Annotated in this window: 45 protein-coding genes, 1 tRNA gene and 2 rRNA genes (2 of these 48 only partly in view); 30 read left to right on the forward strand and 18 right to left on the reverse strand. The window is 67.7% G+C overall.

The features are described from left to right. From HEP73_RS02465 to rrf, 3 genes are all read left to right on the forward strand, one after another. Nucleotides 1-66, forward strand: a tRNA-Ile gene (locus tag HEP73_RS02465); it begins 11 nt to the left of the window's first position. A gap of 227 nt (nt 67-293) precedes the next feature. Further along, a 23S ribosomal RNA gene (locus HEP73_RS02470) occupies nt 294-3,173 on the forward strand. A gap of 176 nt (nt 3,174-3,349) precedes the next feature. Beyond that, a 5S ribosomal RNA gene (gene rrf / locus HEP73_RS02475) occupies nt 3,350-3,464 on the forward strand. A gap of 66 nt (nt 3,465-3,530) precedes the next feature. Here the strand turns inward: rrf and HEP73_RS22785 are convergent. Next, nucleotides 3,531-3,716: a PepSY domain-containing protein gene (locus tag HEP73_RS22785; RefSeq protein WP_185821989.1), complete on the reverse strand. Its 186-nt coding sequence runs from the start codon at nt 3,714-3,716 to the stop codon at nt 3,531-3,533. Between the two features lie 554 nt (nt 3,717-4,270). Between HEP73_RS22785 and HEP73_RS02485 the strand changes: the two genes are divergently transcribed. Then, nucleotides 4,271-5,338, forward strand: a complete 1,068-nt coding sequence (locus HEP73_RS02485; protein WP_185821990.1) for an NAD(P)-dependent alcohol dehydrogenase — start codon at nt 4,271-4,273, stop codon at nt 5,336-5,338. Nucleotides 5,339-5,678: 340 nt separating this feature from the next. On the opposite strand, the gene HEP73_RS02490 is transcribed toward HEP73_RS02485, so the two are convergent. Beyond that, nucleotides 5,679-7,409: a M28 family metallopeptidase gene (locus HEP73_RS02490; protein ID WP_185821991.1), complete on the reverse strand. Its 1,731-nt coding sequence runs from the start codon at nt 7,407-7,409 to the stop codon at nt 5,679-5,681. Between the two features lie 84 nt (nt 7,410-7,493). Beyond that, on the reverse strand, nt 7,494-8,156 hold the full coding sequence (locus HEP73_RS02495; RefSeq protein WP_185821992.1) for a DUF4097 family beta strand repeat-containing protein: 663 nt from the start codon (nt 8,154-8,156) through the stop codon (nt 7,494-7,496). A gap of 209 nt (nt 8,157-8,365) precedes the next feature. Here HEP73_RS02495 and HEP73_RS02500 point away from each other — a divergent pair, with 209 nt between their 5' ends. Together HEP73_RS02500 and HEP73_RS02505 are read left to right on the forward strand one after the other, a co-directional pair. Continuing rightward, complete coding sequence (locus HEP73_RS02500) at nt 8,366-9,571, forward strand: murein hydrolase activator EnvC family protein (RefSeq protein ID WP_255423644.1); 1,206 nt, start codon at nt 8,366-8,368, stop codon at nt 9,569-9,571. Between the two features lie 105 nt (nt 9,572-9,676). Continuing rightward, nucleotides 9,677-11,179: a S41 family peptidase gene (locus HEP73_RS02505; RefSeq protein WP_185821993.1), complete on the forward strand. Its 1,503-nt coding sequence runs from the start codon at nt 9,677-9,679 to the stop codon at nt 11,177-11,179. Nucleotides 11,180-11,359: 180 nt separating this feature from the next. On the opposite strand, the gene HEP73_RS02510 is transcribed toward HEP73_RS02505, so the two are convergent. Beyond that, entirely contained in the window at nt 11,360-11,680 is a 321-nt protein-coding gene (locus tag HEP73_RS02510; protein ID WP_142742976.1) for a DUF1820 family protein, read from the reverse strand. Between the two features lie 40 nt (nt 11,681-11,720). After that, the gene (locus HEP73_RS02515; RefSeq protein WP_009605019.1) at nt 11,721-12,413 is read right to left on the reverse strand and encodes a rhomboid family intramembrane serine protease; all 693 of its coding nucleotides are present in this window, start codon (nt 12,411-12,413) and stop codon (nt 11,721-11,723) included. A gap of 232 nt (nt 12,414-12,645) precedes the next feature. Between HEP73_RS02515 and HEP73_RS02520 the strand changes: the two genes are divergently transcribed. From HEP73_RS02520 to HEP73_RS02545, 6 genes are all read left to right on the forward strand, one after another. Next, nucleotides 12,646-13,983 carry an outer membrane protein transport protein gene (locus HEP73_RS02520; RefSeq protein ID WP_185815040.1) on the forward strand — a complete coding sequence of 446 codons (1,338 nt, stop codon included), beginning with the start codon at nt 12,646-12,648 and terminating at the stop codon, nt 13,981-13,983. Nucleotides 13,984-14,615: 632 nt separating this feature from the next. Then, nucleotides 14,616-17,597, forward strand: coding sequence for a TonB-dependent receptor (locus HEP73_RS02525; RefSeq protein WP_185821994.1), 2,982 nt, complete (start codon nt 14,616-14,618; stop codon nt 17,595-17,597). A gap of 71 nt (nt 17,598-17,668) precedes the next feature. Further along, nucleotides 17,669-19,540, forward strand: a complete 1,872-nt coding sequence (locus HEP73_RS02530; RefSeq protein WP_185821995.1) for a beta-galactosidase — start codon at nt 17,669-17,671, stop codon at nt 19,538-19,540. 70 nt (nt 19,541-19,610) lie between these two features. Then, nucleotides 19,611-20,987 (forward strand): APC family permease, encoded by a 1,377-nt coding sequence (locus tag HEP73_RS02535; RefSeq protein WP_185821996.1) that lies wholly within the window; start codon nt 19,611-19,613, stop codon nt 20,985-20,987. Then, nucleotides 20,984-21,910 (forward strand): carbohydrate kinase family protein, encoded by a 927-nt coding sequence (locus HEP73_RS02540; RefSeq protein ID WP_185823263.1) that lies wholly within the window; start codon nt 20,984-20,986, stop codon nt 21,908-21,910. Before HEP73_RS02535 ends, HEP73_RS02540 begins: the two co-directional genes overlap by 4 nt. Then, entirely contained in the window at nt 21,891-23,303 is a 1,413-nt protein-coding gene (locus HEP73_RS02545; RefSeq protein WP_185821997.1) for a family 4 glycosyl hydrolase, read from the forward strand. The genes HEP73_RS02540 and HEP73_RS02545 overlap by 20 nt, the downstream gene beginning before the upstream one ends. Nucleotides 23,304-23,467: 164 nt before the next feature. On the opposite strand, the gene putA is transcribed toward HEP73_RS02545, so the two are convergent. After that, nucleotides 23,468-26,653 carry a bifunctional proline dehydrogenase/L-glutamate gamma-semialdehyde dehydrogenase PutA gene (gene putA, locus HEP73_RS02550; RefSeq protein ID WP_458309670.1) on the reverse strand — a complete coding sequence of 1,062 codons (3,186 nt, stop codon included), beginning with the start codon at nt 26,651-26,653 and terminating at the stop codon, nt 23,468-23,470. Nucleotides 26,654-26,927: 274 nt separating this feature from the next. On the opposite strand from putA, the gene HEP73_RS02555 reads away from it, so the two are divergent. The 6 genes from HEP73_RS02555 to HEP73_RS02575 are packed head-to-tail and all read left to right on the forward strand — an operon-like array spanning nt 26,928 to nt 31,669. Then, nucleotides 26,928-27,404 carry a DUF2244 domain-containing protein gene (locus tag HEP73_RS02555; RefSeq protein ID WP_185815046.1) on the forward strand — a complete coding sequence of 159 codons (477 nt, stop codon included), beginning with the start codon at nt 26,928-26,930 and terminating at the stop codon, nt 27,402-27,404. A gap of 20 nt (nt 27,405-27,424) precedes the next feature. Further along, a complete protein-coding gene (gene coxB / locus HEP73_RS02560) occupies nt 27,425-28,414 on the forward strand; it encodes a cytochrome c oxidase subunit II (RefSeq protein ID WP_185821999.1) in 990 nt (329 codons plus the stop codon). Nucleotides 28,415-28,444: 30 nt separating this feature from the next. Beyond that, nucleotides 28,445-30,055 carry a cytochrome c oxidase subunit I gene (gene ctaD, locus HEP73_RS02565; RefSeq protein WP_185822000.1) on the forward strand — a complete coding sequence of 537 codons (1,611 nt, stop codon included), beginning with the start codon at nt 28,445-28,447 and terminating at the stop codon, nt 30,053-30,055. Further along, a complete protein-coding gene (locus HEP73_RS22550) occupies nt 30,055-30,186 on the forward strand; it encodes a hypothetical protein (protein WP_255423645.1) in 132 nt (43 codons plus the stop codon). Before ctaD ends, HEP73_RS22550 begins: the two co-directional genes overlap by 1 nt. Continuing rightward, nucleotides 30,183-30,773: a cytochrome c oxidase assembly protein gene (locus HEP73_RS02570; protein WP_185822001.1), complete on the forward strand. Its 591-nt coding sequence runs from the start codon at nt 30,183-30,185 to the stop codon at nt 30,771-30,773. The genes HEP73_RS22550 and HEP73_RS02570 overlap by 4 nt, the downstream gene beginning before the upstream one ends. A 20-nt stretch (nt 30,774-30,793) precedes the next feature. Then, nucleotides 30,794-31,669 carry a cytochrome c oxidase subunit 3 gene (locus tag HEP73_RS02575; RefSeq protein WP_185822002.1) on the forward strand — a complete coding sequence of 292 codons (876 nt, stop codon included), beginning with the start codon at nt 30,794-30,796 and terminating at the stop codon, nt 31,667-31,669. A 105-nt stretch (nt 31,670-31,774) separates the two neighbouring features. Here the strand turns inward: HEP73_RS02575 and HEP73_RS02580 are convergent, their stop codons facing one another. Beyond that, complete coding sequence (locus HEP73_RS02580) at nt 31,775-31,993, reverse strand: twin transmembrane helix small protein (RefSeq protein ID WP_003480622.1); 219 nt, start codon at nt 31,991-31,993, stop codon at nt 31,775-31,777. A 30-nt stretch (nt 31,994-32,023) separates the two neighbouring features. Here HEP73_RS02580 and HEP73_RS02585 point away from each other — a divergent pair, with 30 nt between their 5' ends. Genes HEP73_RS02585 through HEP73_RS02605 form a run of 5 tightly spaced genes read left to right on the forward strand, consistent with a single transcriptional unit; the run spans nt 32,024 to nt 35,950 of the window. Next, nucleotides 32,024-32,782 carry an SURF1 family protein gene (locus HEP73_RS02585; protein WP_185822003.1) on the forward strand — a complete coding sequence of 253 codons (759 nt, stop codon included), beginning with the start codon at nt 32,024-32,026 and terminating at the stop codon, nt 32,780-32,782. 27 nt (nt 32,783-32,809) lie between these two features. Continuing rightward, on the forward strand, nt 32,810-33,385 hold the full coding sequence (locus HEP73_RS02590) for a hypothetical protein (RefSeq protein ID WP_185822004.1): 576 nt from the start codon (nt 32,810-32,812) through the stop codon (nt 33,383-33,385). 11 nt (nt 33,386-33,396) lie between these two features. Further along, complete coding sequence (locus tag HEP73_RS02595) at nt 33,397-34,560, forward strand: COX15/CtaA family protein (RefSeq protein ID WP_185823264.1); 1,164 nt, start codon at nt 33,397-33,399, stop codon at nt 34,558-34,560. Then, nucleotides 34,557-35,483 carry a heme o synthase gene (gene cyoE, locus HEP73_RS02600; protein WP_185822005.1) on the forward strand — a complete coding sequence of 309 codons (927 nt, stop codon included), beginning with the start codon at nt 34,557-34,559 and terminating at the stop codon, nt 35,481-35,483. The genes HEP73_RS02595 and cyoE overlap by 4 nt, the downstream gene beginning before the upstream one ends. Next, nucleotides 35,480-35,950 carry a hypothetical protein gene (locus HEP73_RS02605; protein ID WP_185822006.1) on the forward strand — a complete coding sequence of 157 codons (471 nt, stop codon included), beginning with the start codon at nt 35,480-35,482 and terminating at the stop codon, nt 35,948-35,950. Before cyoE ends, HEP73_RS02605 begins: the two co-directional genes overlap by 4 nt. Nucleotides 35,951-36,107: 157 nt before the next feature. Here the strand turns inward: HEP73_RS02605 and HEP73_RS02610 are convergent, their stop codons facing one another. The 6 genes from HEP73_RS02610 to rpsU form a co-directional block, all read right to left on the reverse strand. Further along, nucleotides 36,108-37,694, reverse strand: a complete 1,587-nt coding sequence (locus tag HEP73_RS02610) for a thioredoxin family protein (RefSeq protein ID WP_185822007.1) — start codon at nt 37,692-37,694, stop codon at nt 36,108-36,110. A 317-nt stretch (nt 37,695-38,011) separates the two neighbouring features. Beyond that, nucleotides 38,012-38,995, reverse strand: a complete 984-nt coding sequence (locus HEP73_RS02615; RefSeq protein ID WP_185822008.1) for a bile acid:sodium symporter family protein — start codon at nt 38,993-38,995, stop codon at nt 38,012-38,014. Between the two features lie 282 nt (nt 38,996-39,277). After that, complete coding sequence (gene dnaG, locus HEP73_RS02620; protein WP_185822009.1) at nt 39,278-41,017, reverse strand: DNA primase; 1,740 nt, start codon at nt 41,015-41,017, stop codon at nt 39,278-39,280. Nucleotides 41,018-41,083: 66 nt separating this feature from the next. Beyond that, the gene (locus HEP73_RS02625; protein ID WP_185822010.1) at nt 41,084-41,998 is read right to left on the reverse strand and encodes a YihY/virulence factor BrkB family protein; all 915 of its coding nucleotides are present in this window, start codon (nt 41,996-41,998) and stop codon (nt 41,084-41,086) included. Between the two features lie 132 nt (nt 41,999-42,130). After that, nucleotides 42,131-42,577 carry a GatB/YqeY domain-containing protein gene (locus tag HEP73_RS02630; RefSeq protein WP_185822011.1) on the reverse strand — a complete coding sequence of 149 codons (447 nt, stop codon included), beginning with the start codon at nt 42,575-42,577 and terminating at the stop codon, nt 42,131-42,133. Between the two features lie 291 nt (nt 42,578-42,868). Continuing rightward, a complete protein-coding gene (rpsU, locus tag HEP73_RS02635) occupies nt 42,869-43,084 on the reverse strand; it encodes a 30S ribosomal protein S21 (RefSeq protein WP_003465342.1) in 216 nt (71 codons plus the stop codon). 122 nt (nt 43,085-43,206) lie between these two features. Here rpsU and tsaD point away from each other — a divergent pair, with 122 nt between their 5' ends. The 6 genes from tsaD (at nt 43,207) to HEP73_RS02665 (ending at nt 51,121) form a co-directional block, all read left to right on the forward strand. Continuing rightward, nucleotides 43,207-44,286 (forward strand): tRNA (adenosine(37)-N6)-threonylcarbamoyltransferase complex transferase subunit TsaD, encoded by a 1,080-nt coding sequence (gene tsaD / locus HEP73_RS02640; RefSeq protein WP_185822012.1) that lies wholly within the window; start codon nt 43,207-43,209, stop codon nt 44,284-44,286. 95 nt (nt 44,287-44,381) lie between these two features. Then, the gene (folB, locus tag HEP73_RS02645) at nt 44,382-44,741 is read left to right on the forward strand and encodes a dihydroneopterin aldolase (protein WP_053834075.1); all 360 of its coding nucleotides are present in this window, start codon (nt 44,382-44,384) and stop codon (nt 44,739-44,741) included. Between the two features lie 117 nt (nt 44,742-44,858). Beyond that, nucleotides 44,859-46,307, forward strand: coding sequence for a circularly permuted type 2 ATP-grasp protein (locus tag HEP73_RS02650; protein ID WP_185822013.1), 1,449 nt, complete (start codon nt 44,859-44,861; stop codon nt 46,305-46,307). Next, nucleotides 46,307-47,248, forward strand: a complete 942-nt coding sequence (locus HEP73_RS02655) for an alpha-E domain-containing protein (protein ID WP_185815063.1) — start codon at nt 46,307-46,309, stop codon at nt 47,246-47,248. The genes HEP73_RS02650 and HEP73_RS02655 overlap by 1 nt, the downstream gene beginning before the upstream one ends. Before the next feature lie 354 nt (nt 47,249-47,602). Next, entirely contained in the window at nt 47,603-49,780 is a 2,178-nt protein-coding gene (locus HEP73_RS02660) for a glycoside hydrolase family 3 N-terminal domain-containing protein (protein ID WP_185822014.1), read from the forward strand. A gap of 195 nt (nt 49,781-49,975) precedes the next feature. Continuing rightward, nucleotides 49,976-51,121, forward strand: a complete 1,146-nt coding sequence (locus tag HEP73_RS02665) for a PQQ-dependent sugar dehydrogenase (RefSeq protein WP_185822015.1) — start codon at nt 49,976-49,978, stop codon at nt 51,119-51,121. A gap of 463 nt (nt 51,122-51,584) precedes the next feature. Here the strand turns inward: HEP73_RS02665 and HEP73_RS02670 are convergent, their stop codons facing one another. Next, nucleotides 51,585-51,890, reverse strand: a complete 306-nt coding sequence (locus tag HEP73_RS02670; protein ID WP_185822016.1) for a hypothetical protein — start codon at nt 51,888-51,890, stop codon at nt 51,585-51,587. A gap of 188 nt (nt 51,891-52,078) precedes the next feature. On the opposite strand from HEP73_RS02670, the gene HEP73_RS02675 reads away from it, so the two are divergent. Beyond that, nucleotides 52,079-52,591, forward strand: a complete 513-nt coding sequence (locus tag HEP73_RS02675; RefSeq protein ID WP_185822017.1) for a hypothetical protein — start codon at nt 52,079-52,081, stop codon at nt 52,589-52,591. A gap of 40 nt (nt 52,592-52,631) precedes the next feature. On the opposite strand, the gene HEP73_RS02680 is transcribed toward HEP73_RS02675, so the two are convergent. From HEP73_RS02680 to HEP73_RS02695, 4 genes are all read right to left on the reverse strand, one after another. Then, complete coding sequence (locus tag HEP73_RS02680; protein ID WP_185815068.1) at nt 52,632-53,129, reverse strand: hypothetical protein; 498 nt, start codon at nt 53,127-53,129, stop codon at nt 52,632-52,634. Nucleotides 53,130-53,216: 87 nt separating this feature from the next. Then, nucleotides 53,217-54,512, reverse strand: coding sequence for an APC family permease (locus HEP73_RS02685; RefSeq protein WP_185822018.1), 1,296 nt, complete (start codon nt 54,510-54,512; stop codon nt 53,217-53,219). Beyond that, nucleotides 54,509-55,204 carry a L,D-transpeptidase family protein gene (locus tag HEP73_RS02690; RefSeq protein WP_255423754.1) on the reverse strand — a complete coding sequence of 232 codons (696 nt, stop codon included), beginning with the start codon at nt 55,202-55,204 and terminating at the stop codon, nt 54,509-54,511. The genes HEP73_RS02685 and HEP73_RS02690 overlap by 4 nt, the downstream gene beginning before the upstream one ends. Before the next feature lie 1,418 nt (nt 55,205-56,622). Continuing rightward, nucleotides 56,623-57,538, reverse strand: the 3' portion of a protein-coding gene (locus tag HEP73_RS02695; protein WP_185822019.1) for a dipeptide epimerase. The gene runs 188 nt beyond the window's last position; only the last 916 of its 1,104 coding nucleotides appear in the window; its start codon lies off the right edge, out of view — the gene reads right to left on this strand; it ends in the stop codon at nt 56,623-56,625.

The raw sequence follows: 57,538 nt of genomic DNA on the forward strand, positions 1-57,538 counted from the left end.
TCAGGTGGTTAGAGCGCACCCCTGATAAGGGTGAGGTCGGTGGTTCGAGTCCTCCCAGACCCACCACTCTGAATGTAATAAGCACACTAAGAATTTAAGATGCGCCAGCATTGAGGCTGGGGTATGTTCTTTTAAAATTTGTGACGTAGCGAGCGTTTGAGATCAAACTATCTTGACGTGTCGTTGTGGCTAAGGCGGGGACCTCGAGTCCCTAGAAATTGAGTCGTTATAGTTCGCGTCCGGGCTTTGTACCCCCGGACTCAGCATAGCTTGGAGGCAACTTCAGGTTATATGGTCAAGCGAATAAGCGCACACGGTGGATGCCTTGGCGGTCAGAGGCGATGAAGGACGTGGCAGCCTGCGAAAAGTGTCGGGGAGCTGGCAACAAGCTTTGATCCGGCAATATCCGAATGGGGAAACCCACTGCTTCGGCAGTATCCTGCAGTGAATACATAGCTGCTGGAAGCGAACCCGGTGAACTGAAATATCTAAGTAACCGGAGGAAAAGAAATCAACCGAGATTCCCTAAGTAGTGACGAGCGAACGGGGACTAGCCCTTAAGCTGGTATGGTTCTAGAAAAACAACCTGGAAAGGTTGGCCATAGAAGGTGATAGCCCTGTATTTAAAAGGGCCATTCCAGTGAAGACGAGTAGGGCGGGGCACGTGAAACCCTGTCTGAATATGGGGGGACCATCCTCCAAGGCTAAATACTCCTGACCGACCGATAGTGAACCAGTACCGTGAGGGAAAGGCGAAAAGAACCCCGGAGAGGGGAGTGAAATAGATCCTGAAACCGTGTGCGTACAAGCAGTAGGAGCTCGCAAGAGTGACTGCGTACCTTTTGTATAATGGGTCAGCGACTTACTGTTCGTGGCAAGCTTAACCGTATAGGGGAGGCGAAGGGAAACCGAGTCTGATAAGGGCGCATAGTCGCGGGCAGTAGACCCGAAACCGGGTGATCTAGTCATGCCCAGGGTGAAGGTCAGGTAACACTGACTGGAGGCCCGAACCCACTCCCGTTGCAAAGGTAGGGGATGAGGTGTGATTAGGAGTGAAAAGCTAATCGAACCCGGAGATAGCTGGTTCTCCTCGAAAGCTATTTAGGTAGCGCCTCGGACGAATACTGCTGGGGGTAGAGCACTGTTATGGCTAGGGGGTCATCGCGACTTACCAAACCATTGCAAACTCCGAATACCAGTACGTACTATCCGGGAGACACACGGCGGGTGCTAACGTCCGTCGTGAAAAGGGAAACAACCCAGACCCACAGCTAAGGTCCCAAATTCACTGCTAAGTGGAAAACGATGTGGAAAGGCACAGACAGCCAGGAGGTTGGCTTAGAAGCAGCCACCCTTTAAAGAAAGCGTAATAGCTCACTGGTCGAGTCGGTCTGCGCGGAAGATTTAACGGGGCTAAGCAGTGAACCGAAGCTTGGGGTGCATCGCGATAAGCGATGCGCGGTAGAGGAGCGTTCCGTAAGCCGTTGAAGGTGGATTGAGAAGTCTGCTGGAGGTATCGGAAGTGCGAATGCTGACATGAGTAACGATAATGCGGGTGAAAAACCCGCACGCCGAAAGCCCAAGGTTTCCTTGCGCAACGTTAATCGGCGCAGGGTGAGTCGGCCCCTAAGGCGAGGGCGAAAGCCGTAGTCGATGGGAAGCAGGTTAATATTCCTGCACCTCGCGTAAGTGCGATGGAGGGACGGAGAAGGTTAGGTGTACCGGGCGTTGGTTGTCCCGGGGAAAGGCGGTAGGTTTGGATCTTTGGCAAATCCGGGATCCTTTAAGACCGAGCACCGAGACGAGTCTTTTAGACGAAGTCACTGATACCACGCTTCCAGGAAAAGCTCCTAAGCTTCAGCTTACGCAGACCGTACCGTAAACCGACACAGGTGGGTAGGATGAGAATTCTCAGGCGCTTGAGAGAACTCGGGTGAAGGAACTAGGCAACATGGCACCGTAACTTCGGGAGAAGGTGCACCCTTTTTGGTGGCTCATGCGAGCTATAGCTGAAGAGGGTCGCAGAAACCAGGCCGCTGCGACTGTTTATCAAAAACACAGCACTCTGCAAACACGAAAGTGGACGTATAGGGTGTGACGCCTGCCCGGTGCTGGAAGGTTAATTGATGGGGTCAGCCGCAAGGCGAAGCTCTTGATCGAAGCCCCAGTAAACGGCGGCCGTAACTATAACGGTCCTAAGGTAGCGAAATTCCTTGTCGGGTAAGTTCCGACCTGCACGAATGGCGTAACGACAGCGGCGCTGTCTCCACCCGAGACTCAGTGAAATTGAAATCGCTGTGAAGATGCAGCGTTCCCGTGGCAAGACGGAAAGACCCCGTGAACCTTTACTATAGCTTTACACTGAACGTTGAGTTCGTCTGTGTAGGATAGGTGGGAGGCTATGAAACTGTGGCGCTAGCTGCAGTGGAGCCATCCTTGAAATACCACCCTGTCGTGCTTGACGTTCTAACCTAGGTCCGTAATCCGGATCGGGGACCGTGTATGGTGGGTAGTTTGACTGGGGCGGTCTCCTCCTAAAGAGTAACGGAGGAGCACGAAGGTACGCTCAGCGCGGTCGGACATCGCGCACTGTGTGCAAAGGCATAAGCGTGCTTGACTGCAAGATCGACGGATCAAGCAGGTACGAAAGTAGGTCTTAGTGATCCGGTGGTTCTGTATGGAAGGGCCATCGCTCAACGGATAAAAGGTACTCCGGGGATAACAGGCTGATACCGCCCAAGAGTTCATATCGACGGCGGTGTTTGGCACCTCGATGTCGGCTCATCACATCCTGGGGCTGTAGTCGGTCCCAAGGGTATGGCTGTTCGCCATTTAAAGTGGTACGCGAGCTGGGTTCAGAACGTCGTGAGACAGTTCGGTCCCTATCTGCCATGGGCGTTGGAAGTTTGAGAGGGGCTGCTCCTAGTACGAGAGGACCGGAGTGGACGAACCTCTGGTGTTCCGGTTGTCACGCCAGTGGCATTGCCGGGTAGCTATGTTCGGAAGCGATAACCGCTGAAAGCATCTAAGCGGGAAGCGCGCCTCAAGATGAGACTTCCCGGGGCACAAGCCCCCTTAAGGAACCATGTAGACTACGTGGTTGATAGGTCAGGTGTGTAAGTGCAGCAATGCATTGAGCTAACTGATACTAATGATCCGTGCGGCTTGACCATATAACCTCAAGTTGCTTCCTCAAAAAGCAACCCTTAGCACGACACACGTCGATAGCTATCCAATCGCTCGCTACGTCACACCCTATGAGAGGCTGGCGCCCAATGCCGTCCTTCGACCTCCGCACACATCCGTGCCTTGTTCGAACGACGCATCGCGGCGACACTCCAACCGTCTCCCTGGTGAAATTAGCGCTGTGGAACCACCCGATCCCATCCCGAACTCGGAAGTGAAACGCAGCTGCGCCGATGGTAGTGTGGCTCAAGCCATGCGAGAGTAGGTCATCGCCAGGGGCTTTACCCCAAATCCCCGTCCTCACAAGGACGGGGATTTTTTATTGGGCGCAAAAAAGCAAAACGTCAGTCCCGCTCTGCGCTCACCACGCGCCCGTCCTCCGGGTCCGCGTACACCTCTACCCGCTGGCCCGTCGTACTGTGCGCCTGCGCTTGCCACAAACCGTCGTCGTACTTCACGTCGTGTACCTGCGTGTAACCCGCCGTCGTCAATGCCGCACGCACCTCCGCTTCGCTCAGCTTCGACGGCACCCCTTCCGCGTAAATGCGACCGCCGCGTGTGCCGATCGCGCTGGCCGACCTGAGGCGTCTGCAGCGCCATGTTTGGAATCGGATGCCGGAGACCTGTGCTTGCAGGGGCCGGACGCCAACTCGGCGCTACGCCGAATCTCCGTTTCCATTGTTTCGTGCTTCTTAATCATGGCAGGCCGGTTTCAGCGGTGCTCTCGTTTCTGCGTTGCGTACGCTTCCAGCTCCAACGGCATGGATAAGTACGCATTACGCTTCCATCCTCGGCTTGGGGCTTCGGTCTTCCATTGCCGTTGTGTGCGCCAGATCGATATGGTCCTCGCGCTCGACGCTCGCCCTTGAGACCGATCCGAGCGATTCCGCGACGGCGCCCCCGGTTCGCTAGCCTGCCCGCCACGATGGTTCGCTCCGTTCCATCGGCGATGCGCGCTTTTAATGCACCGCGGCTTAGACTTTTCGACTGCTGCGCCAGCCGGCTTTGACCTGCGCTGTCGGCTCCGACGACATCGGAGCACCACAAGCCGCTATCCCTTCCCCCGTCACGAGAGAACTCTCCCATGAGCCAAGCCAATGGATACGCCGCACTGGCGTCCGATCAGCCGCTGACCCCTTACGCGTTCGAGCGCCGTGCGACCGGACCGCAGGATGTCAGCATCGAGATCCTCTACTGCGGCGTCTGCCATTCCGACCTGCATACGGCACGCAACGAATGGCAGAACACCCAATATCCGTCCGTGCCAGGACATGAAATCGTCGGCCGCGTGACCGCGGTCGGCGACCAGGTCGAGGCCTTCAAGGTCGGCGACCTGGCCGGCGTCGGTTGCATGGTGGATAGCTGCCGGCATTGCGCATCCTGCGCGGACGGCGAAGAGCAGTATTGCGAAAACGGCTTCGTCGGCACCTACAACGGCCCAATGTTCGGTGGCGAGAACACCTATGGCGGTTATTCCGACCATATCGTGGTCGACCAGAAGTACGTGCTGCAGATCCGCCATGCCGAAAAGGACCTGGCCGCGGTGGCGCCGCTGCTGTGCGCCGGTATCACCACCTATTCGCCGCTGAATCACTGGAAGGTGGGGCCGGGCAAGAAGGTCGGCATCGTCGGCCTGGGCGGTCTCGGCCATATGGGCGTGAAGATCGCGCACGCGATGGGCGCGCATGTGGTGCTGTTCACGACCTCGGCGAACAAGAAGGAGGATGCTCTGCGCCTGGGCGCCGACGAAGTGGTGGTGTCCAAGCTGCCGGAGGAGATGGCGGCGCACACCAACAGCTTCGACTTCATCCTCAATACCGTTGCTGCCTCGCACGACCTGGATGCCTTCCTGACCTTGCTCAAGCGCGACGGCACGATGACGCTGGTCGGCGCGCCGGCCGAGCCGCATCCGTCGCCGACGGTGTTCAACCTGATCATGAAGCGCCGGCAGTTGGCCGGCTCGCTGATCGGCGGCATCCGCGAGACCCAGGAGATGCTCGATTTCTGCGCGAAGCACGGCATCGTGTCGGACATCGAGACGATCGACATGGCGCAGATCAACGAGGCCTACGAGCGCATGCTCAAGGGCGACGTGAAGTATCGCTTCGTCATCGACATGGCCAGCCTGGAGAATGCCAAGCAGGCCGCTTGATGCGGCGTGGCCGGCCGCGCGAGGATGCGGTCGGCCATGCGCGATCGATGCGCAATGTTCGACGATGCGCCTGGGCACGCGAGTGCCCAGGCGTTTTTTTATGCGCGTCGTGTGCCATGACCTTGCGTTGGAGCGCTTTGCGTTCCCGTGGTTACAGGTAACGAAACGTGTGGCGGCAACTCTGGAAGAGCCCAGGGGCCAATCGTTGCAACTGGCCACGTCGGTAACGCCCGTCGCGGCTGAAGCCGCTCCTACAGGGAAGCGGCAGCTTCGGGCATCAGTGGCGATAGGCGAAGCCGTGCGGAATGGTCGTGACCATCGCTAGGGACGCGTCAGCCGATCATTTGCTCGGCGTCGCCTCCGCCTGCTTGGCATTGCCCATCATGCTGTCGCGGGCGGCCTTGAACGGATTGTCCTGATACCAGTTGGGCCACGCGTCGCCCGCCGCCAGTCCCTTGCCGACGCCGTAGACGGCCTGCAGGTCGTCCATCACCCCGTCGAGCTTCCAGGTCGCCGGATCGTACTGGTCGGCGGGCGTGTGGTAGCGGTGCTTGCCGTAGTCCTCGGCAGCGCGTTTGCCGGCATCGATGCCACCGTCGATCAGGTCTTCGCCGCCATCGATGTATAGCGCCGGCACGCCGGCCTTGGCGAAGTTGAAGTGATCGGAGCGGAAGTAGAAGCCGCTCTGCGGCGAGGACTCGGCATGCAGCACGCGGCCCTGCGCGGCGGCGATCGGCTTGAGCAGGTCCTCCAGTTCGGAGCTGCCGAAACCGTTGACCACCAGATCCTTGGCGCGACCGGTGACCGGCATCGCATCGAGGTTGATGACGCCGGCGATCTTGTTCAACGGGAAGGTCGGGTGGGCGACGTAGTACTTGGAACCGAGCAGGCCCGACTCCTCCAGCGTCACTGCGAGGAACACCACCGAGCGTTCCGGCTTGGGCTGCTGGTGCACGAACGCGTCGGCGATCTCGAGGATGCCGGCGACGCCGGTCGCGTTATCGACCGCACCGTTGTAGATGTTGTCGCCGCTCTCGCCTTCGTGCTTGCCCAAGTGGTCCCAGTGCGCCATGTACAGCACCGCTTCGTCGGCACGGCTGCCGCCGGGCAGCACGCCGACCACGTTGCGCGATTTCTTCTCGGAAATCGTGCTCTTCAGGTCCACCGACAGCTTGGCCTTCAGCGACACCGGCTTGAAGCCGCGCTTGCTCGCGTCCTTGTAGGCTTGGTCCAGATCCAGTCCGGCGTCGGCGAACAACTGCTTGGCGGCCTGCGCGGTGATCCAGCCCTGTGCCGGGATGCGCGGTTCCGGGTCGTCCTTGGCCGGCAGGTCGTACTGCGCGCCGGACCAGGAGTTCTTCACCACGTCCCAGCCGTAGCTGGCGCCGGGGGTGTCGTGCACGATCAGCGCGGCGGCCGCGCCCTTGCGCGCGGCTTCCTCGAACTTGTAGGTCCAGCGCCCGTAGTAGGTCATGCGCTTGCCTTCGAACAGCGCGCCGTCCTCGGTGTGGAAGCCGGGGTCGTTGACGAACATCACCACCGTCTTGCCCTTCCAGTCCTGGTCGGCGTAGTCGTTCCACTTCTGCTCGGGCGCGTCCACGCCGTAGCCGACGAACACCATGTCGCTGGCGTCGATCTTGACCTCGGTCTGGCCGGTGCGGGTGCCGATCACCATGTCGGTGCCGAACTTCAGTTCGCGCGGCTTGCCGTTCTGCTCCAGCTTCAGCGTGGTGGTCGGGTCGGCCGTGGTCTCGGTCATCGCCACGTCCTGGAACCAGCTGTCGCCGTTACCCGGTTGCAGGCCGATGCGCTGCATTTGATCGCGGATATAGGAGACCGTCTTCTCTTCGCCCGCCGTGCCGGGGCCGCGGCCTTCGAACGTGTCCGAGGACAGGGTCTTGACCAGATCGCCGAAGTCGGCCGGTGTGATGTCGGGAGAAAAAGTGTGGCCCGCGGCGGCCACCGGAGCGGGCGCGGGCGGCGCCGTATCGGCGGCCGGGGTCGGCGCCTCGCGCTTGCACGCGGTCAGCGCGGCCGCCGCGGCCAGGCACAGCACAAGCTTGCGGGACATGGGGGCTCCTGGGGTGTGAGGAATCCCGATTCTATAGGCAAGTCCCGCGCGCGCGCCGCCGGCGGTGCGCGCGACGCGACCGGATCAATTCTCCGGCGCGGTGTCGCCGTCGAACGGCTGCGCGGTGGCGCCGCTGATCGGGCCGGTCTTCGCGCTGCGGTGCACGTACAGGGTCACGTCGCGCTCGAAATGCAGCGGGCCGTCGATCACCGCGCGCGGGCCGATGATGATGCGCGGCTTGCGCGTCGGCTTGAACGAGATGCTGAAGCTCGGCTTCTTGATCTCGATGCCGCCGCCGAGGTGCGAGTCGTGGCCGACGGTGATGTCGCCGTTGACCGTCTCGATGCCGCCTTCCAGTTGCGTGGCGACCAGGCCGATGCTGCCGTTGACGCTCTCCACGCTGCCGCCGATGCGGCCGCCGCGGTCGACGAAGATGCCGCCGTTGACCGTCTCGATGGACTTGGAAATCTGCACCTGCGAGCCCACGCGGATGCCGCCGTTGACCGTGGACAGGCCGCCGGTCTGCGCGTTGTCCGCGATCTTGAGGCCGCCGTTGACGGTTTCCACGTCGCCGACGCTGGCGCCGGATTCGACGGTGATGCCGCCGTTCACGGTTTCCAGGTCGCCGTACTGCTTGCCGGATTCGGCGGTGATGCTGCCGTTGACCTTGCTGATGCCTTCTGCGGCCAGGGCCGGGCCGGCGGCCAGGGCCAGCGCCAACAGGACCGATACATGCGTACGCTTCATCACCCACCTCCGGACGCCGGCCAGTCGCGGCACCTACTTGTGCGGCGATCACAACACGCTTCGCTACAATCCGCACCTGCCTGAAGTCATTGGACCAGCCCTTGCCCGCAACCGCCTCCGCTTCGTTGCGCCCCGCCTCGCCTACCGCGTCGGGGCGGCGCCTGCGCGCGCCCCGGCACGCGGCGACGAGGTGGCTGGCGGGGTCGGTATTGCTTCTGATCGCGACTCTGGCGCTGGCGCAGAACCCGCGCGAGGCCGAGCGCCGTCTGGAGAAGGTGCGCGGCGAGCTGAAGAGCGTGGCCGAGGAGCGGCGCGAACTGGAAGGCAAGCGCGGCGATGCCGCGCGCCAGCTGCGCGATGCCGACGAGAAGGTGGCCACCACCGGGCGCAGCCTGGCGCAGACCCAGCAGGCGCTGCAGCAGCACCAGCAGACCCTGGCCGAACTGGAGCGCAAGCGCGACACACTGCGCAACGGCCTGGTGCGGCAGCGCGCCGAACTGGCGCAACTGCTGCGCGCGGCTTATGCGATCGGCGGCAATGCGCCATTGAAGCTGCTGTTGGCGCAGGACCGGGTGGCCGACGCCAACCGCTTACTGGCCTATCACCGCTATCTGCAGCGCGAACGCGCGCAGCGCATCGCATCGCTGACCCATGAGCTGCAGGCGCTGGAACAGGTGCAGCGCGAGGTCGCGGCAAAGCGGCAACAGCTCAGCGCGGCGCAGCGCCAGCAGCAGGAGCAGGCGGCGGCGCTGCAGCGCGACCGCAAGCAGCGCGCCAGCCTGGTGTCCGAACTGGACGAGCGCTACCAGGACCGCAGCGAGCGCGAGAAGGCGCTGGGCCAGGACGCCAAGGCGCTGGAAACGTTGCTGGCCAATCTGCGTGCGGCGGCGGCGCGGGCCGAGGCCGAGCGGCGTGCCGCCGCCAAGCGCGCGGCGGCCGAGCAGGCCGCGCAGGCCAAGGCCGCGGCGAAGAATCCGTCGCGTGGCGGCAGCAAGGTGCCGCCCAAGGTGGTGGCCTCGGCGCCCGCGCTGAAGGTCGGCGGCCTGGGCTGGCCGTTGTCCGGCGATCTGATCGCGCGCTACGGCGGCAAGCTGCCCGACGGACGCACCAGCAACGGCGTGCTGATCGCCGCGCCGGCCGGCAGCACGATCACCGCCGTGGCCGACGGCACGGTGGTGTTCTCCGACTGGATGACCGGTTACGGCATGATCCTGATCGTGGACCACGGCAACGGCTACATGAGCCTGTACGCGCACAACGACACGCTGTTGCGCGATCCCGGCGCGCGGGTCAAGCGCGGCGATGCGGTGGCCAAGGTCGGCAATTCCGGCGGCCAGGGGCGCCCGGCGCTGTATTTCGAATTGCGCCGCAACGGCCAGCCGGTGGATCCGTCGTCGTGGCTGCAACGGCGCTGAGGGCCGCGGCGGCGGGGCATTCAACGCGAATTTAGCCTGGCTTCGCGCATAATCCGGACAGCTGCGCCGTGCACGGCGCAGGCCATCCCCTAATCGGAGTGCTTCATGCGCGTAGTTCTGTCCGCTGCCCTGTTGCTTGCTCTGGCGCCGCTGCCGTCGATGGCGCAGAGCGTCGGCGAACAGACGCCCTCGGCCCCCACCGCCAGCGGCGACGATCCGGATGCCACCGAATCGGCCACCTCGCGCGTGCCGCTGGACGAGATCCGCCGCTACGTGGCGGTGTACAACGCGGTGAAGGAAGCCTACGTCGATCCGGTCGACGACAAGAAACTGATGCAGTCGGCGATCCGTGGCCTGTTGCTGGACCTGGATCCGCACAGCACCTATTTCAGCAAGGAAGACGCCGAGGCCTTCGACGAACAGGCCACCGGCGCCTACGACGGCATCGGCGTGGAACTGCTGCAGCTGCCGGACAACACGCTCAAGGTGGTGTCGCCGATCGACGACACCCCGGCCGCGCGTGCCGGCGTGCGCTCGGGCGACATCATCGTCGCCATCGACGGCAAGCCGATCAGCGCGGTCAAGGCGATGGAGCCGTTGCGCGGCGAGTCGGGCAGCAAGGTGGTGCTGACCATCGTCCGCGAGAAGCTGGACAGGCCGTTCGACGTGACCCTGACCCGGCAGACCATCCGCGTGGCCAGCGTGCGCAGCCGCATGCTAGAGCCGGGTTACGGCTACATCCGCATCAGCACCTTCCAGGCCGATACCGGCGCGGACTTCCACAAGCAGCTGCAGCAGTTGCAGGCGCAGTCCGGCGGCAAGCTGCGCGGCCTGGTGCTGGACCTGCGCAGCAATCCCGGCGGCCTGTTGACCGCGGCGGTGCAGGTGGCCGACGACCTGCTCGACAAGGGCACCATCGTGACCACGCGCGGGCGCATCTCGGTCAGCGATTCCAAGTTCGACGCCACGCCCGGCGATCTGCTCAACGGCGCGCCGATGGTCGCGCTGGTCGATGCCGGATCGGCCAGCGCCTCGGAAGTGCTGGCCGGTGCGCTGCGCGACAACAAGCGCGCGCGCATCGTCGGCAGCCGCACCTTCGGCAAGGGCTCGGTACAGACCGTGCTGCCGCTGGACAACGGCGATTCGGTCAAGCTGACCACAGCGCGCTACTACACGCCCAGCGGCAAGTCGATCCAGGCCAGCGGCATCGTGCCGGAGGTGGTGCTGCGTCCGGAAGAGAGCAAGCAGGACGCGGACAAGCCGGCGGTGCTGGCCGACTACAGCGAAGCGACGCTGCCCGGCCACCTGCACGGCGACGACGAAGGTGCCGAGGGCTATAGCGCCGGCGACGTGCTGCCCGGCGATGCACCGATCGCGCAGGCGCTGGCCGAACTGAAGCAGCCCGGCGCGGTGGCCAGGGCCACCGCGGCCAAGCAGGCCAAGGCGAAGCCGAAGGCGGCTGCACCGACTGCGGCGAAGCCGGCGACGCTCGCGCCCAAGAGCGTGGCACCGAAGACCGAAGCACCGAAGGCCGACATGCCGGCCGCAGCGACGCCGAAGGCCGATCCGCCCAAGACCGACACGCCGACGCCGCCTTCGGGCGACTGACGCGGCGGCGGCGGTCGCACCACGCCGCGCAGTTCGATCCGGACGCTATCCACTGTAGGAGCGGCTTCAGCCGCGACCGGGCGTTACCGGTAACGTCCGGTCGCGGCTGAAGCCGCTCCTACAAAATCACTGGGCGCCGATAGCGGCGCGGCGCTGACCGGCACTCTCACCCGTATGCGCTCAGCGCGGTTTGCCCGGCATCGGGAACGGGGTGATCACCTTTTCGCCGGTGGCCGCGTCGCGGATCGCGGACTGGCCCTTCTTTTCTACTTCCTCGATACGCACGATGCTCTGCATCGGCAGGTGCAGCATCTTGGTGTCGCCGAACTCCTCGCGCAGGCGTTCTTCGGTGGGATCGACCACCAGGCCGTCGTGCAGGTCGAACACCAGCCCGCCGATCTCGCTGAAGCCCCACAGGTGACTGCTGCCCACGTGCTGCGCGTACAGCTCGTACACCTTGCCGTGGTTGAGGAACGTCACTTTGTACAGGGACTTGGCCATGCGCGAAGTATAGAGCGCGCCCGCGCCGCGGCGTGGCGGGTCAAAAGCCCTTGCGCTTGCGCAGGCGCCGCGCGATCGCCGCGCGCACGTACAGCCCGTACCCCATGCCCAGGGTGAAGCCGGTCAGGTGCGCGGACCAGGCGACCATGCCGAACGCCGGGCCGATATAGGCGAACACCACCTGCAGCGCCGCCCAGGTGCCGATCAGCAGCGAGGCCGGCGCGCGCACGAATTCCAGGAACAGCCCCAGCGGCAGCACCACGCCGAGCTTGGCGCGCGGGAACAGCGCCAGGTAGGTGCCGATCAGCGCCGAAACCGCGCCGCTGGCGCCGATGATGACCCGGTCCGGGGTACCGATCGCGAACACCGCGGCCAGGTTGGAGAGGGCGCCGCCGCCCAGGAACAGCAGCAGGAAGCGCCACGGCCCGAGCACGCGCTCGGCCGGCAGGCCGAAGATCAGCAGGAACACCAGGTTGCCGAGCAGGTGCGACCAGTCCGCATGCAGGAACAGGGCGGTGAACAGCCGCAGCACGCTGCCGTCCTGCACCGTCGCCAGCCAGTCGCGCGGGCTTGCGACGCCGGCCGACAGCGCGCCCCAGTCCAGCCACAGCGTGGCGCGGGCCTGGTTGGGGCGGCTGATCGACCACAGGAACGCCAGCCACATCGCCGCGAACAGCAGCGGCGTGGCCCAGCGCAGCGTGGTCCGGTCGCGGGAGGGAATGGAGACGAACATGCCAGTACCGGGGAACGTGGCCCGTAACGATACCGGCTCCCTCCGGCTGAACGCACGCCTACTCTGGGCAAAACTGAACGGGCGGTATTGTTATTGTTCGGTTAACGCAGCGGGGTATACTGCATACGGCGTCGTATGTCGGGAGGGGACTCCGGCGCGCATTTCCGGCTTGCTCAGCTGGGATGCGCAGACGCGAACACAGACATTTTCGTCTTCCGGAGAGTAACAAGCCATGCAAAACGCAACCCAGTTCGTCCGCTTCACCGCCCTGGCCGTCGGCATCGTCGGCGCCCTGACCATCGGTCAGGCGCACGGCGCCGCATTCCAGCTCAAGGAAAACAGCGCCAAGGGCCTGGGCCGCGCCTTCGCCGGCTCCGGCAGCGCCCCCGGCGACGCCTCGATCATCGCCAACAACCCGGCCGGCATGCGCCAGCTCGACGGCAAGGTGTTCCAGGCCGACGTCAGCGCGATCCAGTTCGCGGCCAAGTACGACGGCACCGGCACCTACGCCACCGGCTCGGCGATCTCCGGCGGCAACGGCGGCGATGCCGGCACGATCGCGCCGGTCCCGGCGGTGTACTTCCACCTGCCGTTCGGCGAAAACAACAACATGCACTTCGGCACCTCGCTGACCGTGCCGTACGGCTTCAAGACCGAATACGACCGCGACTGGGTCGGCCGCTACAACGGCGTCAAGACCGAGCTGCAGGCGATCGACCTCAACCTCGCCTTCTCCTACGACGTGAACCCGTACGTGTCGTTCGGCGCGTCGGTGTTCGCCGAGCGCCTGGACATCGACCTGTCCAACGCGATCGATCTGGGCAGCGTGCTGGCCGCGCGCCGCGTGCCGGGCTTCGCGCCGGGCAGCGCCGATGGCTACTCGCGCATCAAGGGCGACAGCACCGATTTCGGCTACACCCTGGGCGGCCTGTTCAGCATCGACGAGAACACCCACATCGGTTTCAGCTACCGGTCGAAGGTCGAGCATAAGATCACCGACGGCACCGCCGACTTCACCACCCCGGCCAACGCCGCCACCGTGCTGGCCGTCGCCGCACCGGGCACCTTCGTCGACACCAAGGGCCGTGCCACGGTCACGCTGCCGGCCAGCGCGACCGCCAGCTTCACCCACAACATCAACGAGCAGTGGACGGTGATGGCCGACGTCAGCCGCACCGCCTGGAGCAAGTTCGACCAGGTGACGGTGGACTTCGCGAACAACCAGCCGAACAGCGTGCTGAACTTCGCCTACAACGACACCACCTTCGTCTCGATCGGTGCCGACTACCGCATGAGCGACACGCTGACCCTGCGTGGCGGCCTGGCCTACGACGAAACCCCGACCAGCAACGAGCACCGCGACGTGCGCGTGCCCGACGCGAGCCGCAAGTGGGTCTCGCTGGGTCTGAGCTGGCGTCCGTCCGAGCAGGCCGAGTACAGCTTCGGCTATACCCACCTGTTCACCAGCGATCCGAGCATCAACTCCACCACCGCGACCGGCAACACGCTCATCGGCAGCTACGACGTGAGCGGCAACGTGCTGGCGGCGTCGGTCAACTACAAGTTCTGATCGATCGCTTGCGCGACAGTGTCGCGGCGCAAGCCGCGCGCAAGGAGAGCCCCGCTTCGGCGGGGCTTTTTTATGCGCGTTTCCCTGCTGCGAATGCGGCTTCGCGCATACCGCCGCGAATGCTTGACAGCCATCCCACCCGGGCGTAGAAGGTTTGTGAAGCCGATGGGGATGTGACATCGGCACGCGGCCACGGCAGTCATGCCGTCGCCATCCGGCCTGCGGTCGACGAATGGGAGAGGTTGGCAATGCACCACCGCGAATCGACCCCTTCGTCCTGCGCTGCAACGCCGCGCTTTTCCTGTACTGCGCCTTCGGCACTGGCTGCCGTGCGCGTTTCCCAAGGCGTGCCGGCATGACCGTTCGCCACAAGCTGAGTGCCCTGCGCTCACGCGACAAGTGCGTCGCCGGCTACTCGCCGCCTCGACGCTAATCGTGCATCGCGGTCTGATCTGACCGACGCACTCGCGTTTGTTTCCCGTGTCCCGTTGCCCGTGCCCGCGCGTTTTTGCGCGCGACGCCGCAGCGTGCGCGGTCATGCATTCGCCGTGCGTCCGGTCGGTACCAACGACATCCGGGTCGCCGACATGCGTCGCGCCCGGTGCATGGCACTTTTGGCGAGGGGAAGCATCATGTGCAGTGGCAAGCGTTCGAACGGCAAGATCCTGGTTGAGGCGATTCTGGCGGTACTGGGGGCGAGCGCCGCATTGACGGCGGTGGCGGGAACGGTGACCGGTCAGGTCAGCGTGCAAGGCAGCGGCAAACCTGCCGCGAACGCGCGGGTCGGCATCGCCGGGACCGCGTATGGCGCGGTGACCGATGCCAATGGGCATTTCGTGATCGCCGACGTGCCGGCGGGGCAGTACGCGCTGGAGTCGAGCTACCCGGGTTTCAGCGCGGCGCAGACCAGCTTCGAAGTGAGCGACAGCGGGACCACCGCGCTCAGCGTCGCGCTGGACGAGGTCAAGCAGCTGAAGAACATCACCGTCGTCGCCAATCGCTACGACGCCAGCAACCTGAAGATGAATGCCGTGAACACGGTGGACGTGCTGTCCGCCAACGACCTGCAGCACACCGCGGTGCACAACGTCGCCGAGGCACTGGGGCTGATCTCGGGCATCAACATCACCACCACCGGCTCGGGCTATTTCGGCGGCGTGGATGGCGCGGCGCGCGGCGAGGGCATGTTCGCCTCGGTGCGCGGCCTGCCGTCGGAATACAACGTCAACCTGATCGACGGCGTCACCGTCGCGCAGGGCATGCCGTACAGCCGCAGCGTGCAGCTCAGCTTGCTGCCGCCGTCGGGACTGCAGACCATCGTGGTCAACAAGACCTCCACCGCCGACATGGACGGCGACGCGATCGGCGGCACCATCGACTTCCGCACGCCGACCGCGTTCGACTACAAGCAGGCCACCAGCGGCAGCGTGACCGGCAGCGGTCGCCTGGAGAGCCGCGCGCGCGACTACGGCGGCGACGGCCTGGGCGGCGGCCTGGCCGGCGAGTTCCAGCACAAGTTCGGCGACGAACAGCAGTTCGGTTTCTACGCCAGCGCCTACTACGACTACCGCACCTCGACCAACAGCGAGGTGGCAGCGGCGACCAGCGCGCTCAACGACCATTCGTGGGCGTTCCTGCATGCCGATGCCGACGGCGGCAACGCCGCCGGCTACGATCCGCAGCACAACCTGACCAGCACCGGCATGAATGTCGGCGTGGTCGCCGGCTGGGAACGCCGCTATGGCGGCAACGCCTCGTTCGACTGGCAGGTCGACGACAGCCTGTCGCTGTATGCGCGCGCCACCTATGCCTACGCCAAGACCGACCAGGGCACCACCTTCGTGCAGTTGCTGCCGCAGGACGTGACCTACGTACCGAGCGCGACCGCAGGCGTTTACACGCCCAACATCGGCCGCATCGCCTCGCGCTTCTGGTACGAGACCAATCCGGAAATCGCTGACCTGGCGACGTTCCAGATCGGCGCGCGCAAGACCTCCGGCGGCTGGACCTTCATGCCGAACCTGTTCTACAGCTTTGGCGACAACGACCGTCCCAACCATGTCGAGATCGACGGCCGCGAGGACAAGTTCTCGCAGACCAACTACGCCTACTCCGGCAGCAGCCTGGTCAACTATGGCAGCGGCGCCTTCCCGTATCCGCAACTGACTCCGGCGTTGCTGGCGCAGGTCAACAATATCCCGTCGTTGTACGCCAGCAGTTACGGCGAACTGACCAAGATCTATTCCGGGCAGAAGAAGGGTGGCGCCAAGTTCGACGTGCGCTACGACTTCGAGGACGGCGCGCTGTCGGCGCTGCAGTTCGGGGTGAAGTACAGCAAGAGCTCGCGCAATTTCAGCAACCGCGACTGGTGGACCGGCGGCGTCGACGACACCAGCACGCTCGGCGATCTGGGCATCTTCAACGGCAACTACAGCGCGATCTTCCCCGGCAAGTATCCCTGGGTCACGCCCAAGGTCAGCGAGACCGCGGTCAGCAACGTCATCTACAGCCATCTGCGCGACGACGACCTGGACAGCTGCGGCAAGGCGTATTACGTCAACAACTGGAACTGCAACACCATGCGCGGCACCGAGGCGGTCGCCGCGGCCTATGCGATGGCGACCTTCTCGCTCGGCAACCTGGAGATCGTGCCGGGCGTGCGCTTCGAGCACAGCAGCATCCACAACACGTTCTGGGTGACGCCGTCCGATGCCGACGGCAACGAAACAGTCGGTTATTTCGACAGCAACCACACGTCCTACGACGAACCGTTGCCGAGCGTGTTCCTGACCTATCGCCCCGATGCCCGCACCGCCTACCGCGCCTCGCTGTGGACCAGCTATACCCGGCCCGCGTTCGTGCAGTTGGGCGGCGGATCCAACATCAGCATCTCCAACAGCGTCCCCGCCGTCACCACCATCACCCAGGGCAACCCGGACCTGAAGCCGATCGAATCCACCAACCTGGACCTGTCCGGCGAATGGTCCACCGAGCACGGCGGCTTCTTCTCGGTCGCCGGTTTCTACAAGCGCCTGCGCAACTACATCTACGACGCCGGCTCCGGCCAGGCCAATCCTGGTTCCAGCGGCAGCGGCACGGTGTTCTATTCGATGCCGACCAACGGCGGCGACGGCCGCGTCTACGGCCTGGAGGTGAGCGCGCGCCAACGCTTCCAGGACCTGCCCGAACCGCTGAACGGCCTGGGCGTGAGCTTCAACGCCACCCGCCAGCATGCGCGCGCCGACCTGGGCATGGACGGTTTCGAGAACGAGCACATGCAGTCCGCGCCCAATGCCATGGCCAATGTCGAGCTGTTCTACGAACGCGAGCGTTTCTCGGTGAACCTGAGCTACCACTTCAGCAGCTCCTACCTGCTCGGTTACGACTATCTGCACCAGGGCGCGACCTGGGACGACCTGTGGGCGCGTCCGACCCGGCGGGTGGACCTGCATGCCGGCTACCACTTCGACAACGGCCTGAGCCTGGATCTGTCGATCTCCAACCTGACCAAGGAGTACAGCTACTGGGCGCACGTGGGCCGCAGCGATCTGGCGGTCTCGGACATCGTCGATGCCGGCATGACCACGTTGCTGACCGCCAAGTACGCGTTCTAGCCCGCTCTCCGCAGGATCGGGGCGGTGCGCGTTTGCGCCGCCCCCTTGCGCCGCCGCCTTCGGAGACCTCGATGAAACGTCGCAATTTTTGCCTGCTCAGCGTGCTCGCGCCGCTCGGGATGGCGGCCGCGCCAGCGGCTGCGATCGCCACGGCTGCCACGCCCGAGCCGGATGGGCGTCCGCACACGTTCGGCTTTGCGCAGGGGCAGTTCGTGCTCGACGGCCAGCCGTGGCAGATCCGCAGCGGCGAGATGCATCCGCTGCGCATTCCGCGCGAGTACTGGCTGCACCGGATCCGCATGGCCAAGGCGATGGGTTTGAACACCATCGCCCTGTATCTGATGTGGAACGCGCTGGAAGCGGAGCCGGGCGTGTTCGACCTGGACAGCGATCGCCGCGATTTCGCCGCCTTCATCCGCCTGTGTGCGCAGGAAGGCATGTGGGTCTATCTGCGGCCCGGCCCCTACGTCTGCGCCGAGTGGACGCTCGGCGGCCTGCCCGCCTATCTGTTGCGCGAGCCGGGCATGCGCCTGCGCGATGCCGGCGATGCGCGTTACATGGCGGCGGTGCGGCGCTACATCGCCGCGGTGGCGCCGCGCATCGCGCCGCTGATGGCGGCGGCCGGCGGGCCGGTGCTGATGCTGCAGATCGAGAACGAGTATTCGATGTTCGGCGACGACGTCGCTTACCTGCAGGCGCTGCGTGCGCTGTGGCAGGAACACGGCATCGACGGGCCGTTCGCGGTCGCCGACGGCATGAAGGATTTGCGTCGGCGCAAGGCTTACCTGCCCGGTGCAGCGTTGGGCCTGGACGGCGCCGACCTGGCCGACCTGCAGCACGGCCGCGCCTTCGCCGGCGATGCGCCGGTGTGGGTGGCCGAGGGCTATCCGGGCTGGCTGACGCACTGGGGCGAGGCCGATTTCGCGCGCCGCGACTACCTGCCGACGCTGCGCCGGCTGCTGGCGCACGGGCATTCGTTCAATCTGTACGTGGTGCATGGCGGCAGCAACTTCGGCCTGAGCGCCGGCGCCAATGCCGACGACGACGGCTCCAACTTCCAGCCTGCGTTGACCAGTTACGACTACGGCGCGCCGATCGACGAGCGCGGCGCGGCGACGCCGGCGTATTTCGCGATGCGCGATGCGATCGCCGCGTCTATGCCGCAGCGCCTGCCGCAGCCGCCGGCGCCGCCGCCGCGCACGACCTTCGCGCCGACCCTGGCGCTGCCCTATGCGTCCCTGTGGGACAACCTGCCCGCGGCGCCGGTTGCGACCGTGGCGCCGACCGGCAACGAGGTGCTGTTCGGCCAGGACCAGGGACTGGTGCTGTATCGCCGCCGCATCGGCCCCGGCGCGCAGCTGCGCGTGGACGGCGTGCACGACTACGCGGTGGTGCATGTAGATGGCGAGGAAGCGGGGCGCGTGTCGCGGGTGCGGCATCGCACGTTGCAGTCGTCGCCGCAGCTGGCGCTGCCACGGGCGCAGCAGGCGCAGCGCACGCTGGAGATCCTGGTCGACAGCTTCGGCCACGTGAACTTCGGCCCCGCGCTGGGCGATGCCAAGGGGCTGCTCGGCGAGGTGCAGTTGCAAGGCGCGCCGCTGCAGGATTGGCAGGCGTATCCGATCGCGCTGGACGACGCGTGGATCCAGGCGCTGCAGCCGCTGCGAGCTGCGTCCTCGCGGCCGGGGCTGTTCTTCCGTGCGGAGATCGTGGTCGAGTCGAACGGCGATGTTTACCTGGACATGCGCGAGTGGGACAAGGGTTATCTGTGGGTCAACGGCCAGTTGCTCGGCCGCTACTGGCGCATCGGGCCGCAGCAAGGCCTGTACTGCCCTGGGTCGTGGCTGCGGCCAGGCCGCAACGAGGTGCTGGTGTTCGATCTGCACCGCACCCGCGCCGCCGCGATCCATTGTGCGGACTCGCTGCAAGGAGCACACGCATGAGCCTGCGCCGCATACACACCGACCGTCTCCATCCCACCCATTGCGTCGCGCCGGCGACAAGGGAGTCCGCATGCTGCTGACCACGCCCGATGCCTCTGCGCGCCACGATGCCGGGCACGCGCCGCCGCGCGCGATCGGATTCTGGGGCGGGCTGTCCGCGAACCTGCTGAACATGGTCGGCATCGGCCCGTTCATCACCATCCCGCTGGCGTTGTCGGCGCTGGCCGGACCGATGGTGCTGCTGGGCTGGGTGGCCGGCGCGCTGCTGTGTCTGTGCGACGGCCTGGTCTGGGCCGAACTGGGCTCGGCGATTCCCAAATCCGGCGGGCCGTACCACTACCTGCGCGAGGCCTATGGCCGCGACGGCCTGGGCAGCCTGTTCGGTTTTCTGTACCTGTGGCAGACGCTGCTGACTGCGCCGTTGTCGATCGGCGCGGCGGCGGTCGGCTTCACCCAATACCTGGCGTTTCTGGCGCCGGGCCTGGCGCCATGGCAGCTGACCGCGATCGCCGCGGCGCTGTGCCTGTTCAACACCGCCCTGCTGTATCGCGAAGTGCGCTCGGTGCAGGTGCTGTCGCTGCTGGTCACCGCCGCGGTGGTGGCGGCGGTGGTGTGGATCGTGGCCAGCGGCCTGCTGCATTTCGACATGGCGATCGCGCAGCGTTTCCTGCATGCCGGTGCGGTCTCGCCGCACGGCTTCTGGCTCGGCTTCGGCGCGGTGGCGCTGATCGCGGTGTACGACTACGGCGGCTACAACAACGTGTGCATGCTCGGCGGCGAGATCCGCCAGCCGCGGCGCAATATCCCGCTGGCGGTGCTGTGTTCGATCCCGATCGTGGCGGCGCTGTACCTGGGCTTGAACGTGGCCATCCTCGGCGTGCTGCCGTGGCAGCAGGCGGCGCAGTCCAAGGCGGTGGTGGCAGATTTCATGCAGGCGATCTACGGGCATGTCGGCAGCACCATCGCGGTCGCACTGATCATGCTGGCCAGCTGGGGCTCGGCGCTGGTGGTATTGCTGGGCTATTCGCGGGTGCCGTACGCGGCGGCGGCCGAGGGGCAGTTCTTCCGGGTGTTCGCGCGGCTGCATCCGCGCGGCCGTTTCCCGACCGTGTCGCTGCTGTTCGTCGGCGCGACCTCGGCGCTGGCCTGCCTGCTGTCGCTGGACGATTTGATCGCCACGCTGATGGTCATCCAGATCATGTTCCAGTTCATGGCGCAGTGCCTGGCGGTGGTGTTGCTGCGGCGGCAAGCGCAGCGTCCGCCCGATGCGTTCTCGATGCCGTTGTATCCGTGGCCGCTGTGGGTGAGCGTGGCCGGCTGGCTGTACATCCTGGCCACCAGCCAGGGCCGCCACCTGCTCGCGGCGGTGGTGGCGCTTGGGGTGGGCACGGCGTTGTTCTTGATGCAAGCCAGGAGGCAGGGCACATGGCCTTGGACAGCGCGATGAGCGCGTGCGACGTCGCCGTGGTCGGCGAGATCTATGCCGATCACATCCTCAGCGGTTTCCAGCGCTGGCCGCAGCCGGGCGAGGAAGCCCTGGCCAGCGCCTATCTGCGCGAGCTCGGCGGCGGCACGGTCAACACCGCCTGCGGGCTGGCGCGGCTGGGGCGCAGCACGCGGCTGATCGGCCTGATCGGCGAGAGCGACCGGCCCTGGTTCGCGCAGCGCCTGGGCCAGTTCCAGGTGCGCAGCGACGGCTTGCGCAGCGACCCGGCCGGCACCGGGATCACGGTCAGCGTGTCGATGCCCGACGACCGCGCGTTCTTCACCTACCTGGGCGCCAACGCCCAGCTCGATGCGCTGCTCGCGCGCGCCGAGGTGCTGGACGAACTGTGCGCGGCGCGCCACGTGCATTTCGCGATGCCGCTGCCGCGCGCGCTGGCGCAGACGCTGCTGCCGGCGCTGGCTGCGGCCGGCTGCACGACCTCGTTGGACGTGGGCTTCAGCCCGGACTGGCTGGCCGCGTCGCACAATCTCGCCACCTGCCGCGAGGTGGACTATTTCCTGCCGAACCAGAAAGAGGCCGCGCTGCTCGGCTGCGGCGACGGCGCCGAGGCGTGCCGCCAGTGGGCCGCGTCGCTGGGGCTGCGGCATGCGGCGATCAAGCTCGGCGGCGCCGGCGCGATGGCGGTCGACGCGGCCGGCGCGCGCCGCGTGGCCGCGCCCGCGGTGCAGGTGCGCGACACCACCGGCGCCGGCGACGCCTTCGATGCGGGCTTCATCGATGCGCTACTCGACGGCGCAGGACTCGACGACTGCCTGCGCCGCGCCTGCTTCTGCGGCGCGTCCTGCTGCGCCGCGCTCGGCGCGCTGGACGGCCTCCCCGATTTCGACCAACTGAGGAACTTCAATGACAGCAACGAATCGTAAGATCGCCTTGATCGGCGGCGGCGGGGTGCGCTCGCCACTGGTCGTGTATGGGGTCAACGAGGCGGCCGCGGCACTGGGCGTGGAGGAGATGGTGCTGTACGACCCGGATCCGGAGCGCGTGCAGCTGATGGTGGCGATGGGCCGCGCGGTGGTGACCGAGTTCGGCGGCGACTTGCGCTTGCGCGCCGCCGATTCGCTGGAGGATGCGATCGAAGGCGCGGACTTCGTGCTCAACAGCATCCGCATCGGCGGCATCGCGCAGCGTGCCGCCGACGAGCGGGTGAGCATCGATCAGGGCTATCCGGGGCAGGAGACCACCGGCCCGGCCGGCGTGGCCATGGCCTTGCGCACGGTGCCGGTGTCGATCGCGCAGGCGCGGTTGGTGGAACGCTTGAGCCCGGACGCGTGGCTGGTCAACTTCACCAATCCGGCCGGGTTGATCACCCAGGCCGTGACCACGCATACCCGCGCCAAGATCGTCGGCATCTGCGATACCCCGACCGAATTGTTCCATAACATCGCGCATGCGCTGGGCGCGCACCACGCCGCGGTGGAATGCGATTACGTCGGCCTCAACCATCTGGGCTGGGTGCGCGGCGTGCGCCTGCACGGCGAGGAAGTCATCGACCGGCTGCTGCAGGACGACGCGCTGCTGCGCCAGCTGTACCTGGCACCGCTGTTCGATTTCGACATGATCCGCGAGTTGCGGCTGATCCCGACCGAATACCTGTTCTTCTACTACGAGCGGCGCCGCGCGCTGGCCAACCAGCGCACCCAGGGCGGCAGCCGCGGTGCCGAGATCGAGACCTTGAACCACGCCTTGATCGCCACGCTCGGCAGCCGCCTGCAGGCCGGCGACGGCCACGGCGCGGTGCAGGCGTATGCGGCGTATCTGAATCAGCGTTCGGGCTCGTACATGAAGCTGGAGGCCGAAGGCGGTTCGGCGTTCGATGCCGGGGTCAGCCTGCAGGCCGATCCGTTCCGGGTCAGCACCGGCTATCACCGCATCGCCATCGACGTGATGAGCGCGCTGACCGGCGCGGTGCCGGCCAAGATCGTGGTCAACGTGCGCAACCAGGGCGCGATCGCCGATCTGCCCGACGACGACATCGTGGAGATTTCCTCGCACATCGACCGCGACCGCATCGTGCCGTGCCCGACCGCGCCGCTGCCGGATGCGGTGCACGGCCTGATCCGTGCGGTGAAGGCCTATGAGCGTGCCGCGATCGAGGCGGTGCTGTCGGGCAGCCGCCTGACGGCGCGCAAGGCGATGCTGATCCATCCGGCGATCGGCGAATGGACGCCGTCGCACGACTTGCTGGAAGGCCTGTTCGGGCATCTCAGCGACGACGGCCAGTGCCTGTGCCAGGGGCCGATGCATTGGCATGGCTGATCGGCATGCGTGCGCGGCGACGGAGATGGATCCGTCGCCGCATGTGCCGAGTTCTTGTGTGATTTTTTTAGGAGCGGCTTCAGCCGCGACATGGCCTCACCGGAGAGTGCCTGTCGCGGCTGAAGCCGCTCCTACAGAAGTGCTGTGGGGAACCCTTGCGCCGATCAGTCGCCCAAGGTCAGCAACGACGCATTGCCGCCGGCCGCGGTGGTGTTGACCGTCACCACCTTCTCGGTGGCGAAGCGCAGCAGGTAGTGCGGGCCGCCGGCCTTGGGGCCGGTGCCGGACAGGCCCTGGCCGCCGAACGGCTGCACGCCGACCACCGCGCCGATCTGGTTGCGGTTGACGTAGACGTTGCCGACCTGCACGCGTGCGGCGATGCGCTCGATGGTCTCGTCGATGCGCGAATGCACGCCCAGGGTCAGGCCGAAGCCGGTGGCGTTGATCTGCTCGATCACCGCGTCGAGCTGGTCGGCCTTCCAGCGGATCACGTGCAGCACCGGGCCGAAGATCTCGCGCTGCAGCTGCGCCAGCGACTGCAGTTCGTAGGCGCGCGGGGCGAAGAAGCTGCCGTGGGCGGTGCCGTCGTCGCTGGCGGCCACCGCGATCAGGCGCGCTTCGCGGTCCATGCGCGCGGCGTGGTCGGTGAGGAGTTGCAGCGCGTCGGCGTCGATCACCGGACCGACGTCGGTGGACAGCAGGCCCGGGTCGCCGATCTTCAGTTCGGCCATCGCGCCGGCGAGCATGGTCATCACCTTGTCGGCGATGTCGTCCTGCACGAACAGCACGCGCGCGGCCGAGCAGCGCTGGCCGGCGGAGATGAAGGCGCTGGAGATCGCGTCCTTGACCACTGCTTCGGGCAGCGACGAGGAGTCGGCGATGAACGCGTTCTGGCCGCCGGTCTCGGCGATCAGCACGCCGATCGCGGCGTCGCGCGCGGCCAGCGCGCGGTTGATCGCGCGCGCGGTCTCGGTGGAGCCGGTGAAGGCGACGCCGGCCACGCGCGGATCGCGGGTCAGCGCGGCGCCGACGGTGGCGCCGTCGCCGGGCAGGAACTGCACCGCCGCCTCCGGCACGCCGGCGTCGTGCAGCAGCTTCACCGCGGCATGGCCGACCAGGTTGGTCTGCTCGGCCGGCTTGGCGATGACGGCGTTGCCGGCGGCCAGCGCCGCGGCGACCTGGCCGAGGAAGATCGCCAGCGGGAAATTCCACGGGCTGATGCACACGAACACGCCGCGGCCGTGCAGCTGCAGTTCGTTGGACTCGCCGGTCGGCCCGGGCAGGCGCTCGGGCGCGCCGAACTGGGCGCGCGCCTGGCCGGCGTAGTAGCGCAGGAAATCCACCGCTTCGCGCACTTCGGCGACGCCGTCGGGCAGGGTCTTGCCGGCTTCCTTGACGCACAGCGCGATGAACTCGGGCATGCGCGCTTCCAGCAGGTCGGCGGCGTGCTCGAGGATGGTGGCGCGGCTGGCGGCCGGGGTGCGGTTCCAGCCCGGCTGCGCGGCCACCGCGTTGGCCAGCGCCTTTTCCACGGTGGCGGCGTCGGCCGGTTGCCAGCGGCCCACCACCTGGCGGCGGTCGGCGGGGTTGGTCACGTCCAGCGGTGCGCTGGCGTTCGGCGCGCCTGGCACCAGCGGCGCGGCCTGCCAGGGCTTGATCGCGGCGTTGAGCTGGTCGGCCAGCGCGCGCAGGTCGTTGTCGTTGGCGAGGTTGGCGCCCATGGAATTTTTCCTGTTGTGGTTCTGGCTGCGCAGCAGGTCGGCCGGCAGCGGAATCTTCGGATGCGGGATGGAGGCGAATGCGGACACGGCCTCGACCGGATCGCGGATCAAGTCCTCGATGGCCACGTCCTCGTCGGTGATGCGGTTGACGAAGCTGGAGTTGGCGCCGTTCTCGAGCAGGCGCCGCACCAGGTACGGCAACAGGTCCTCGTGCGAGCCGACCGGCGCGTACACGCGGCACGGCACGCCCAGGCGGTCGGCGGGGATCACCTCGGCGTACAGGTCGTCGCCCATGCCGTGCAGCTTCTGGTGTTCGTAGTCCTTGCCGCCGGCGATGGCGCGCACCGCGGCGATGGTCTGCGCGTTGTGGGTGGCGAACATCGGGTACAGCGCGTCGCTGTGCGCGAACATGCGCTTGGCGCAGGCCAGGTAGGACACGTCGGTGTTCTGCTTGCGGGTGAACACCGGGTAGCCCGGATGGCCTTCGACCTGCGCGCGCTTGATCTCCGCGTCCCAGTACGCGCCCTTGACCAGGCGCACCGGGATGCGGCGGCCGACGCGGCGCGCCAGGTCGGCGAGGAAGTCGATCGTGTACGGAGTGCGCTTCTGGTACGCCTGCACCGCCAGGCCGTAGCCTTCCCAGCCGTCCAGCGACGGATCGGAGAAGGTGGCTTCGATGATGTCCAGCGACAGCTCCAGGCGGTCGGCCTCTTCGGCGTCCACCGTGTAGCCGATGCCGTAGGACCGGGCCAGCTGCGCCAGCTCCAGCACGCCCGGCACCAGCTCGGCCATCACCCGCGCACGCTTGGCGTGTTCGTAGCGCGGGTACAGCGCGGACAGCTTGATCGAGATGCTGGGCGCGGCGAACACGTCGCTGCCCTGGTACGAGCCGTTGGGACCGCTGCGCCCGATCGCGTGGATCGCCTGGCGGTAGGCGTCGAGGTAGCGGTGCGCGTCCTTCATGGTCAGCGCGCCTTCGCCGAGCATGTCGAACGAGTAGCGGTAGTGCGCGTTGTCGCCCTTCTTGGAGCGCGACAGCGCCTCGCCGATGGTCCGGCCCATCACGAACTGGTGGCCCATGATCTTCATCGCCTGGCGCACCGCCAGGCGGATCACCGGCTCGCCGACGCGGCCGATCAGGCGCTTGAATGCGCCGGCCACGTCGGCGCGGGTCAGGTCGTTGATCTGCACCAGCTTGCCGGTGAGCATCAGCCCCCAGGTGGAGGCGTTGACCAGCACCGAGTCGCTTTCGCCCATGTGCTTCTTCCAGTCCGCGTCGCCGAGCTTGTCGCGGATCAGCTTGTCGGCGGTTTCCTGGTCGGGGATGCGCAGCAGTGCCTCGGCCACGCACATCAGCAGCACGCCTTCCTCGCTGCCCAGGTCGTACTGGCGCATGAAGGCCTCGATCGCGCCCTGGTTCTGGGCACGGGCGCGCACCCGGGTGACCAGGTCGGCGGCCAGCGCCTGCACCTTGGCCTGGTCGGCGGCGGGCAGGCGCGCCTGCTCGAGCAGTTCGCGCACGTGGTCGGCCTCGTCCTTCAGCCACGCGGCGGTGATCGCGGCGCGCAGTGCGTGGGAGGCGGGGAGCAGTTCGGGGGCAAGCAACGGCGAGGGAGACGCGGACGGCATCGCCGGTGCGGAACCGGCGCCAGACAGAGCGTTCATGCAGGGAGGACCAGGGAAGATGCGCGCATTTTATGCCAGCGCCCGCTCGCGCAGCGCGTCGGCGCGGCGCTCCGTTGTCCGCGCCGGACGTCGATGGCTGAACGTCTGCGGAGAGAATTTGGTTGCAACGCAGCATTTTTTATGATGAACGCGCGCTTGCCGGCGCGCAGGCCCGGGGCTACCATCGAATCGTTGCTCGCGGCTGGGACAGCGCGGCGGCTCGGAAGCGCGGTTCGACATGATCGAAATGTGTCCGTTTTCTGCGGAGGGAGCGGGTACGCAGCTGCGGCTGCGGCCGCCGCGGGCGCTCAGTGCCCGGCAATTCGTGATGTTGTTCGCGGCGCTGGCCGGGGCGATGTGGGCGGTGGCGGTGCTGGGGTGGTTGGCCGGCAACGTGTTCGCGCCGGCGTTCGCCTTGCTGCACAGCATCGTGGTGGCGCTCGCGCTGCGCTGGTCATGGCGCAGCGGCGATCGCGAAGAGGACATCCGGGTGGGTCCGGGCTGCGTGGAAGTGACCCGCACGAATGCAGGAACGCCGGCGTTCCGCGCCCACCCGCATTGGGTGCGGTTGCGGATCGAAGGCGACGACAGGGTGGTGCTGGCGTGCAGCGGCAAGCAGGTCCGGGTCGGCGAGTTTCTCGGCCCGGGCGAGCGCCGCGAGCTGGCACAGACCCTGGAAGGCTTGCTGGCGGCCGCGACCGGCCGCAACCGATGACGCTCCAAGGGGTCTAGGCAATGAAGCAATGCGGCATGTGGAAGCAACAGGCGGTCAGGGGCGGGATGGCATTGGCGGCGGCGCTGGCCGCACCCATGGCGTGGGCACAATCGGCCGATCCGAAACCCTGGCAGTTGAACATGGGCCGCGGCGTCACCCAGAGCGCGCGCAACGCCTACGATTCGAACATGCTGTCGCTGTGGATCTGCGCGGCCATCGGCGTGCTGGTGTTCGGCGCGATGGGCTATGCGATGTTCAAGTTCCGCAAGTCCAAGGGCGCGGTCGCGGCGCAGTTCAGCCACAACACCAAGGCCGAGGTGATCTGGACGGTGATCCCGGTGCTGATCCTGATCGCGATGGCGTGGCCGGCCACGGCCAAGCTGATCGCCATGTACGACACCCGCGACGCCGAGCTGACCGTCAAGGTCACCGGCTACCAGTGGATGTGGCGCTACGAATACCTGGGCGAGAACGTCTCCTTCACCAGCCGCCTGGCACGCGACTCCGACCGCATGCGCCAGAGCGGCCAGGTGCCGAGCCTGGAGAGCAATCCGCACTACCTGCTCGACGTGGACAACCGGCTGGTGCTGCCGGTGAACACCAAGGTGCGCTTCGTGATCACCTCCGACGACGTGATCCACGCCTGGTGGGTGCCGGCGCTGGGCTGGAAGCAGGACGCCATCCCCGGGATCATCAACGAAGCCTGGACCGATATCGACACCCCCGGCGTGTACCGCGGCCAATGCGCGGAACTGTGCGGCAAGGACCACGGCTTCATGCCGATCGTGGTCGAGGCGGTGTCCAAGCAGGACTTCCAGAAGTGGCTGGCGGCGCGCAAGCCGGCACCGGCGGCGGCCCCGGCCGCGCCGGCTGCCGCACCTGCCGAGGCGCCCGCCGCGCCGGCGGCTCCGGATGCGCCCGCACCCGAGGCCACCGCGCCGGCCGCGCCGCCGCAGGCCTTGCTGCTCCGTCTTCGTTCCGGCTCGCACCTGACCGTGCAAGCCGCCTGATCTCCTGCATTCTTTTTTGAGGTAGCCGCCATGGCCCATTCCGCAGTCGATCACCACGACGAGCACGGGCATCAGCAGAGCTTCGTGGAACGGTGGTTGTTCTCCACCAACCACAAGGACATCGGCACGCTGTACCTGCTTTTCAGCTTCACGATGTTCATCGTCGGCGCGGCGATGAGCGTGGTGATCCGTGCGGAGCTGGCGCAACCGGGGCTGCAGTTCGTCAAGCCCGAATTCTTCAACCAGATGACCACCGTGCACGCGCTGGTGATGATCTTCGGCGGGGTGATGCCGGCCTTCGTCGGCCTGGCCAACTGGATGATCCCGCTGCAGATCGGCGCGCCGGACATGGCCCTGCCGCGCATGAACAACTGGTCGTTCTGGCTGCTGCCGGTGGCCTTCACCCTGCTGCTGCTGACCTTCTTCCTGCCCGGCGGCGCGCCGGCCGGCGGCTGGACCCTGTACCCGCCGCTGTCGCTGCAGGGCGGCTACAACGTCGCCTTCAGCGTGTTCGCGATCCACGTCGCCGGCATCAGTTCGATCATGGGCGCGATCAACATCATCGCCACCGTGCTGAACATGCGCGCGCCCGGCATCGACCTGCTGAAGATGCCGATCTTCTGCTGGGCCTGGCTGATCACCGCGTTCCTGCTGATCGCGGTGATGCCGGTGCTGGCCGGCGCGGTGACCATGCTGCTGACCGACAAGTTCTTCGGCACCAGCTTCTTCAATGCGGCCGGCGGCGGCGATCCGGTGATGTACCAGCACATCTTCTGGTTCTTCGGGCACCCGGAGGTCTACATCATGATTCTGCCGGCGTTCGGCGTGGTCAGCGAGATCATCCCGACCTTCAGCCGCAAGCCGCTGTTCGGCTACCAGGCGATGGTGTACGCGATCGCCGCGATCGCGTTCCTGAGCTTCATCGTCTGGGCGCACCACATGTTCACCGTGGGCATGCCGCTGGGCGGCGAGATCTACTTCATGTTCGCCACCATGCTGATCTCCATCCCCACCGGGGTGAAGGTGTTCAACTGGGTCAGCACCATGTGGCAGGGCTCGCTGACCTTCGAGGCGCCGATGCTGTGGGCGGTGTCGTTCGTCATCCTGTTCACCATCGGCGGCTTCTCCGGGCTGATGCTGGCGATCGTGCCGGCCGACTTCCAGTACCACGACACCTATTTCGTGGTCGCGCACTTCCACTACGTGCTGGTCACCGGCGCGGTATTCGGGCTGATCGCCGCGGTCTACTACTGGTGGCCGAAGTGGACCGGGCGCATGTACAGCGAGGCCTGGGGCAAGTTCCATTTCTGGTGGACGATGCTGTTCGTCAACCTGCTGTTCTTCCCGCAGCACTTCCTCGGCCTGGCCGGCATGCCGCGGCGCATTCCCGACTACAACGTGGTGTTCGCCGACTGGAACCTGGTCAGCTCGATCGGCGCGTTCGGCATGTTCGTCACCCCGTTCCTGATGGCCGGCATCCTGCTGGCGTCGCTGCGCAACGGCGCGCGCGCCGAGGCGCGGGCCTGGGAAGGCGCGCGCGGCCTGGAATGGACCGTGCCGTCGCCGGCGCCGGCGCACACCTTCACCTTCCCGCCGGTGCTCAAGCCCGGCGACCTGGCCCACGACGACATCAGCCACTGATGACCACGCAGACGCCGCTCGACGAAATGGCCCTGCGCCGCAAGCGCGCCGCGCGTACCGCGCTGGTGGTGGGTGCGGTCGCGGTGCTGATCTATGCCGGCTTCATCCTGTCCGGGGTGATCGGCCGATGAGCGCGCCGGCGCCGCGCGTGCACAGCAGCGCCGGGCTTTTCAAGCTGGTCGGCGTGGCGCTGGCGGTGTTCGTGCTGACCTTCTCGCTGGTGCCGCTGTACCGCATCGCCTGCGAAAAAGTGTTCGGCGTGCGTCTGGAGCGCGGCCCGGGCGAAGGCCCGCAGGCGGGCAAGCCGCTGCTCGGCAAGCGCACGGTCAAGGTCGAGTTCGATGGCGGAGTGAATTCCAAGCTGCCGTGGTCGTTCCATCCCGAGCAGCTGACCATGCAGGTGGTGCCCGGCGAACTCAACGAGGCGTTGTACTACGCGCGCAACGACGGCGAACGCGCCATCGTCGGCAGCGCGGTACCGTCGGTGGCGCCGGCGCGGGCCTCCGGCTACTTCACCAAGACCGAGTGCTTCTGCTTCACCGCGCAGACCCTGCAGGCCGGCGAGAAGCGCGACATGCCGGTGCGCTTCATCGTCGACCCGAACCTGCCCGGCGACGTCACCACCATCACCCTGTCGTACACCTTCTACAAGAACGATGCGCTGAGCGCGGAACTGGGATCGCCGAAACTGGCCGGTTCCGTGCGCGCGGCCCCTTGACCTCACCCGGAACGCCCGCCATGGCCCAGCCCAGCACCGACGCCACTGCCTATTACGTGCCCAGCCAGAGCCGCTGGCCGTTCATCGGCTCGATCGCGATGTTCGTGACCATGATCGGCGTGGCCAGTTGGCTCAACGACGCGGACTGGGGCAAGTGGACCTTCTTCACCGGCATCGCGATGCTGGTGGCGACCTTGTTCATGTGGTTCGGCGACGTGATCCGCGAATCGATCGCCGGCCATTACAACCGCCAGGTCGACGTGTCGTTCCGCATGGGGATGGTCTGGTTCATTTTTTCCGAAGTGATGTTCTTCGGCGCGTTCTTCGGCGCGCTGTTCTACACCCGTACTTTCATCCTGCCGTGGCTGGGTGGCGCCGGCGACGGGGTGATGACCAATGCGCTGCTGTGGGACGGCTATTCGGCGGCCTGGCCGACCAACGGCCCGGGCGCGATCGGCGGCCAGTTCCAGACCATCCCGGCGTGGGGCCTGCCGCTGATCAACACGCTGATCCTGCTCAGCTCCGGCGTGACCCTGACCATCGCCCATCACGCGCTGAAAGCCGGCCATCGCACGCGCCTGCTGGTGTTCCAGGGACTGACCGTGCTGCTGGGCTGCGCCTTCCTGTACTTCCAGGCCGAGGAATACATCCACGCCTACAAGGAGCTCAACCTGACCTTGGGCTCGGGCATCTACGGCTCGACCTTCTTCATGCTCACCGGCTTCCACGGCGTGCACGTGCTGCTGGGCACGGTCATGCTGCTGGTGATGTGGCTGCGCTCGGCGCGCGGACATTTCAGCCGCGACAACCACTTCGCCTTCGAAGCGGCGGCGTGGTACTGGCACTTCGTCGACGTGGTGTGGCTGGCGTTGTTCCTGTTCGTCTATGTACTTTGACGGCTGGGATTAGGGATTCGGGATTGGGGATTCGGCAAAGCAGGGCGCTGCTGTTGCGATTCCCTATTCCCTATTCCCTATTCCCGATTCTCCATTCCCGGCTTCTCAGCGACCTAGCCCGTGCGGCTTGATCACGCCGGTGTAGATGCCCAGGATCACCAACAGGATCAGGCACACCGATAGGCCGATGCGCCAGGTCAGTGCGTTCACCGTGCGCTTGCTCTGGCCGCGGTCCACCAACAGGTAGTACAGGCCGGCGCCGAGGTTCCACAGAATGACCAGCAGGAACGCGACGATCAGCAGGGTTTTCAGCGAGTCGTTCATGGGCGTCTCGGTGCACGGTATCGCCGCATTATGACCCTCGCCGCGTCTTCGCGCGTCGCCACGCGCGCGCGCATGCCGCTGTGGCTGGGCTGGAGCATTGCGCTGGCGGTGGCGCTGGGATTCTGCGCGCTGGGCCGCTGGCAATTGCTGCGCATGCACGAGAAACAGGCCTTGCTCGCGCAGGCCGCGCACATCCGCGACCGTCCGCAGGCGTTGTCCGCTGCGCTGCGCACGGCGTCGCCGACGCAACTGGCCTGGGTGCACGGCGCCGGCCGTTTCCTGCCCGGGCAGATCCTGCTCGACAACCAGCTGCGCGAAGGCCGCAGCGGGGTCAAGGTCTATCAGCCGTTCCTGGCCGATGACGCATCGGCGCCGCTGCTGGTCGAACTGGGGTGGCTGCCACTGCCGGCCGACCGCGCATTGCCCAGGCCGGTGCCATTGCAAGGGCGCTACACGCTGGTCGGCCTGCTCGGGCCGGCGCCTTCGCACGGGCTGACCCTGGGGCCGGCGCTGGTCGCCGCGCCGGCGCCGCAGCTGTGGCTGGCGATGCGCATCGAGCCGGCGGCGATCGGCCAGGCGCTCGGCCGCCGCGACATTTTGTCGCAGGTGCTGCGCCTGGATCCGGCTCTGCCGCTTGGCTATCCGCGCGACCTGGACATGCTGCCGAACACGCTGCCGCCCGAGCGCCACTTGGGTTACGCGGTGCAATGGTTCGGCCTGGCGCTGGCCGTGCTGATCACCGCGGGCCTGCTCAGCTGGCGTGCGCGCAAGGGGCGGGGCGGGCGCTGAGCGCGCGCGCATGAGAAAATCCCCGGCATGAATGCTTCCCCCTCGGCTCCACGCCAGGCGACCACGCGCGGCCGCTGGACGTTGATCGCGCTGTTCGCCCTGTTCTTCGGCTCGATGCTGGTCGCCGGCGCGCTGCGTTTTTCTGGCTGGCAACCGCCCGGCAGCCGCAACCACGGCGAGTTGCTGAAGCCGCCGGCTGACCTGCGCGCGCTGCAACCGCGGCTCGACGACGGCAGCGTCTACGCCTGGCAGCCGCAGCAGCGGCTGTGGCGCATCGCGCTGGCCCCGCCGCGCGACTGCACTACCGCCTGCGAGGCGCTGGCGCGCGACCTGGACAAGGTCTGGCAGCTGTTCGGCCACGACGCCGACCACGTGCAGATTCTGTGGATCGGCACGCCGCCGCCGGCGGTGCGCGCGCTGCCGCAGGTGCGCGTGCTGCGTGCCGACGCGGCGTTGCTGGACGGCCTGCCGCGCGTGCACGACGCCGCCGGGGTGCCGGTCTACGTGATCGATCCGAACGGCTTCGTGGTGCTGCGCTACGCGCCGGGCTTCGACCCGGCCGGGCTGCGCGCGGACCTGGCGAAGCTGCTGAAACTCCTGTGAGCCGTCCCTCTATGAACCTGTTCGCGCCACCGGCGCTGTTTCGGCACTTCCACCGCATGGCCTGGCTGGCGGCGCTGTTCACCGCCAGCACGATCATGTTCGGTTCGTTCGTGCGCCTGTCCGATGCGGGCATGAGCTGCCCGGACTGGCCGACCTGCTATGGCCGGGTGACCTGGCCACAGACCAGCGACGAGGCCAACGCGCACGCGGCCAGCAAGATCCGCCCGCTGGAGACGCACAAGGCCTGGCGCGAGCAGGTGCACCGCTTCCTGGCCGGGGCGCTGGGCGTGGAAGTGCTGGTGCTGTCGCTGCTGGCTGCGCGCCGGCGGCGCCTGGGCATCGCCCAGATCGTCGGCGCCGCGGTGCTGGTGGCGTTGTCGATCCCGCTGTACATGTCCGGCTGGCCATCGCTGGCGATGGCGCTGGCCGCTGCCGGCGAAGCGATCCTGCTGCTGGCGGCGCTGCGCTGGTCCAACAGCGACCTGGCGCGCGCGGCGGTGCTGACCCTGGCGGTGGTGATCTTCCAGGCGCTGCTCGGCATGTGGACGGTGACCCTGCTGCTCAAGCCGATCGTGGTGATGGGGCATCTGCTCGGCGGCCTGCTGATGTTCTCGCTGCTGGTGTGGATGGCCTGGCGCGCCACCCACCTGCCGATCACCCTGGCCGACGCGTCGCGGCTGAAGTGGCTGCTGCGCCTGGGCGTGGCGCTGCTGGCGCTGCAGATCGCGCTCGGCGGCTGGGTCAGCGCCAACTACGCGGCGTTGGCCTGCGGCGGCGGCAGCTGGTCGGCCGACAACTTCCCGCGCTGCGTCAGCCAGTGGTGGCCGCCGCACGATTTCCGCGAAGGCTTCACCCTGTGGCGCGGCATCGGCGTGGACTACGAAGGTGGCGTGCTCGACGGCGCGGCGCGCATCGCGATCCAGATGGCGCATCGGATGATGGCGCTGCTGGTGGCGGCCTACCTGCTGTGGCTGGGCTGGCGGCTGAGCCGCTCGCCGGGCATGCGCGGCTGGGCGGCGGCGCTGGCGCTGCTGCTGGTGGCGCAGGTCAGCCTGGGCATCCTCAACGTCAAGCTGGCGCTGCCGCTGCCGGTGGCGGTGCTGCACAACGCCGGCGCGGTGGCGCTGCTGTTCGTGCTGGTGTCGCTGCTGGCGCGGCTGCGGGCGCCGCAATGAGCGCGAAGGGCATCCACTGGCGCGACTACTGGGACCTGACCAAGCCCAAGGTGGTGGCGCTGATCGTGTTCACCGCACTGGTCGGCATGTGCCTGGCGGTTCCCGGCGTGCCGACCTGGGCGCAGGTGCGCACCGGCTTGATCGGCTTCTTCGGCATCTGGCTGGCGGCATCGGCCGCGGCGGCGATCAACCAGTTGCTGGACGCGCGCATCGACGCGCAGATGGCGCGCACCTCGTGGCGGCCGCTGGTGGTGGGCAAGGTGCTGCCGTGGCAGGTGCTGCTGTTCGCCACGGCGCTGACCGCGTTGTCGATGGCGATCCTGGTGATCTGGGTCAACACCATCACCGCGGTGCTGACCTTCGCCTCGCTGATCGGCTATGCGGTGATCTACACCGTGTTCCTCAAGCGCACCACGCCGCAGAACATCGTCATCGGCGGCCTGGCCGGCGCGGCGCCGCCGCTGCTGGGCTGGGCCGCGATCACCGGCATGCAGGGCCAGTGGGACTGGGCCTACGCCTCGCTGCTGGTGCTGATCATCTTCGTGTGGACGCCGCCGCACTTCTGGGCGCTGGCGATCTTCCGCCGCGCCGACTACGCCAAGGCGTCGGTGCCGATGCTGCCGGTCACCCACGGCGTGGCGCATACGCGCAAGCAGATCCTGGTGTACACGCTGCTGCTGGTGGTGGCGACGCTGCTGCCGGCGGCGGTGGGCATGAGCGGTGTGTTCTACCTCGGCGGCGCGCTGGTGCTGAACGCGGTGTTCGTCTGGTACGCCTGGCGCATGCTCGACCCGCCGGACGAGATGTTCTCGATGCGCATGTTCGGCTATTCGATCGTCTACCTGATGGCGCTGTTCGCGTTCCTGCTGGTCGATCACTGGCTGCTGCCGGCACTGCCGATGCCGATGCCGACCGGCGCGTGAGCCGGCTGCGCCACACCGCGCTGCTGGCGCTGACGCTGGCGGCGCTGCCGTTGCCGGCGTTGGCATGGGACACGCCGGAACAGGCGATCGACGCCTACCTGGCCTTCGAACTGGACGGCGGGCGGCTGCAGGCCTGGCCGTTCGCGCGCTACATCGTGGCGCCGCGCGGCTACGACGAACCGGGCTGGGACGTGCTGCATGCGGTGCGCGGCTGGCAGCGCGGCGCGGTGCGCTGCGACGACCCCGCGCGTTGCGAGGTCGTGGTGTTGTTCGAATACGCCGACACGCTGGCCCTGCCGGCGGCATGGCAACTGATGCCTCACCCGCACGGCGGCAGCGAACGGGTGCGCTATGCGCTGCAGCGGCAGCCCGCGCCGGACGGCTGGCGCGTGGCCTCCACGCTCGGCCCGCCGCGGGTCAGGCTGAAGGTGGTGGCGACGCTGTGGCCGGACGCTGCCGCCGACTGAGCCGCGCCGATCGACCGCGGCGGGCGCCGCAGCCGGTTTGGGCCGGAGCGGCTCCGATGGATGATGCGATGCCTTCGTTCGATGGCGCCCGGCGCGGCGCGCATTGACTGGCAGGCGCGTGCGCCAGCACGGGCGCATGCCGCGATGACCTGGGCGCTCAGCTCAGCCAGTGCTGGCAGCTGTCGCGGTCCTGGCTGCCGCAGCTTTGCTGCATCTTGTGCTGCAGGCGTGCGAGCACCGCGCTGCCGCCATGGCCCTTGCTCCAGCCTTGCAGGGCCTTGGCCAGGGTGTCGAAGCGCTGCCTGGTGCGCTGGTGGTAGCCGCCGGGCTGCCCGGCCAGTTCGCCGATGACCTGGCCGGCGGCGGCCTCGATCGCGGCCGCGTTGTCCGGCTGCAGCCGGATCAGGCCGTCGACATAGAGCACGCCCCACTGCACCCGGGTGGCGGGGCCTTCGGCGCTCTCGTAGGCCTTCTTCAGCCAGTACAGCGCGGTCTGCTTGTCGCCGCGCGCCTCGGCCAGGCCGGCCAGTTCCGGCATGTAGTAGTACGGCGTCTTGCTGCGCCCCAGCTCTGCCAGCAGCAGCTGTTCGGCGCCGGCGCTGTCGCCGGCGTCGTCGAGCAGGCCGGCGGCATTGCTGATCGTGGACTGGCGTTCGTAGTCGGTCTTGGCCGCCTGTTCGGCCCACTGCACGCGCTGTTGCACCTTGGCGACCACCGCGGCCGGCAGCGGCGGATGCGGCGCGTCGCCGGTGTCGGCCGGCTGGCCCTGCGCCAGTCGCGCCAGCTGGATGTCGGCGTACGCGGTATCCAGGCGGTCGCTGATCGGCAGGCTGCTGTCGGCATAGACCTTGTCCAGCGCGCCGGTCAGCGCGTTGGACAGCGTGGCCCGTTCGCCGGCATCGGCGGCCGCGGCCTGCACCAGCTCGCGCGCCGAGTAGGTCAGGGTGCTGCGGTTGGCGCGGACCTCGGCCGGATCGGCCAGCACCGCCTGCAGCAGGCTGCGATCGGCGGCGCGGCGCTTGGCGTCGGTGGCGCCGGCCTTGTCCGGATCCCGCGCGGCCAGCGCCAGCAGCGCGAAGCGGCGCTGCAGCGCCGGCTGCGGCGCGGCGGCGGCCAGTTGCGCGAGCACGCCGGCGGCCTGCTCCGGCTTGACCAGCTGGCTCGCATCCACCGCCCAGCCGTATTCGCCGAGCAGGGTCCAATCGTCGGCGCTGAGTGTGGCCGGCGCCTGCAGCGCCTTCTGCAGCAGCTGCGCCGAGGTGGTGGTGCGGGTCGCGGCCACGCGCAAGGCCTCGGCCAGACGCCCGGTGTCGCTGTCGCCGGCCAGGCGGGTGACCTCGCTGCGATCCGGACGTAGCACGATGATGGTCGGATATCCCTTGATGCCGAAGCGTTCGCCCCAGGCCTGCGCGCCTTCCGAATCGCCGTCCAGGTGCACCGCGACGAAGGCGCGGGTGCGGGCGATGAAGCCCGGGTCCTTGAACAGCGTGGCCTTGAGCCGATTGCACGGCGGGCACCAGGCCGCGCCCCAGTACAGCAGCACCGGCTTGTTCTGCTCGCGCGCTTCGGCGAAGGCGTCGTCGACATCGCCCTCGCGCCAGGCGATGCCGGCGCTGTCGGGCGCCTTGGCCGGCGCGGCGACCTGCGGCTTGGCGGGAGCGGGTGGCTTGTCGCAGCCGCCCAGCGCCAGCAGCGCGGCAAGGCTGGCGGACGTCATCACGGAAAGGCGGAACATACGGCGCATATGTCGGTCACCGGGCGGAGAGGGGAGGGGGCGGCAACGGCGGAATGCCGTGCAGGCCATGGCGCCAACCGTGCACTCTACCTAGCCGATCGGGCCGCGGGTACCCGGCGGACATGCCGGTTGCGCATGTGCATATCCCGCGATTCAGCGGCGGCGGCCAGCGCGCGTTTGCCACACGGCACGGACGATGGCGCGTGGCGGGGCAGCTACCGCGCAGCGTTCCGCTTTCGCCACAGCGGATCGCGTAGATCGGCGTGTTGCGCACGCAGGCGGCGGCCGCGACTTCTCGGACAGGCGGCGCCGAGCCGTCGCATTCGCTAGTCTTGGGTCGCCGTCGGCGTCTCGCGGGCATAGCGCTGCGCGACGAAGGCGCAGACGATCAACTGGATCTGGTGATAGATCATCACCGGCAGCACGATCGCGCCCAGGCTACCGCTGGCGAACAGCACCTTGGCCATCGGCACGCCGGTGGCCAGGCTCTTCTTCGAACCACAGAACACGATCGGGATCTCGTCGTGGCGGCTGAAGCCCAGCCGCCGCGCGGCGAAGGTGATCAGCCCCATCGCCAGCGCCAGCAGCAGTGCGGCGACCAGCGCCACGCCGAGCAGCGCCGGCAACGGCGTCTTGCGCCATAGGCCCTCGATCACCGCGGCGCTGAAGGCGGTGTACACCACCAGCAGGATCACGCCCTGATCGGTGTAGCGCAGCACCGCGCGGCGCCGCTCGACCCAGGCGCCGACCCAGGGCCGCAGCAGGTGGCCGGCCACGAACGGCACCAGCAACTGCAGCATGATCTTGCCCATCGCCTCCAGCGGGTTGGCCATCGCGCTCTGCGCGCCGGCCAGCAGGCCCATCAGCAGCGGGGTCAGGAACACCCCGAGCAGGCTCGACAGCGAGGCGCTGCACACCGCCGCCGGCACGTTGCCGCCGGCCATCGAGGTGAACGCGATCGACGACTGCACGGTGGACGGCAGCGCGCACAGGAACAGCACGCCGATGTACAGCTCCGGGGTCAGCAGCCAGTGCGACAGCGGCTTGAGCAGCAGCCCCAGCAGCGGGAACAGCACGAAGGTGGCGGCGAGGATGGTCAGGTGCAGGCGCCAGTGCAGCGCGCCGGCGACGATCGCCTCGCGCGACAGGCGCGCGCCGTGCAGGAAGAACAACGCGGCGATGGCGATGTCGGTGACGTCGTCCATGATCGCCGCGGCCTGCCCGCGCACCGGCAGCAGCGAGGCCAGCAGCACGGTGCCGAGCAGGGCCAGGGTGAAGGGTTCGATGCGGAGTTTTTTCAGCAGGCTCATCGGGCGTGGAATCTCGGCGAAGGGGACCGTCGGCAGGGGCGGCACGGGAAGCGCGATCGCGATGCTGCGTGCGCAGCTGTGCCGTGGTGCGGATGGCGCGCGATCCCGGCAGCAACGCAGGACGCGGTTGCGCCGTCTGTGGGCCATCGTAGACCACGGTTGGCGGCGAGGGTCGCGTGCGAGCGCGCTGCGGATCGCATGCGCCGCGCCCGGTGCCGGTCGTCCATGCGCGCAAGCTGCATCCACACTGCGCGCATCGTGGCCGCAGGCAGACGCATCAGGTCAGCGCGCACCGGGCCGCAGCCGCAGCAGTTCGCGCAGTTCGTACTTGTCGGTCTCGTCCAGGCCCTGCGCGCGCTGCTTGGCCTGCAGTTCCTCCAGCCGCTGCTGCAGGGTCTGCCGCTCCAGTTGCACCACCACGTCGTGCAGTTCCTGGCGCCAGCTGGCGGTTTCGCCGGGAATCTCCTGCACCGCCAGTTTCTGCAGCGCGGGCAGTTCCTCGCGTTCGTGGAAATGCTCGAGCAGGGCGCCGGTGGAGATGTCCGGGCGCGTGTGCACGATCTCCAGCAGTTCGATCATCAGTTCGATGCCGGGCAGGCGCAGGCCGGCGAACGGGTAGGGCGGGGGCAGGTCCAGCGCCAGCGCCGGCGTGTGCAGCAGGCGCACGATCGCCTCGCGCACCAGGCTGCGCTTTTGCGTCGGCCGTGCCGCCGCACGCGGCGGCGGTTTGGCCAGCTGCGCGGCGGCGGGCGCCGGGCCGCCGATGCCGGTGATCTCGGCCAGGCGCTGGCGCATCAGGTCGCCGAAGGCGCCATCGGGAATCTGCGCCAGCATCGGCCGCGCGCGTTCGGCCAGCCGCGCCTTGCCGTCGAGCGTGGCCAGGTTGACTTCGCGCGAGAGTTCGTCGAAGAAGAACTGCGACAGCGGCGTGGCCTGCTGCAGGCGCGCGGCGAAGCCGTCGGCGCCTTCCTTGCGCACGATGCTGTCCGGGTCCTCGCCGTCGGGCAGGAACAGGAAGAACGCCTGGCGCCCGTCCTTCATCCGCGGCAGCACCGATTCCAGCGCCTTCCAGCCGGCGCGGCGGCCGGCGGCGTCGCCGTCGAAGCAGAAGAACACGTCCGGCGCGTTGCGGAACAGCAGCTCGGCGTGGTCGGAGGTGGTCGCGGTGCCCAGCGTCGCCACCGCCTGGGTGACGCCGAACTGGAACAGCGAGACCACGTCCATGTAGCCTTCGACCACGATCAGCCGCTCGATCTTCTGGTTGGCCTGGCGCACCTGCCACAGGCCGTATAGCTCGCGGCCCTTGTGGAACAGCGCGGTCTCCGGCGAGTTCAGGTACTTGGGGCCGTCGTCCTTGTCCATGACCCGGCCGCCGAAGGCGATGACCCGGCCGCGGCGGTCGAAAATCGGGAACATGACCCGGTCGCGGAACTTGTCGTAGACGTGGCCGCGCTCGTTCTTGGAGAACAGCCCGGCGCGCTCGAGCAGCTTGTGGCGGCGTTCGTCGGTGCCCAGCGCGTCCTTCAGTGCGCTGAAACCGTCCGGCGCGTAGCCGATCTGGAAGCGCGCGCGGTTGTCGGCGTCCACGCCGCGGCCGTCGAGGTAGCTGCGCGCCTTGTCGCTGGTGTCGAGCTGGCGCTGGAAGAACTTGGTCGCCGCGTCCAGCGCCGAGTACAGGTCGCGATGGTCGTCGCCGGCGGCCTGCGCGGCGCCGCGCTGTTGCGCGTCGCGCGGCACTTCCATGCCGGCGCGCTTGGCCAGTTCGTCGACCGCGTCGAGGAACTCGAGGCGGTCGTAGTTCATCAGGAAGCTGATCGCGGTACCGTGCGCGCCGCAGCCGAAGCAGTGGTAGAACTGCTTGGTCGGCGACACCGTAAACGAGGCAGAGCGCTCGTCGTGGAACGGGCAGCGCGCCGCGTACTCCTTGCCCTGGCGCTTCAGCGGCACGCGCGTGCCGACCACCTCGACGATGTCGGTGCGGGCGAGCAGGTCGTCGATGAACGCGTCGGGGATGCGGGCCATGGGCGATAGGATGCCATGCGTCCGCGCCGCCGCCACGGATTGGGCCGCAAACCCGGCGTTGCGGTGCTACAGCTGCGGCGGAATCGCGGTGATCGCGCTGGCGTCGATCCCGGCCGCGGCGAGCTTGCGCCGCGAGCGCAGGCGTTCGTCGATCACCGCGGTGATCAGCGCGCCGACGAAGAACACCACGGTGGCGTAGTAGATCCACACCAGCAGGATCACCAGCGCGCCCATCGAGCCGTAGGCGCTGCCCGGCGCGGCGGTGGCGATGTACACGCCGATCGCATAGCGGCCGGCCACGAACAGGCAGGCGGTGATGGCGCCGCCGATGAACGCCTGGCGCCATTCCACGCGCCGGTCCGGCAGGTAGTGGTAGAGCACGGCGAAGGCCAGGATGTAGATCGCCAGCGTGGAGGCGTAGCCCACTGCCGGCAGCAGCGAGGGCATGCGCGCGAACAGCACCTGCACCACGGTGGTCAGGATCATCGAGATCAGCAGCAGAAAGCCCAGCCCCAGCACTACGCCGAAGGAGAACACGCGCTTCTTCAGCCACGCCAACAGTCCTTCCAGGCGCTGCTTGTCGGTGCGGAAGATCAGGTTCAGCGCGTTCTGCAGTTGCGCGAACACCGCGGTGGCGCCGACGAACAGCAGCAGCGTGCTCCACAGCCCGGCCAGCGAACCGATGCTGGGCTGGTTCTTGGCGTTGTCGATGATGGTCTGCGCCACTTCGCGCGCACCGTGCCCGGCCAGTTGCCCGATCTGCTCGATGAAGGCCTGCTGCGCCTGCGGGTACAGCGAGGCGGTCAGCCACAGCAGCAGCACCAGCAGCGGCGCCAGCGACAGCAGCGCGTAGAACGACAGCGACGCAGCCTGGGTCATCACGTCGATCTCGACGAAACGCCGCAGCAATGCCGCCGGCAGGCTCTGCTGCAGGCGTTCCAGGTGTTTTTGCAGGCGGGCGGGCGACAGCGACAGGGACATGGGAGCGGCGATCAGCCTTGCGACGGGCGCGGCATCGTGCGATGCCGGGCCCGCGTATGCGCGAAAGGTGTCGCAGGCTCGCCGCGTTGTAGCAGCCGGCGGCCGAAAGGCGGGTGAAACCCGCCGCAGCGATCAGCCGGCCAGTTGCTGCTTGACCAGCACCGAGACCAGGCTCATGTCGGCCTTGCCGGCCAGCGCCGGCTTCAGCACGGCCATCAGCTTGCCCATGTCGGCCGCGCTACTGGCGCCGGTCTGCGCGATCGCGGCCTGGATCGCGGCGACGATCTCCGCCTCGCCGAGCTTGGCCGGCAGGTAGCGCTCGATCACCACGATCTCCTCGCGCTCGATCGACGCCAGGTCCTCGCGCCCGGCGGCGGCGTACTGGCTCACCGAGTCCTTGCGCTGCTTGACCATCTTGTCCATCAGCGCCAGCACCGCGGCATCGTCGACTTCCTTGCGCTCGTCCACTTCCTTCTGCTTGATCGCGGCGTTGATTAGCCGGATCACGCCCAGGCTGTGCGTGTCGCGGGCCTTCATCGCGGCCTTCATGTCGTCGATGAGCTGCTGCTTGAGGGTCATGAGGGGCTCCAGGGGAAAGGGAAGAAGGGATGGGCATTCTAGGCGCTGCGCCGTGCCAGTCCCGGCTGGGCAGGGCGGGTGCGGGGCAGCAAGGAGGGCGCGGGAAGCGGTCCCGGTGCGGGACAGACCGGCGTGTTGGGCCTTGGCGGGGCGCCACGGGGCACTGGCCGCAGATCTGGACCTTAATCCAAGGCCACACAAAAAGCCGGCGACGCTTGCGCGTGCCGGCTTGGTGGGCTTACCGTAGCGGATGCCGAAACCGGCACAACCCGCTACCGCAAACCGCGATCCTCAGTACAGACGCTGGCGCTTGGTGACGTCGCGAGACGTACGGCGCAGCTGGCGCTTCACCGCGGCTGCGGCCTTGCGCTTGCGTTCCTGGGTCGGCTTTTCGTAGAACTCGCGCTTGCGGGTTTCGGCCAGCACGCCGGCCTTTTCGCAGGTGCGCTTGAAGCGACGGAGCGCAAACTCGAAGGGCTCGTTCTCGCGGACTTTGACGCTGGGCATGGAATCTCCGGGGACACAATGGTGACCGGGTCACGCCCGGCGAGCCGCACATTATAGCGACTGATTTCCAGGCTGCAAGCGGGACGTTTGCCTGCCGCCGATTCGGCCCCACAATGGCAGCCATGAGAGTCCTCGGCATCGAATCCAGCTGCGACGAAACCGGCGTCGCCGTCTACGACACCACCCTGTCCGGCGCGGCCGCGCTGCGCGCGCACGGGCTGTACAGCCAGATCGCGCTGCACGCCGAATACGGCGGCGTGGTGCCGGAACTGGCCAGCCGCGACCACGTGCGCAAGCTGCTGCCGCTGATCCGCCAGACCCTGGCCGAGGCCGGGCTGCAGGTGCGCGACATCGACGGGGTCGCCTATACCGCCGGCCCGGGCCTGGTCGGCGCCCTGCTGGTCGGCGCCGGCGTCGCCCGCGCGCTGGCCTGGGCGCTGGAGGTGCCGGCGATCGGCGTCCACCATATGGAAGGCCATCTGCTGGCGCCGCTGATGGAGGACCCCGACCCGGTGCACGGCGTGCCGGCGCCGCCGTTCGTGGCGCTGCTGGTGTCCGGCGGGCATACCCAGCTGATCGCGGTGGAGGCGATCGGCCAGTACCGGCTGCTCGGCGAGACCCTGGACGACGCCGCCGGCGAGGCCTTCGACAAGACCGCCAAGATGATGGGCCTGCCGTATCCGGGTGGCCCGCAGCTGGCCGCGCTGGCCGCGCAGGGCACGCCGGGCCGGTACCGCTTCGCACGGCCGATGACCGATCGGCCCGGGCTGGATTTCAGTTTCTCCGGACTCAAGACCCAGGTGCTGCTGGCCTGGCGCGGCAGCGACCAGAGCGAGAGCACCCGCGCCGACATCGCCCGCGGCTTCGAGGATGCGGTGGTGGACACACTGGCGATCAAGTGCGAGCGCGCGCTGCAGGCGGCGGGCAGCGACACCATCGTGGTCGCCGGCGGCGTCGGCGCCAATGTGCGCCTGCGCGCCAGGCTGCAGGCGATGGCGCAGGCACGCGGCGGCCGTGCCTGCTTCCCGCGCCCGGCGCTGTGCACCGACAACGGCGCGATGATCGCCTTCGCCGGCGCGCTGCGCCTGCAGGCCGGCCAGTCCAGCGACGCGGCGGTGCGGGTGACGCCGCGCTGGGACATGGCGGCGCTGCCGCCGTTGGCGGCAGCGCGGGATTCGGGATTGGGGATTGGGGATTCGTAGAAGCGGCGTCGTGCGGCTCCGGCCTCTGCTTTCGCCTCTGCTTTTGCCTTTGCTCTTACCATTCCCGAATCCCCAATCCCGAATCCCAGCCCCCAATGGATAAAGTTTTCATCGAAGGTCTAGAAATCGATGCGCTGATCGGCATCTACGATTGGGAGCGGCGGATCCGGCAGACCTTGCGCTTCGATCTGGAGATGGGCTTCGACAACCGGGTGCCGGCGGCCAGCGACGACATCGCCGATACGCTCAACTACAAGGCGGTCAGCAAGCGCCTGGTGGAGCTGGTCGAGCAGTCCGACTACGGCCTGGTGGAGACGCTGGCCGAGCGCTGCGCAGCGGCGGTGTTGGCCGAGTTCGAGGTGCGCTGGCTGCGGCTGAAGTTGAGCAAGCCGGGGGCGGTGCGCGGCGCGCAGGCGGTGGGCGTGATCATCGAACGCAGCCGCGACGCCGGCTGAGCGCGAACCGACGCGGCATCGCCGCAGCCGCTTGACGCTCATTCCGGTTCCGGGCATGTTGCTGTGCAACGCAACACTCGGCCGCTCGCGCCCGGTGGCGTACACCGACGGGGCACGATGGACTGGAGCAAGTACCGCACGGCCACCTACGACGAGCTGATCCAGGCAGATGGTCAGCCGCGTCCCGCCGCCCGCCGGGTCATCGAATACCTGTCCAGCCTGTCCGGCCGCGAACTGTCCGAGCGCCAGCTCGCCGCCGATGTCGCCGCACGGGTCATGGGCATCACCTTCACCGTCTATTCCGATGGCCGCAACGTCGATCGCACGCTGCCGTTCGACCTGATTCCGCGGGTGATCCCGCTGCGCGAGTGGCAACGCACCGAGGCCGGACTGAAGCAGCGCATGCGCGCGCTCAACCTGTTCATCGGCGACGTCTACGGCGCGCAGCGCATCGTCAAGGACAAGGTGTTCCCGGCGATGCTCCTGGAGCATTCGGTGAACTTCCGTCCGCAGTGCGTGGGCATCACCCCGGCGCTGGGCGTGTGGGCGCATATCTGCGGTTCGGACCTGGTGCGCGACGCCGACGGCACGCTGTACGCGCTGGAAGACAACCTGCGCATTCCCAGCGGCGTGTCGTACATGCTGGAAAACCGTATGGTCGCCAAGCGCGTGTTTCCCGAACTGTTCGAGACCAGCGCGATCCTGCCGGTGGACGAATATCCGGCGCAGCTGTACGACACCCTGGCCGCGCTGTCGCCGCGTCCCGGCGACCAGCCGGTGATCGCGCTGCTGACCCCGGGCATCTTCAACAGCGCGTATTTCGAGCACGCCTACCTGGCGCAGGCGATGGGCATCGAGCTGGTCGAGGGCGACGACCTGTTCGTCGCCGACGACGACTGCACCTACATGCGCACCATCTACGGGCCGCGCCGGGTCGATGTGATCTATCGCCGGGTCGACGACCTGTTCATCGATCCGGAAGTGTTCCACCCCGATTCGGTACTCGGCGTGCCCGGGCTGATCCGCAGCTGGCGCGCCGGCAAGGTGGCGCTGGCCAATGCGCCCGGCGCCGGCGTGGCCGACGACAAGGTGGTGTTCGCCTATGTGCCTAAGATGATCCGCTATTACCTGGACGAAGAGCCGATCCTGCCCAACGTGCCCAGCTACCTGTGCCACGACGACAAGGACCGCAAGTACGTGCTCGAGCACCTCGACGAACTGGTGGTGAAGCCGGCCAACGAATCCGGCGGCTACGGCATGCTGATCGGTCCGCGCTCGACCAAGCGCCAGCGCGAGGAGTTCCGCAAGCTGATCCAGGCCGATCCGCGCAATTACATGGCGCAGCCGACGCTGGGCCTGTCCACCGCACCGATCGTGACCGAGGTCGGCCCGTCGGCGCGACATCTGGACCTGCGCCCGTTCATCCTGTCGCGCGAGGACGTCTACGTCACCACCGGCGGGCTGACCCGGGTGGCGATGGAAGAGGGCTCGCTGGTGGTCAATTCCTCGCAGGGCGGCGGCGCCAAGGACACCTGGGTGGTGGACCTGGACGAGGAGACGGACTGATGCTGTCGCGGGTCGCCGACAACCTCTACTGGTTCAGCCGCTACGTGCGCCGCGCCGAGACCACCGCGCGGCTGGTCGGCGTGGGCAGCCTGCTGCAGCTGGACCTGCCGCGCTCGGTGCGTTTCGCCTGGCGGCCGATGATCGACACGGTCGGCGCCGGCGAGATCTTCAACGTCTGGTTCCCGAACGCCGGCGACGACGTCGGCGATGCCGACGTGGTGCGCTTCCTGCTGCTGGACGAGCGCAATCCGTCTTCGCTGCGCAGTTCGGCGCGGCAGGCGCGCGAGCTGCTGCGCGGCATCCGCGACACGCTGCCGCAGGAAGTGTGGGAGGCGGTCAACGACCTGCACCTGTACATCGATGCCAACGGCGAGCGCAGCGTCGGCCGCCGCTATCGGATGGAATTCCTCGGCCACGTCACCGACGCCTGCCTGAAGGTGTCCGGCCTGCTGACCGCCAACGTCAGCCGCGACATCGGCTTCCAGTTCCTGCGCCTGGGCACGGCGATCGAACAGGCCGACATGACCACGCGCATCATCGATGCCGGCGCCTCGGGCCTGATCACCCCGCGCAAGGCCGACGATCTGGAGGCCTACCAGAACATGCAGTGGATGAGCGTGCTGCGCTCGCTGGCCGCCTACCAGATGTACCGGCGCCACGTGCGCCAGCGCGTCACCGGTGAGCATGCGCTGCGCTTCCTGCTGCAGAACAACGATTTCCCGCGCAGCGTGCATTTCTGCCTGACCCGCGCCCAGCACATCCTGCCGACCATGCCGCCGCGGCCGAACGTGGAGCGGGCGCTGATGCGGATCAACGGGCTGGTGCGCAATGCCGACCCGTCCTACCTGGCGCGGCACAATCCGGCCGAGTTCATGGACGAGATCCAGACCCACCTCGGCTACCTGCACAGCGCGATCGCAGAGGCCTACTTCAGCTCCTGAGTGGTGGGTGGCCGGCGCGGTGCCGGTCGCCTTGCGTTGCCGGCAGGCTGCGCGGCCAGCTCGTCGCAAGGCAGTTGAGACGCAATCCGGCATGGGCCGAGGGGCAGAACCGCTACGATCGCAGCCGCACCCGCCGGGCGCGAGGCGCCAGTGCCGGCCAGTGCTTGTTTGCGACGCTCGCGCCGCAAAACGGTTCAGCAGCGGGATGCGGGGGCGTATGGCGGCGTTGGTCGGCGGCGGCGGTGCAACGGTAGACAGTTTCCTGAATAGGCGGATCCGGCGCCGGGATTTGCTCTTTCGTCTGGCCGGAGAGCTAGAATTGACGGCTATGTAAACGTTTTCTCAAAGGACCCCATGGCTTCGGATCGTATCGAATCGCTCATCGCCCGCATGACCGTCGAAGAGAAGGTCGGCCAGCTCGGCGTCTTCGCCGACATGGTGCGCCCGTTCGCGCCGGACGTGAATCCGGAAGCGAACGTCAGCAATGCCGACGAGGTGCTGCAGCAGGTGCGCGCGGGCCTGGTCGGCTCGCTGTTCAACGGCGTGGGCGCCGAACTGGGGCGGCGGATCCAGCAGACCGCGCTGGAAGAGAGCCGCCTGGGCATTCCGGTGATCCTGGCCGCGGACGTGATCCACGGCATGCGTACCGTGTTCCCGATCCCGCTGGGCGAGGCCGCCAGCTTCGAGCCGGAGCTGGCCGAGCGCACCGCGCGCGCCACCGCGATCGAGGCCACCGCCGCCGGCATCCACTGGACCTATGCGCCGGCGGTGGACATCGCCCGCGACCAGCGCTGGGGCCGCGGCGCCGAGGGCGCCGGCGAGGACGTGGTGCTGGGCTGCGCGTTCGCCGCCGCGCGCGTGCGCGGCTTCCAGGGCCCGGACCTGCGCGCGCACGACGCGCTGCTGGCCACGCCCAAGCATTTCGCCGCCTACGGCGCGGTCGCCGCAGGCATGGAATACAACAGCGTGGACATCGCCCCGCAGACCCTGCGCGACGTGCACCTGCCGCCGTTCCAGGCCGCGTTCGGCGCCGGCGCGCTGAGCGTGATGACCTCGTTCAACGACATCAACGGCGTGCCGGCCAGCGCCAACCACGAACTGCTGACCGAGATCCTGCGCGGCGAATGGAAGTTCCCCGGCGTGGTGATCTCCGACTACACCGCCGACATGGAACTGATCGCGCACGGCTATGCGGCCGACGAGCGCGACGCGACCAAGAAGGCGTTCCTGGCCGGCATGGACATGAGCATGCAGAGCGGTTTCTACGCCGCGCACCTGCCGTCGCTGGTGGCCGACGGCGAAGTGCCGATGGCCGCGCTGGACGAAGCGGTGCGGCGGGTACTGGCGCTGAAGGAAACGATCGGCCTGTTCGACGATCCGTACCGCTCGCTGGATCCGCAGCGCGAGGCCGACCAGTCGCACATCGCCGCGCACGACGCGCTGTCGCGTGATGCGGCGCGGCGCTCGATCGTGCTGTTGAAGAACGATGGCGAGGTGCTGCCGCTGCGCAAGCGCGGACAGACCATCGCGCTGATCGGGCCGTTCGTGCAGGACCGCGAGAACATCGAGGGCTGCTGGACCCTGTTCGGCGACAAGACCCGCTACGTGACCCTGGAAGCCGGCGTGCGCGCCGCGCTGGACGACGCCGACGCGCTGAACGTGGTGCCGGGCTGCGAACTGGAAGCGCCGCTGGACGGCGGCATCGACGCCGCGGTGGCCGCGGCGCGCGCCGCCGACGTGGTGGTGCTGGCGCTGGGCGAGCCGCAGCGCTACAGCGGCGAGGCGCAGTCGCGCACGCAGATCGTGTTGCCGCCGGCGCAGCAGGCGCTGGCCGAAGCGGTCGCCGCCACCGGCACGCCGCTGGTGGTGCTGCTGCGCAACGGCCGCGCGCTGGCGCTGCAGGGCGCGGTGCGCGACGCGGCGGCGATCGCGGTGACCTGGTACCTGGGCACGCAGACCGGCCCGGCGGTGGCCGACGTGCTGTTCGGCGACTACAACCCCTCGGCGCGATTGCCGGTGAGCTTCCCGCTCGACCCGGGCCAGCAGCCGTACTTCTACAACCACGCGCGCACCGGCCGGCCGGAACTGCCGACGATGAGCGAGTTCAAGGCGCGCTGGCGCGAGATCCCGAACGCGCCGCTGTATCCGTTCGGCCACGGCATCGGCTACACCCGCTTCGCCTACGGCGCGCCGCAGCTGGATCGCGTGAAGATGGGCTGGGACGACACCCTGACCGTGACCACCCGCATCGAAAACGTCGGCGAACGCGATGGCGAGGAAGTGGTGCAGCTGTACGTGCACGACCGCGTCGCCAGCCGGGTGCGCCCGGTGCGCGAACTGAAGGGCTTCCGCAAGGTGCGGCTGGCGCCGGGGCAGGGCATGGACGTGGTGTTCACCCTGGATCGCCGCTGCCTGGCCTTCAGCGGCCGCGACGGCCGGTTCGAGGCCGAGCCGGGGCTGTTCGACCTGTGGGTCTGCGCGTCGTCGGCCAGCGGCGAGCCGGTCGGTTTCGAGCTGCTGCCGCACGCCTGACAGCTGCGCGCAGGCGGCCGCGTCACGGTCGTCTGCGCGCACGCTTACTTTGCCCACCGTTGCATCGCGCGCAGGCCGCTGTCTACGCGCGCGAACGCTGCGCGTGACCGCGGCCACGGCTTGGCCATTGCATGCTTGCCGTCCACATTTGCTTTGCTAGGTTCGGCCTTCGACCCCATTCGATAGGTGCGCGTCATGCAACGTTCTTCCCTGGGTTTGGCGTGTGCGTTGGTGATGAGCCTGGCCGTGTCCGCCGCACATGCGGCGCCGGCCGCCAAGAGCGCCGAACGGCGCGGCGACTGGCCGTTCTCGGCGACGCCGTTCGCCACCTTCAATGAACCGTGGGCGATGAGCTTCCTGCCCGACGGCAGCGCCCTGATCAGCGAGAAGCGCGGCACGCTCAAGCGCTTCGACCCGGCCAGCGGCCGCACCGGCACGGTCAGCGGCGTACCCTCGGTCGCCTACGGCGGCCAGGGCGGTTTCGGCGACGTGCTGCCGCATCCGGGCTTCGCGCAGAATGGCTGGGTGTATCTGAGCTATGCCGAGGCCGGCAGCGGCGATACCCGCGGCGCCGCGGTGGCGCGCGCCAAGCTGACCCTGGACGACGATGGCGGCGGTGCGCTGTCGGAGCTGAAGGTGATCTGGCGCCAGCAGCCCAAGGTGTCTGGCGAGGGCCATTACGGCCACCGCCTGGCGTTCGGGCCGGACGGCAAGCTGTGGATCAGCTCCAGCGAGCGGCAGAAGTTCGATCCGGCGCAGGACATGAGCGGCAACCTGGGCAAGATCGTGCGCCTCAACGACGACGGCAGCGTGCCGGCCGACAACCCGTTCGCGCGCCGCGGCGGGGTCGCCGCGCAGGTGTGGTCGCTCGGCCATCGCAATGTGCTCGGCCTGGCCTTCGACGCCAACGGCCAGCTGTGGGAACACGAGATGGGCCCGTCCGGCGGCGACGAACTGAACCTGATCCAGCGCGGCGCCAACTACGGCTATCCGATCGTCTCCAATGGCGACCATTACGACGGCCGGCCGATCCCCGACCATTCCACGCGCCCGGAATTCGCCGCGCCCAAGGTCAGCTGGACCCCGGTGATCTCGCCGGCCGGTTTCGTGATCTACAGCGGCAGCACCTTCCCGCAGTGGCGCGGCAACGGCTTCATCGGCGGGCTCTCGTCGCAGTCGCTGGTACGGATCGAGTTCAACGGCGAAAACGCCCGCGAAGCGGCGCGCTACGACATGGGCAAGCGCATCCGCGAAGTGGAGCAGGGCCCGGACGGCGCGCTGTGGCTGCTGGAAGACGGCAGCGGCGGACGTTTGCTGAAGCTGCAGCCGGTGGAGAGCTGATGCACCCCATAGCAGAGCCAATAGAAGCAGAGCCAATAGAAGCAGAGCCAATAGAAGCAGAGCCAATAGAAGCAGAGCCAATAGAAGCAGAGCCAATAGAAGCAGAGCCAATAGAAGCAGAGCCAATAGAAGCAGAGCCAATAGATAATCTGTTGCTGGGCCGCTCAGAGCGGCGTGGTGAGGTCTGTGGCAGTGGCCGATTGCTTGGGAAATGGTTTGCATTGCGGCAGTAATCGGGCGTTCGGTCGCGGCTGAAGCCGCTCCTACAAGGTGGGCTGCGCGGCTCGTGTAGGAGCGGCTTCAGCCGCGACCAAAACTGTCCGCATGAGACGCTTACCGAAACGCACAGGCTCATCGTAAATCGCACGCAAACCGAACCCGCGCCACGTCGATAACTGCGACACGATTCGGAAAGGCCACCGACACACCCGCGACGGCAGCCCTTCCAGCCGTGATCACCCAATCAATCCTGGCCCGCCCGCTCCCAGGCGCGGCGCACCGCATGGCGGGCCTTGCTCCAGCTCAGGGTCTGCGAACCCTTGGTACTGTCCCAGTTGCGGTGCAGTTCGGCCTCGACCTGTTCGTAGGCCAGATTGAAATTGCGTATGCGCGCCTCGTGTCCGGCGTGGTAGGCCGGCTCGTAGTCCTCGAAGCGTTCGCCGTCGCTGTAGTACGGCTCCTCGGCGAAACGCTCGCGCCAGTATTGCGACACCAGGCTGCGATCGTCGTCGTTGGGCGCGCGGCCGGGAATCTGATACGGAACGCTCATCGTCGTCTCCTATGCAGTGTGGCTTCCGACGTTAGCGACGGCGCCGTTAATGCGATTCCAGCATCGCGTGATCGAGGCATGAAGCGTGCAGGCGCGATCGATTCCGTTCGCCGCGCCGACGCCGGCTACGCGGCGGGCCGCGGATGGATTACGATCCGGCAACTCCGCCTTGCCTGCCGCAGGATTCCATGGCCGCCACCGGTATCGCCTTGCTCACCCCGTACCTGGCCACCGCCGGCATCGGCTGGATGTACTACCGGCGCATCCGCCGCTATTTCGGCCGCCAGCCATGGCAGCCGCGGCGGACCGTGGCGCGGATGCTGCTGCTGTCGCTGGCGGCGGCAGGATTGACCTATCTGGCGACGGTAGTGCCGCCGGTCCGTCTGGGCATGGCGCTGGGAGTCCTGGCCGGCGCGGCGTTGGGGGCCTTCGCCCTGCATCACACCCGCATCGACGTGATCGAAGGCCGGCGCTATTACACGCCCAACCCCTGGATCGGCGCCGGACTCAGCGTGCTGCTGATCGGACGCCTGGCGTGGCGTTGGGCCAGCGGTGCGTTTTCCGGCGGCAGCGCACAGTCGCTGCAGAACGCCAGCCCGCTGACCCTGGCGATCGCCTCGGTGCTGATCGCGTATTCGTTGGTGCACACCGGCGGCTTGCTGCTGCGCATGCGCGCGCTGGCGCCGACGCAAGCATCCTAGCAACGCGAATCCTGTGCCGCCTGCAACGCGCAGGACGGCGTCATTGCGCGGCAGCGGCGGACTCGTAGGGCAGCGCGATCGTGCCGGCGCCACGCAGTGCGGCATCGGCGGCATCGAGTTGCGACGCTTCGCCCTCGACCACCACCAGGATGCGGCCGGCCTCGATTTCCTCTTCGAAGTTGCGCCGCACCGGATCCGGCACGGTGGCGCCGACCAGTGCCGAGGACCAGCTGCCGACCAGTGCGCCGGCGATGGCCATCACCCCGGCGCCGGCCAGGGTGATGCCCAGCGGCGGCACCGCGATCGCCACCAGTCCGGCGAGCAGCCCGGCCGCGCCGCCGCCCAGCGCGCCGCGTGCGGCCGCGGGCAAGGTGTCGGTCTTGACGTCCTTGCGTTCGTCGGGGATCGCGTCCAGTTCGATGTCGCTACGCGCGATCAACGACAGGTCGTCGTTGTCGATGCCGGCGCCGCGCGCCGCCTGCAGGGCACGGGTGGCGGTGGCCAGATCGGGGGCGCTGTAGACGTGGCGTAGTTTCATCGCGGACTCCATCGCTGAGGCTGGCGCCCAGAGTCGAAGCGATGCGGTTACCCGCACGTGACAGCGGCGCAAGGCCGCGTGAAGGCCCTACGCCGCCACCTTGCGCGGGAAGCGGTAGAACAGCGCGCCGACCAGCAGCGCCACGCCGGCCGCGGCCAGGTTCTGCCAGCTGGCGCTGAGCAGCAGCGCCAGCGCCAGCAGCAACGCGGCCAGCGGGATCAGCGGGCCGCCCGGCAGGTGCAGCGCACCTGGCCGGTCGCGGTAGCGCCGTGCCAGCACCAGCACCGCCGCAGCCGTGCCGATGTAGGCGAACAGGCGGGTGACCATCGACAGCAGCGCCAACTGCACGAACGAGCCGGATAACGCCAGCGCCAGCGACAGCACGCCCTGCAGCAGGATCGCCGCGGCCGGCGTGCGGAAGCGCGGATGCACCCGCGCCAGGAACGCCGGGCCGTAGCCGTCCTGGGCAAGCGCGAACAGGAAGCGCGGCCCCAGCATCACCGTGTTGCTGGTGGTGCCGAGGATGGAGATGGTGGCGCCGACGGTGAGGATCAGCGCCAGCATCTCGCCGCCGAAGCCGCTGGCGGCATCGGCCAACGGCGTCGCCGACTGCGCCACGTTCGCCAGCGTGCCCTGCGCGACCACCTGCACCGCGGCGTAGATCAGGGTGACGGTGACGATCATCGTGATCAGCGCGAACGGCACGTCGCGGCGCGGATTGCGGTATTCGCCGGCGGCGGCGGGGATGTTCTCGAAACCTGCGTAGGCGAACAGCAACAGCAGCGCCGCTTCGCCCATGTTGCCGAAGTCGCGCGGGTCCGGCGCCTGGCCGGAAAACGCCCACGACCAGTCCACGTAGAACAGGCCGATCGCCACGAACAGCAGCAGCGGCACCAGCTTGCCGATCACCAGCGCCACGCCGGTGCGCGCGGCCGATTTCACTCCGATCACGTTGATCGCGGTGAGCAGGCCGAGCGAGCCGACCACGATCGCCAGGCGCGCGCCGCCGCCGGCCGCGGCCGGCCAGAAGCGCACCACCGCATCGGCCAGGCCGTTGCCGAGCGCGGCGGCGGAACTGATCCGGGTCAGCCAGATCATCCAGCCGATCTCGAAGCCGGCGAAGCGGCCGAACGCCTCGCGCGCATACAGGTAGCTGCCGCCAGGTTCGTCGAAATAGCTGGCGGCCTGCGCGTAGCACAGCACCAGCAATCCCACCGCCAGCCCGGCCAGCAGCACCGCCCACAGGCTCATCGGCCCGAGCAGCGCGGCGGTGGCGGCGGGCAGCAGATAGATGCCGCTGCCGATGACGTCGTTGATCGACAGGCCGACGATCTGCCAGCGGCTGACCGCGCGGACCAGGCTCGGTTCGGGGGCGTTGCTCATGGTGCCGGCTCCACGACAGGCAGTGCCCAGGCGGTGCGCAGGCGCTCGTAGTCGTTGCGCGGCAGCAGCACGAACAGCGGCGCGGCATCCGGCCGCAGCCAGGCCAGCAGGCGCTGCATGTCGGCCGGTTCCATCGCGGTGCAGCCGGCGGTGGCTTCGCCCGCGGCACGCCACAGGTGGGCGAAGATGCAGCTGCCGGCGCCGGGCCGCGCCTGCGGATTGTGGCCGATCACGAAGCCTTCTTCGTAGCGGCGATCGCCGCCGTGGTGCAGGTCCAGGCGCATCGGCTCGGTCGAGCCGGCCACCGCGTCGGCGCCGACCCGGTCGGCGTCGACGATGCGGTTGTACAGCGGCGAATCGGGCACGTCAATGCAATAGCTGCTCTGCTGCATCGGCTGGTACGGCAGCGCGCTGTCGATGCGCTGCGCATACCCGAACGCTTCGCCGATGGTGAAGACGCCGGCCGGGCTGCGGCCGTCGCCTTCGCGCTTCTGCGGACCGTCGGCCTGCGCCGGATGCAGGCCCAGCCCCCAGGCGCTGCCGTTGCGGCCGAGCGCGACATCGAAGCGCTGGCCATGCGCGCGCCAACCCTGCGCGGTGCGTTCGAACGCCTGCAGTTGCCCGCGCGGGCTGTCCCAGTCCGGCGCCACGACCAGCACCAACTGGCGCGCCTGCTGCAGTGCCGGCGGCATAGTGTCGCCGGTGGCGGCCAGGCAGGTGCCGGTCACGGCGATGCACAGCAGTGCCATGGCCGCCAGACAGTTGCGGCGGACGCTGCCGATCTGCGTCAGGGCGGACAACCATGGGAATTTCGGCATGCGCATCTCCGGTCGCGATTTGGCATCGAGCAGGGGCTTGGCCTGCTGCAGGTTCACCGCCAGCTGACGCCTGCGGTTGGGGTGGATTTGGCGCATCGGCACGGCCGAGAAGTCGAGCAGATGCTGCAATGCTGCAAGGTACAACAGTTGTTCGCTGTGCGGCGCGGGATCATGCACGTAGACCGTCTGTGTGGTGTCGGCAGGCGCGGTGGATTGGTGTGCCGATAGTGTTGTGGTGTGCTGAGGGGCTGTTGGTAGTGCACGACGCGGCAAGCTCGGTGGGCTTGCTGCGCAGCTCGATCGTGTGGCGTGGCTGCGCTGCTGCGGCTGCGGCTGCGGCTGCTGCGGCTGCGGCTGCGGTTGCCGTTGCCGTTGCTTTTTTGCTTTTGATCTTGATTTACCGGGTCCCTTACGCAGCGGCGAATAGGGCGGGAAAAACCCCGAAGGGGCGGCGCACAGGGATGTGCGCCGTTCGCGGCAGGGGCAGGATGCCCCTTCCGCGAATCCCGTCCTATTCGCGGACCCGGAGCGCGCAGCGCGGAGGGCGCGCAGTAGGGTGTGCTTTCTTTTGGTTACTTTTCTTTGCACAAGCAAAGAAAAGTAACTCGCCGTAAGGCGAAAGCTTTTGCCTTTGCCTTTGCTTACGCGATGGCGATGGCGATGGTGATGGTGATGGATGGAGGAATCATTGTAGGAGCGGCTTCAGCCGCGACTGATCCTGTCAGGAAGGTGTCGCGGCTGAAGCCGCTCCTACAAAAGCAAATGCCCAAGCAAACAGCAAAGCAAAGGCTTCCGCCCTTGGCGGGTCACTTTTCTTTGCTCGTGCAAAGAAAAGTAACCAAAAGAAAGCACGCCCTGCCTTGCGCCCTCCGCGCTGCGCGCTACGGGTCCGCGGATGCACCGGGGATTCGCGGAAGGGGCATCCTGCCCCTGCCGCGAACGGCGCACATCCTTGTGCGCCGCCCTTCGGGTTTTTCCCCGGTCCATCCGCCGCTGCGGAAGGGAACCCGGTAAAAGCAACAGCAGAAGCAACAGCAGAGCAGAAGCACAGCAGAGCCAAGCTAAGAAGAGCAGGGCAGGGGCAAAGCAAGCCGACGCCGAAGCCGAAGCCGAAGCAAGGTGGCAACTGTGGTCGGCTTGGGGTTCCAGGTGCGTGCCTACGTCACGGGGTCGTCAGCACTGACGCGCACCGGCGCCGGCCGCCGTACGTGGTGATGGCAAGCGTGTTCGCGATGAAAACTGTCGCATGCATCGGCCGTGCGCATTGCAGCGAATGCGCCAACACGCCCAGATCACCCGCGCGGCGGCAGCAGTTCCAGGCTGCGGATCTCGCGGATGCCTAGACCCGGCGCGTCGGTGATCGTGATCTGCGATTCGTTGAAAATCACCCCGCCCTGTACCGGGTCGAACAGGCCCAGCGATGGGCCGTCCAGGTCCACCTTGGTGATGATGTCGGCCTTGGCTACCGCCAAATGCACCGCCGCCGCCACGCTGATGCTCGACTCCAGCATGCAGCCGATCATGCACTCCACCCCGTACAACGCCGCGATGTCGGCGATGCGGATCGCGTTGGACAGCCCACCGGTCTTCATCAGCTTGATGTTGACGATGTCCGCGGCGCGGCGCTGGATCAGGTCGACCACCTGCGCCGGCCCGAACACGCTCTCGTCCGCCATCACCGGCGTGTTGACGCGCTCAGTCACGTACTTCAGCCCGTCGATGTCCCGGGCCTTGACCGGCTGCTCCAGCAGCTCCAGCGCCACCCCGGCGTCTTCCAGCGTGCGCATCGCGTACACCGCCTGCTTCGGCGTCCAGCCCTGGTTGGCGTCCAGCCGCAGCGAGGCGCGGCCTTCGACCGCGGCATGGATCGCCTTGACCCGCGCGATGTCCACGTCGATGTCCTTGCCGACCTTGATCTTCAGTGCCGCGAAGCCGCGCGCGAGCGCCGACAGCGCATCGGCCACCATCTTGTCGATGGCGTCCACGCTGATGGTGATGTCGGTGGTGATGGCCGGCTTGCCGCCGCCGAGCATCTTGTACAGCGGCGCGCCGTACAGCTGCGCCCACAGGTCGTAGACCGCGATCTCCACCGCGGCCTTGGCGCTGCTGTTGCGCTCCAGCGCGCCCTCGATCCGCCCGGTGATCCGGTTGAGGTCGGCGACGTCCTCGCCGATCAGGCGCGGTGCGATGAAGCGGTCGATCGCCGCG

Source organism: Xanthomonas sp. GW (genome assembly GCF_014236815.1).
In the GTDB taxonomy this organism is placed as follows: Bacteria; Pseudomonadota; Gammaproteobacteria; order Xanthomonadales; family Xanthomonadaceae; genus Xanthomonas_A.

Coding starts and splice junctions, on each gene's coding strand:
- HEP73_RS02485 (WP_185821990.1), top strand. CDS start 4,271: ATGAGCCAAGCCAATGGATACGCCGCACTGGCGTCCGATCAGCCGCTG.
- HEP73_RS02490 (WP_185821991.1), bottom strand. CDS start 7,409: ATGTCCCGCAAGCTTGTGCTGTGCCTGGCCGCGGCGGCCGCGCTGACC.
- HEP73_RS02495 (WP_185821992.1), bottom strand. CDS start 8,156: ATGAAGCGTACGCATGTATCGGTCCTGTTGGCGCTGGCCCTGGCCGCC.
- HEP73_RS02505 (WP_185821993.1), top strand. CDS start 9,677: ATGCGCGTAGTTCTGTCCGCTGCCCTGTTGCTTGCTCTGGCGCCGCTG.
- HEP73_RS02510 (WP_142742976.1), bottom strand. CDS start 11,680: ATGGCCAAGTCCCTGTACAAAGTGACGTTCCTCAACCACGGCAAGGTG.
- HEP73_RS02515 (WP_009605019.1), bottom strand. CDS start 12,413: ATGTTCGTCTCCATTCCCTCCCGCGACCGGACCACGCTGCGCTGGGCC.
- HEP73_RS02520 (WP_185815040.1), top strand. CDS start 12,646: ATGCAAAACGCAACCCAGTTCGTCCGCTTCACCGCCCTGGCCGTCGGC.
- HEP73_RS02525 (WP_185821994.1), top strand. CDS start 14,616: ATGTGCAGTGGCAAGCGTTCGAACGGCAAGATCCTGGTTGAGGCGATT.
- HEP73_RS02530 (WP_185821995.1), top strand. CDS start 17,669: ATGAAACGTCGCAATTTTTGCCTGCTCAGCGTGCTCGCGCCGCTCGGG.
- HEP73_RS02535 (WP_185821996.1), top strand. CDS start 19,611: ATGCTGCTGACCACGCCCGATGCCTCTGCGCGCCACGATGCCGGGCAC.
- HEP73_RS02540 (WP_185823263.1), top strand. CDS start 20,984: ATGAGCGCGTGCGACGTCGCCGTGGTCGGCGAGATCTATGCCGATCAC.
- HEP73_RS02545 (WP_185821997.1), top strand. CDS start 21,891: ATGACAGCAACGAATCGTAAGATCGCCTTGATCGGCGGCGGCGGGGTG.
- putA (WP_458309670.1), bottom strand. CDS start 26,653: ATGCCGTCCGCGTCTCCCTCGCCGTTGCTTGCCCCCGAACTGCTCCCC.
- HEP73_RS02555 (WP_185815046.1), top strand. CDS start 26,928: ATGATCGAAATGTGTCCGTTTTCTGCGGAGGGAGCGGGTACGCAGCTG.
- coxB (WP_185821999.1), top strand. CDS start 27,425: ATGAAGCAATGCGGCATGTGGAAGCAACAGGCGGTCAGGGGCGGGATG.
- ctaD (WP_185822000.1), top strand. CDS start 28,445: ATGGCCCATTCCGCAGTCGATCACCACGACGAGCACGGGCATCAGCAG.
- HEP73_RS22550 (WP_255423645.1), top strand. CDS start 30,055: ATGACCACGCAGACGCCGCTCGACGAAATGGCCCTGCGCCGCAAGCGC.
- HEP73_RS02570 (WP_185822001.1), top strand. CDS start 30,183: ATGAGCGCGCCGGCGCCGCGCGTGCACAGCAGCGCCGGGCTTTTCAAG.
- HEP73_RS02575 (WP_185822002.1), top strand. CDS start 30,794: ATGGCCCAGCCCAGCACCGACGCCACTGCCTATTACGTGCCCAGCCAG.
- HEP73_RS02580 (WP_003480622.1), bottom strand. CDS start 31,993: ATGAACGACTCGCTGAAAACCCTGCTGATCGTCGCGTTCCTGCTGGTC.
- HEP73_RS02585 (WP_185822003.1), top strand. CDS start 32,024: ATGACCCTCGCCGCGTCTTCGCGCGTCGCCACGCGCGCGCGCATGCCG.
- HEP73_RS02590 (WP_185822004.1), top strand. CDS start 32,810: ATGAATGCTTCCCCCTCGGCTCCACGCCAGGCGACCACGCGCGGCCGC.
- HEP73_RS02595 (WP_185823264.1), top strand. CDS start 33,397: ATGAACCTGTTCGCGCCACCGGCGCTGTTTCGGCACTTCCACCGCATG.
- cyoE (WP_185822005.1), top strand. CDS start 34,557: ATGAGCGCGAAGGGCATCCACTGGCGCGACTACTGGGACCTGACCAAG.
- HEP73_RS02610 (WP_185822007.1), bottom strand. CDS start 37,694: ATGCGCCGTATGTTCCGCCTTTCCGTGATGACGTCCGCCAGCCTTGCC.
- HEP73_RS02615 (WP_185822008.1), bottom strand. CDS start 38,995: ATGAGCCTGCTGAAAAAACTCCGCATCGAACCCTTCACCCTGGCCCTG.
- dnaG (WP_185822009.1), bottom strand. CDS start 41,017: ATGGCCCGCATCCCCGACGCGTTCATCGACGACCTGCTCGCCCGCACC.
- HEP73_RS02625 (WP_185822010.1), bottom strand. CDS start 41,998: ATGTCCCTGTCGCTGTCGCCCGCCCGCCTGCAAAAACACCTGGAACGC.
- HEP73_RS02630 (WP_185822011.1), bottom strand. CDS start 42,577: ATGACCCTCAAGCAGCAGCTCATCGACGACATGAAGGCCGCGATGAAG.
- rpsU (WP_003465342.1), bottom strand. CDS start 43,084: ATGCCCAGCGTCAAAGTCCGCGAGAACGAGCCCTTCGAGTTTGCGCTC.
- tsaD (WP_185822012.1), top strand. CDS start 43,207: ATGAGAGTCCTCGGCATCGAATCCAGCTGCGACGAAACCGGCGTCGCC.
- folB (WP_053834075.1), top strand. CDS start 44,382: ATGGATAAAGTTTTCATCGAAGGTCTAGAAATCGATGCGCTGATCGGC.
- HEP73_RS02650 (WP_185822013.1), top strand. CDS start 44,859: ATGGACTGGAGCAAGTACCGCACGGCCACCTACGACGAGCTGATCCAG.
- HEP73_RS02655 (WP_185815063.1), top strand. CDS start 46,307: ATGCTGTCGCGGGTCGCCGACAACCTCTACTGGTTCAGCCGCTACGTG.
- HEP73_RS02660 (WP_185822014.1), top strand. CDS start 47,603: ATGGCTTCGGATCGTATCGAATCGCTCATCGCCCGCATGACCGTCGAA.
- HEP73_RS02665 (WP_185822015.1), top strand. CDS start 49,976: ATGCAACGTTCTTCCCTGGGTTTGGCGTGTGCGTTGGTGATGAGCCTG.
- HEP73_RS02670 (WP_185822016.1), bottom strand. CDS start 51,890: ATGAGCGTTCCGTATCAGATTCCCGGCCGCGCGCCCAACGACGACGAT.
- HEP73_RS02675 (WP_185822017.1), top strand. CDS start 52,079: ATGGCCGCCACCGGTATCGCCTTGCTCACCCCGTACCTGGCCACCGCC.
- HEP73_RS02680 (WP_185815068.1), bottom strand. CDS start 53,129: ATGAAACTACGCCACGTCTACAGCGCCCCCGATCTGGCCACCGCCACC.
- HEP73_RS02685 (WP_185822018.1), bottom strand. CDS start 54,512: ATGAGCAACGCCCCCGAACCGAGCCTGGTCCGCGCGGTCAGCCGCTGG.
- HEP73_RS02690 (WP_255423754.1), bottom strand. CDS start 55,204: ATGCCGCCGGCACTGCAGCAGGCGCGCCAGTTGGTGCTGGTCGTGGCG.